The sequence below is a fragment of the Paenibacillus sp. genome (assembly GCF_031177825.1).
In the GTDB taxonomy this organism is placed as follows: domain Bacteria; phylum Bacillota; class Bacilli; order Paenibacillales; family YIM-B00363; genus Paenibacillus_AE.
On the sequence record NZ_JAPSKE010000037.1, the window covers coordinates 1 to 49,867 of the forward strand.

The 49,867-nt window shown below is 61.2% G+C and carries 46 protein-coding genes, 3 tRNA genes and 1 riboswitch; of the genes, 40 read left to right on the top strand and 9 right to left on the bottom strand.

Annotated elements, in window-relative coordinates; genetic code table 11:
• The first annotated feature begins 46 nt into the window (after positions 1 to 46).
• Positions 47 to 122, top strand: a tRNA-Phe gene (locus RIN49_RS26105).
• Between the two features lie 28 nt (positions 123 to 150).
• Positions 151 to 236, top strand: a tRNA-Tyr gene (locus RIN49_RS26110).
• Positions 237 to 300: 64 nt separating this feature from the next.
• On the opposite strand, the gene RIN49_RS26115 is transcribed toward RIN49_RS26110, so the two are convergent.
• Positions 301 to 864: a beta-class carbonic anhydrase gene (locus RIN49_RS26115; RefSeq protein ID WP_309123058.1), complete on the bottom strand. Its 564-nt coding sequence runs from the start codon at positions 862 to 864 to the stop codon at positions 301 to 303.
• Between the two features lie 25 nt (positions 865 to 889).
• Positions 890 to 2,155, bottom strand: coding sequence for a nickel-dependent lactate racemase family protein (locus RIN49_RS26120; protein ID WP_309123059.1), 1,266 nt, complete (start codon positions 2,153 to 2,155; stop codon positions 890 to 892).
• 95 nt (positions 2,156 to 2,250) lie between these two features.
• Between RIN49_RS26120 and RIN49_RS26125 the strand changes: the two genes are divergently transcribed.
• From RIN49_RS26125 to RIN49_RS26250, 26 genes are all read left to right on the top strand, one after another.
• The gene (locus RIN49_RS26125) at positions 2,251 to 3,195 is read left to right on the top strand and encodes an MraY family glycosyltransferase (RefSeq protein WP_309123060.1); all 945 of its coding nucleotides are present in this window, start codon (positions 2,251 to 2,253) and stop codon (positions 3,193 to 3,195) included.
• 43 nt (positions 3,196 to 3,238) lie between these two features.
• Positions 3,239 to 4,261, top strand: a complete 1,023-nt coding sequence (locus tag RIN49_RS26130) for a PucR family transcriptional regulator (protein WP_309123061.1) — start codon at positions 3,239 to 3,241, stop codon at positions 4,259 to 4,261.
• Positions 4,262 to 4,356: 95 nt separating this feature from the next.
• Positions 4,357 to 5,475, top strand: coding sequence for an ABC transporter ATP-binding protein (locus RIN49_RS26135; protein WP_138197336.1), 1,119 nt, complete (start codon positions 4,357 to 4,359; stop codon positions 5,473 to 5,475).
• A gap of 167 nt (positions 5,476 to 5,642) precedes the next feature.
• Positions 5,643 to 6,581: an HPr(Ser) kinase/phosphatase gene (gene hprK, locus RIN49_RS26140; RefSeq protein WP_309123062.1), complete on the top strand. Its 939-nt coding sequence runs from the start codon at positions 5,643 to 5,645 to the stop codon at positions 6,579 to 6,581.
• 16 nt (positions 6,582 to 6,597) lie between these two features.
• On the top strand, positions 6,598 to 7,629 hold the full coding sequence (lgt, locus tag RIN49_RS26145) for a prolipoprotein diacylglyceryl transferase (RefSeq protein WP_309123063.1): 1,032 nt from the start codon (positions 6,598 to 6,600) through the stop codon (positions 7,627 to 7,629).
• Positions 7,607 to 8,272 (top strand): pyrophosphatase PpaX, encoded by a 666-nt coding sequence (gene ppaX, locus RIN49_RS26150; RefSeq protein WP_309123064.1) that lies wholly within the window; start codon positions 7,607 to 7,609, stop codon positions 8,270 to 8,272. Before lgt ends, ppaX begins: the two co-directional genes overlap by 23 nt.
• A complete protein-coding gene (locus RIN49_RS26155; RefSeq protein WP_309123065.1) occupies positions 8,269 to 8,802 on the top strand; it encodes an acyltransferase in 534 nt (177 codons plus the stop codon). The genes ppaX and RIN49_RS26155 overlap by 4 nt, the downstream gene beginning before the upstream one ends.
• A 231-nt stretch (positions 8,803 to 9,033) precedes the next feature.
• On the top strand, positions 9,034 to 10,236 hold the full coding sequence (locus RIN49_RS26160) for an ATP phosphoribosyltransferase regulatory subunit (protein ID WP_309123066.1): 1,203 nt from the start codon (positions 9,034 to 9,036) through the stop codon (positions 10,234 to 10,236).
• 16 nt (positions 10,237 to 10,252) lie between these two features.
• On the top strand, positions 10,253 to 10,888 hold the full coding sequence (gene hisG, locus RIN49_RS26165; RefSeq protein ID WP_309123067.1) for an ATP phosphoribosyltransferase: 636 nt from the start codon (positions 10,253 to 10,255) through the stop codon (positions 10,886 to 10,888).
• Positions 10,889 to 10,902: 14 nt separating this feature from the next.
• Entirely contained in the window at positions 10,903 to 12,198 is a 1,296-nt protein-coding gene (hisD, locus tag RIN49_RS26170) for a histidinol dehydrogenase (RefSeq protein ID WP_309123068.1), read from the top strand.
• Positions 12,199 to 12,264: 66 nt separating this feature from the next.
• Complete coding sequence (gene hisB / locus RIN49_RS26175) at positions 12,265 to 12,861, top strand: imidazoleglycerol-phosphate dehydratase HisB (protein ID WP_309123069.1); 597 nt, start codon at positions 12,265 to 12,267, stop codon at positions 12,859 to 12,861.
• 3 nt (positions 12,862 to 12,864) lie between these two features.
• Entirely contained in the window at positions 12,865 to 13,491 is a 627-nt protein-coding gene (hisH, locus tag RIN49_RS26180) for an imidazole glycerol phosphate synthase subunit HisH (protein WP_309123070.1), read from the top strand.
• A 6-nt stretch (positions 13,492 to 13,497) separates the two neighbouring features.
• Positions 13,498 to 14,265: a phosphoribosylformimino-5-aminoimidazole carboxamide ribotide isomerase gene (gene hisA, locus RIN49_RS26185; protein WP_309123071.1), complete on the top strand. Its 768-nt coding sequence runs from the start codon at positions 13,498 to 13,500 to the stop codon at positions 14,263 to 14,265.
• Between the two features lie 38 nt (positions 14,266 to 14,303).
• On the top strand, positions 14,304 to 15,062 hold the full coding sequence (gene hisF, locus RIN49_RS26190) for an imidazole glycerol phosphate synthase subunit HisF (protein ID WP_309123072.1): 759 nt from the start codon (positions 14,304 to 14,306) through the stop codon (positions 15,060 to 15,062).
• Positions 15,062 to 15,742 (top strand): bifunctional phosphoribosyl-AMP cyclohydrolase/phosphoribosyl-ATP diphosphatase HisIE, encoded by a 681-nt coding sequence (hisIE, locus tag RIN49_RS26195; protein ID WP_375295290.1) that lies wholly within the window; start codon positions 15,062 to 15,064, stop codon positions 15,740 to 15,742. Before hisF ends, hisIE begins: the two co-directional genes overlap by 1 nt.
• Positions 15,743 to 15,860: 118 nt before the next feature.
• On the top strand, positions 15,861 to 16,817 hold the full coding sequence (locus RIN49_RS26200; RefSeq protein WP_375295291.1) for a ribose-phosphate diphosphokinase: 957 nt from the start codon (positions 15,861 to 15,863) through the stop codon (positions 16,815 to 16,817).
• Positions 16,818 to 16,928: 111 nt separating this feature from the next.
• Entirely contained in the window at positions 16,929 to 18,677 is a 1,749-nt protein-coding gene (locus tag RIN49_RS26205; RefSeq protein WP_375295292.1) for a tetratricopeptide repeat protein, read from the top strand.
• A 65-nt stretch (positions 18,678 to 18,742) separates the two neighbouring features.
• Positions 18,743 to 19,696 carry a thioredoxin-disulfide reductase gene (trxB, locus tag RIN49_RS26210; RefSeq protein WP_309123074.1) on the top strand — a complete coding sequence of 318 codons (954 nt, stop codon included), beginning with the start codon at positions 18,743 to 18,745 and terminating at the stop codon, positions 19,694 to 19,696.
• A 148-nt stretch (positions 19,697 to 19,844) separates the two neighbouring features.
• Positions 19,845 to 20,795, top strand: a complete 951-nt coding sequence (locus RIN49_RS26215) for an ROK family glucokinase (RefSeq protein ID WP_309123075.1) — start codon at positions 19,845 to 19,847, stop codon at positions 20,793 to 20,795.
• A gap of 61 nt (positions 20,796 to 20,856) precedes the next feature.
• Positions 20,857 to 21,759 (top strand): RNase adapter RapZ, encoded by a 903-nt coding sequence (rapZ, locus tag RIN49_RS26220; RefSeq protein ID WP_309123076.1) that lies wholly within the window; start codon positions 20,857 to 20,859, stop codon positions 21,757 to 21,759.
• A gap of 18 nt (positions 21,760 to 21,777) precedes the next feature.
• Entirely contained in the window at positions 21,778 to 22,752 is a 975-nt protein-coding gene (locus RIN49_RS26225; protein ID WP_309123098.1) for a gluconeogenesis factor YvcK family protein, read from the top strand.
• 25 nt (positions 22,753 to 22,777) lie between these two features.
• The gene (whiA, locus tag RIN49_RS26230) at positions 22,778 to 23,710 is read left to right on the top strand and encodes a DNA-binding protein WhiA (RefSeq protein WP_309123077.1); all 933 of its coding nucleotides are present in this window, start codon (positions 22,778 to 22,780) and stop codon (positions 23,708 to 23,710) included.
• 114 nt (positions 23,711 to 23,824) lie between these two features.
• On the top strand, positions 23,825 to 24,094 hold the full coding sequence (locus RIN49_RS26235; protein ID WP_138197319.1) for an HPr family phosphocarrier protein: 270 nt from the start codon (positions 23,825 to 23,827) through the stop codon (positions 24,092 to 24,094).
• Between the two features lie 144 nt (positions 24,095 to 24,238).
• Positions 24,239 to 25,024, top strand: coding sequence for a type I methionyl aminopeptidase (map, locus tag RIN49_RS26240; RefSeq protein ID WP_309123078.1), 786 nt, complete (start codon positions 24,239 to 24,241; stop codon positions 25,022 to 25,024).
• A gap of 116 nt (positions 25,025 to 25,140) precedes the next feature.
• The gene (locus RIN49_RS26245; RefSeq protein ID WP_309123079.1) at positions 25,141 to 25,917 is read left to right on the top strand and encodes an SIMPL domain-containing protein; all 777 of its coding nucleotides are present in this window, start codon (positions 25,141 to 25,143) and stop codon (positions 25,915 to 25,917) included.
• A gap of 124 nt (positions 25,918 to 26,041) precedes the next feature.
• A complete protein-coding gene (locus RIN49_RS26250) occupies positions 26,042 to 26,329 on the top strand; it encodes a hypothetical protein (protein ID WP_375295293.1) in 288 nt (95 codons plus the stop codon).
• A gap of 46 nt (positions 26,330 to 26,375) precedes the next feature.
• On the opposite strand, the gene clpP is transcribed toward RIN49_RS26250, so the two are convergent.
• Positions 26,376 to 26,960, bottom strand: coding sequence for an ATP-dependent Clp endopeptidase proteolytic subunit ClpP (clpP, locus tag RIN49_RS26255; protein ID WP_309123099.1), 585 nt, complete (start codon positions 26,958 to 26,960; stop codon positions 26,376 to 26,378).
• Positions 26,961 to 27,249: 289 nt separating this feature from the next.
• Between clpP and RIN49_RS26260 the strand changes: the two genes are divergently transcribed.
• Positions 27,250 to 29,646, top strand: a complete 2,397-nt coding sequence (locus tag RIN49_RS26260) for an immune inhibitor A domain-containing protein (protein WP_309123080.1) — start codon at positions 27,250 to 27,252, stop codon at positions 29,644 to 29,646.
• 438 nt (positions 29,647 to 30,084) lie between these two features.
• On the opposite strand, the gene RIN49_RS26265 is transcribed toward RIN49_RS26260, so the two are convergent.
• Positions 30,085 to 30,159, bottom strand: a tRNA-Arg gene (locus RIN49_RS26265).
• Positions 30,160 to 30,448: 289 nt separating this feature from the next.
• On the opposite strand from RIN49_RS26265, the gene RIN49_RS26270 reads away from it, so the two are divergent.
• From RIN49_RS26270 to RIN49_RS26305, 8 genes are all read left to right on the top strand, one after another.
• Positions 30,449 to 31,510, top strand: coding sequence for a sugar-binding transcriptional regulator (locus tag RIN49_RS26270; protein ID WP_309123081.1), 1,062 nt, complete (start codon positions 30,449 to 30,451; stop codon positions 31,508 to 31,510).
• A 70-nt stretch (positions 31,511 to 31,580) separates the two neighbouring features.
• Positions 31,581 to 32,585 carry a type I glyceraldehyde-3-phosphate dehydrogenase gene (gap, locus tag RIN49_RS26275; RefSeq protein WP_309123082.1) on the top strand — a complete coding sequence of 335 codons (1,005 nt, stop codon included), beginning with the start codon at positions 31,581 to 31,583 and terminating at the stop codon, positions 32,583 to 32,585.
• A 100-nt stretch (positions 32,586 to 32,685) separates the two neighbouring features.
• Positions 32,686 to 33,873 (top strand): phosphoglycerate kinase, encoded by a 1,188-nt coding sequence (locus RIN49_RS26280; protein ID WP_309123083.1) that lies wholly within the window; start codon positions 32,686 to 32,688, stop codon positions 33,871 to 33,873.
• Between the two features lie 15 nt (positions 33,874 to 33,888).
• Positions 33,889 to 34,650: a triose-phosphate isomerase gene (gene tpiA / locus RIN49_RS26285; RefSeq protein WP_309123084.1), complete on the top strand. Its 762-nt coding sequence runs from the start codon at positions 33,889 to 33,891 to the stop codon at positions 34,648 to 34,650.
• Positions 34,647 to 36,182 (top strand): 2,3-bisphosphoglycerate-independent phosphoglycerate mutase, encoded by a 1,536-nt coding sequence (gene gpmI, locus RIN49_RS26290; protein ID WP_309123085.1) that lies wholly within the window; start codon positions 34,647 to 34,649, stop codon positions 36,180 to 36,182. Before tpiA ends, gpmI begins: the two co-directional genes overlap by 4 nt.
• 76 nt (positions 36,183 to 36,258) lie before the next feature.
• Positions 36,259 to 37,551, top strand: a complete 1,293-nt coding sequence (eno, locus tag RIN49_RS26295; RefSeq protein WP_309123086.1) for a phosphopyruvate hydratase — start codon at positions 36,259 to 36,261, stop codon at positions 37,549 to 37,551.
• A 65-nt stretch (positions 37,552 to 37,616) separates the two neighbouring features.
• On the top strand, positions 37,617 to 38,324 hold the full coding sequence (locus tag RIN49_RS26300) for a M50 family metallopeptidase (protein ID WP_309123087.1): 708 nt from the start codon (positions 37,617 to 37,619) through the stop codon (positions 38,322 to 38,324).
• A gap of 15 nt (positions 38,325 to 38,339) precedes the next feature.
• Positions 38,340 to 39,203, top strand: coding sequence for an MBL fold metallo-hydrolase (locus RIN49_RS26305; RefSeq protein WP_309123088.1), 864 nt, complete (start codon positions 38,340 to 38,342; stop codon positions 39,201 to 39,203).
• Here the strand turns inward: RIN49_RS26305 and RIN49_RS26310 are convergent.
• The 5 genes from RIN49_RS26310 to RIN49_RS26330 all read right to left on the bottom strand — a co-directional run bounded on the left by RIN49_RS26310 (position 39,193) and on the right by RIN49_RS26330 (position 45,811).
• Positions 39,193 to 41,271, bottom strand: coding sequence for an HD domain-containing phosphohydrolase (locus tag RIN49_RS26310; RefSeq protein ID WP_309123089.1), 2,079 nt, complete (start codon positions 41,269 to 41,271; stop codon positions 39,193 to 39,195). The two genes, RIN49_RS26305 and RIN49_RS26310, sit on opposite strands and share 11 nt — an antisense overlap.
• Positions 41,268 to 41,807, bottom strand: a complete 540-nt coding sequence (locus RIN49_RS26315) for a DUF5317 domain-containing protein (RefSeq protein ID WP_309123090.1) — start codon at positions 41,805 to 41,807, stop codon at positions 41,268 to 41,270. The genes RIN49_RS26310 and RIN49_RS26315 overlap by 4 nt, the downstream gene beginning before the upstream one ends.
• Positions 41,808 to 42,029: 222 nt before the next feature.
• Positions 42,030 to 42,341, bottom strand: a complete 312-nt coding sequence (locus RIN49_RS26320) for an STAS domain-containing protein (RefSeq protein ID WP_309123091.1) — start codon at positions 42,339 to 42,341, stop codon at positions 42,030 to 42,032.
• Positions 42,342 to 42,354: 13 nt separating this feature from the next.
• Positions 42,355 to 44,379: a FapA family protein gene (locus RIN49_RS26325; RefSeq protein ID WP_309123092.1), complete on the bottom strand. Its 2,025-nt coding sequence runs from the start codon at positions 44,377 to 44,379 to the stop codon at positions 42,355 to 42,357.
• Between the two features lie 92 nt (positions 44,380 to 44,471).
• Positions 44,472 to 44,558: riboswitch (cyclic di-GMP riboswitch) on the bottom strand.
• A gap of 101 nt (positions 44,559 to 44,659) precedes the next feature.
• Positions 44,660 to 45,811: a PP2C family protein-serine/threonine phosphatase gene (locus tag RIN49_RS26330; RefSeq protein WP_309123093.1), complete on the bottom strand. Its 1,152-nt coding sequence runs from the start codon at positions 45,809 to 45,811 to the stop codon at positions 44,660 to 44,662.
• A gap of 262 nt (positions 45,812 to 46,073) precedes the next feature.
• Between RIN49_RS26330 and secG the strand changes: the two genes are divergently transcribed.
• From secG to RIN49_RS26345, 3 genes are all read left to right on the top strand, one after another.
• Complete coding sequence (gene secG, locus RIN49_RS26335; protein WP_138197306.1) at positions 46,074 to 46,307, top strand: preprotein translocase subunit SecG; 234 nt, start codon at positions 46,074 to 46,076, stop codon at positions 46,305 to 46,307.
• Positions 46,308 to 46,422: 115 nt separating this feature from the next.
• Positions 46,423 to 49,086 carry a ribonuclease R gene (gene rnr / locus RIN49_RS26340; protein ID WP_309123094.1) on the top strand — a complete coding sequence of 888 codons (2,664 nt, stop codon included), beginning with the start codon at positions 46,423 to 46,425 and terminating at the stop codon, positions 49,084 to 49,086.
• Positions 49,087 to 49,196: 110 nt separating this feature from the next.
• Positions 49,197 to 49,622, top strand: a complete 426-nt coding sequence (locus RIN49_RS26345) for a DUF3889 domain-containing protein (protein ID WP_309123095.1) — start codon at positions 49,197 to 49,199, stop codon at positions 49,620 to 49,622.
• The last annotated feature ends 245 nt before the right edge of the window (positions 49,623 to 49,867 follow it).

A 49,867-nucleotide genomic window follows, 5' to 3' on the forward strand; every position in this document is an offset into this window, starting at 1 on the left:
GCAGGAGACCGCGGGTTCGAATCCCGTCGGCTCCGCCATTTTTTACGGCTTGGTAGCTCAGTCGGTAGAGCAATGGACTGAAAATCCATGTGTCGGCGGTTCGATTCCGTCCCAAGCCACCATTTTCAAAGCAATGTCGATTTACCCCATGGGGGATTAGCGAAGTGGCCAAACGCGGGAGACTGTAAATCTCTTCTCTTACGAGTTCGGTGGTTCGAATCCATCATCCCCCACCACCTTATCCGACCTACTTTAACAAAGCAAAAGCGTTTCTTCTTTTAGAAGAAACGCTTTTTTTCTTTATTCGTCGTAACCGTTCACCAATACGTCGAGCTTACCGGTCTCCGGATGAATGATAAGGCCATGCACCGGAACGCCGGCGGGAAGCAGCGGATGGTTCTTAATGATTTGTACGCTCTTCATAACGCCTTGCGTGACGTTGTCGAAGCCCGTGAGCCATCGTTCCAGATCGATGCCGCCGTTGCGGAGCGTCTGGATCGTATTTTCGGGAACGCCGCTCGCCTTCGCTTTCTCGATGATGTTGCCCGCGTTCAATCCGGTCATGCCGCATTCATGGTGGCCGACGACGAACACTTCCGACGAATTGAGCTCGTACAATGCGACCAGGATGCTTCGCATAATGTTGCCGAACGGCTGGGTGACGATCGCTCCCGCATTGCGGATGATTTTCGCGTCCCCGTTGCGCAGGTTCATCGCGCGCGGCAGCAGGTCGATGAGACGGGTGTCCATGCAGGTGAGAACGACCATCTTTTTGTCGGGGAATTTATCCGTCAAGTACTGCTCATACTTCTTCTCCTCGACGAATTCCCGATTGTGCTCCAAGATCGATTCTAAATGATTCATCTTTATCCCTCCACTCTGGAGAAGATTATACTTGAAAACCTCTGTCGTTGTCACGAGCTGAAAGGTCGGGGAACGTTAACGAAGCGCACGGCATCGCCGCCATGGACTCTCCGCGGCGCGCCGCTTCGTCGATCCAGAGCTGAAGATCGGACACCGTCCGGAAACCGAGCAATTCGGCTAACGGACGAGGGATGTCGGAGTAGAGAAATACTCGATGCTTCTGAAGCGCCCGATGCAGAATCCGCAGCTTATGGGCGCCGAGCACGAATCGCTCCTCTAGTTCGCGAACGGCGCGCTCGCGATCGATGCGCGTCTCGGCCCATTCTAGGAATGTGCCGTTCCCGTATAATTCCTGACACCGTGCGATGAGCAGAATACTGCCTCCGGGCTTCGCGAAGGCGGCGGCATTTTCTAACGACTTAATCGCTTGGTACAGCTGCATATCCTTCGGGTAGCCGCCCGCGGAGGCGACGACGACGTCGTACTTGCGTTCGCCGGAGATCAAGAACTGATCGCGAGCGAAGACGGCCCCTCGGCGATGCGCTTCCCCTGGATGACCCGCGAACGCGGCCAGCGCGCGACGTCGATGATCGGCGACCACGTTATAGAGGAAGTGGATCGGAACCATGGCGCACGCTTCTTCGATGTCGCGGTGCAGCGGGTTGTCGGCGAAACCGGGAACGGCGCGATACCGCTGCGACAACCCGTGATGCCGTTCGATCGAAGCGGCGGAGGCGACGCCCGGGAAGAGCGCCTTGCACCCGCCGGACAGGCCGACGAGTCGATGCGGCTCGATGTTGCCGGTGGCGATGCGAAGATCCGCTTCCGCTACCTTGCGGTTCAACTCGATCGGGGTGCCTAACGCGGTCGTGCCGACGAAGATACAGTCCTCCGAAGCGGCGGAATGATTCTCGACGAGCACTCGCTTGAACGCCGTTTCGCCGGCGATACCGAGCAGCTCGTCCGCGGTCTGGGCGCGGTGCGTCCCGAGCGCGACGACGACGCGGATTCGTTCGTCGGGTATGCCGCCCTCGTTCAGCGCGTCGAGCAGCAGCGAAAGGAACGACGCCGTCGGACTAAGGCGCGTGACATCACTGACGAGAATGACCGCGTCGCGCCGGCCCGCGGCCAGCTCCGGCAGCGACGGGGAGTCGATAGGCGAGCGAAGCGCCCGACGGAGCAACGCGTCCGCGTCGGCACCCTCGACGGCCGGGGTTCGGTACGAGAGGACCTCGGGCTCGGAGAACGGCCAGGTAACTGTCAATTCTTCGGTTCCGTAGGCGAATCGCAAGGGACCAGCCTCCTTTTTCGATGGACCTAATTATTTCCGCTATTGGCGCAATCCATTCCGGGATACCCTACGAGTACGAAAAAGGGGGGATCGACGTGCGTTACGCCATCGCGTTGTTGACCGCGCTCGGAACGGTTTACTGCTTAGTCCCGCCGATTCGCCTCGCCGCGATGCGCTGGGGGTTCGTGGATCGGCCCGCGCCTAGGAAAATTCACCGGACGCCGATCCCGCTCATGGGCGGAGTGGCGATCTTCTTAGGCTGCGTCGCGGCCTTCTATGCATTCATCGGTTGGACGCCGCTGACGGCGTCGATCGTCTACGGCGGCGGCGCGCTGATGGCCGTAGGGCTGGTCGACGACGCATACAAGACGAAGGGCAAGGAGTTCCCGGTATGGCCTCGTATCGTCGTCTATACGATCGTCTCCTCGATCCCGGTGTGGTTCGGCATCGAAATCGCGGGCGTCCGCTTCGGCGGCGAAGGCATGTGGATGTTCGGGGGCGGATGGAGCGTTCTTGCGACGATGTTGTGGGTGTTCGCTTTGATCAACATGATGAATTTCATCGACGGGGTCGACGGCTTGGCTTCCGGCATCGCGGTCATCTCTTCGCTCACGCTGCTGGCCGTGGCGCTGCTCAAGGGGCAGGGGCCGTCCGCGGCGGCGGCGGCGGTCGTCGCCGGAGCGGCGCTCGGCTTTCTGGCGTACAACTTCTACCCTGCGAAAATGTTCATGGGCGACGCCGGCGCGACCTTCCTCGGCTACGCGCTCGCCGTCATCGCGGTCGACGGGGCGTTCAAGAGCGCGGCGGCGCTGTCGCTGTTCGTGCCGCTGCTCGCGGTCGGCGTCCCGATTATGGATACGGCGATCGTATTTTCAAGAAGACTGCTCTCGGGCAAAGGGCTGCATCGTGCGGACAAGCTGCACACGCATCATAGCCTGCTCCACTGGGGGTTGAATCAGAGACAGACCGTCTCTTTCCTTTATTTGGTCGGGGCCGTATTTTCGCTCCTTTCGATCCTTTTGCTCTTAACCCTCGGTTGACTGTGCTACAATAAGGAAAAACGGACAGGCTGAGGAGACGAGGATGGAACTGGAGCAGCTGCGGAGTAAACTAGAGACGATCTTCGGGAAGAAAGTAACGGCGCAGAAGGATCACGGAGAAGCGGTCCGGGGAGAGGCGTTCGCGGCCGCGGGCGCGACGCTCGTCGTCCACGGCGAACTGACGGCATCGGAACGAAAGCTGGTAGAGCTCTTGTTGGAAAACGGCCCCCGGCCCGAATCGAAGCCGGGAGGCGGCGGAACGGACGACGAGCGGCTGGCTGCGGCGCTGGCGGATTGGATCGTGGAGCGGCTGGAGCAGGGCGATCAAGACGCCGACTTGCCGGATTCGTTCGTGCGCTGGTCGATGCTTGTGGGATCGAAGGTGCCGCTGCTCGTCTACGGGGATTATCCGGAGCGGCTGCCTTCAAGCTCCTACGCCGACCTGAAGAAGCTGCTGAAGACGTTCTTCGAGGCGGAGGTCGCGCTCATCCCGTTACATAATAAGATGTGGTTGATTTTGGCGGACGCGTCGCTGTTGTCCGAAGAACGGGAAGGCGAGGAAGAGTCGGTCGAGGAGGCGCTGTCCGCGCTGGCGTCGGGCTTGCAGGATATGGCGGCCAGCGAATGGGTCGGCGAGTGTCATGTGGCGACGACGTACCCCTTTTCCCCGGCGGGTTCGCTCGTGCACACGGTCGCGACGCTGCGCGAGACGCTCGAGTTGGGGAGAAACTTTCGGCAATCCTCCAATATTCACTTGCCTTGGGAGCTGCGGCTCGAGACCTTGCTCGACGCGGTGCCGAAGCGGGCGAAGAACAGATTTCTGGAAGGCGTGCTGCGGCGCGCGGAGCCATCGTTCGATCCCGAGATGCTGCAGACGCTGGAAGCGTTCTTCACAGAGAACTGCAACGTCAGCGATACCGCGAAGCGCTTATACATTCATCGGAATACGTTGTTGTACCGGCTCGACAAGTTCAAGCAAGAGACGGGCATGGACGTCCGGGACTTCGAACATGCGGTACTCGTGCGTTTGGCGCTTCTCTTGTATAAAGTAACGAAAAGGAAATAGATTTTTTGTAAACCTTGTGCATAGTCGTCCTCCCCCGCCTGAGGTAGAATGAACATATCAAGTTTCAACAATATGTGTTAGGGGGACTACTGATCATGGCAGGAGTACGCTTAGAGCACGTTTATAAAAAATACCCGGGTTCCGAAACAGCATCCGTTACCGATTTCCACTTGGACATCGCAGATAAAGAATTCTTGGTTCTCGTCGGTCCGTCCGGCTGCGGCAAATCTACGACGCTTCGTATGATCGCAGGCTTGGAAGAGATCTCGGAAGGCACGCTGTACATCGGCGACCGCGTCGTGAACGACGTCGCTCCGAAAGATCGCGATATCGCGATGGTATTCCAGTCCTACGCCCTCTACCCGCACATGAACGTATATCAAAACATGGCATTCGGCTTGAAGCTTCGGAAGTTCAAGAAAGCCGACATCGACAAGCGCGTCCGCGAAGCGGCGAAGATCCTCGACATCGAGCACTTGCTCGAGCGTAAGCCGAAGGCTCTCTCCGGCGGTCAGCGCCAACGTGTCGCCTTGGGCCGCGCGATCGTCCGCGAACCGCAAGTGTTCCTGATGGACGAACCGCTTTCCAACTTGGACGCGAAGCTCCGCGTACAGATGCGCGCCGAGATCTCGAAGCTGCACAAGCGCCTCGAGACGACGGTCGTCTACGTAACGCACGACCAGACGGAAGCGATGACGATGGGCAGCCGGATCGTCGTTATGAAGGACGGCTTCATTCAGCAAGCCGCTACGCCGGAAGAAGTGTACAACTACCCGGTGAACATGTTCGTAGCAGGCTTCATCGGTTCGCCGTCGATGAACTTCATCCAAGGCAAGCTTGTCGATGAAAGCGGCGAAGTTCGCTTCAAGGCGAACGGCGTGAACGTGGTATTCCCGGAAGGCCGCGCGAAGACGCTTCGCGAGAAGGGTTACGTAGGGAAAGACGTCGTGTTCGGCGTTCGTCCGGAGGACATCCACCAAGAGCCGATCTTCCTCGAGGCGTCCCCGAACAGCATCGTGAACGCGAACGTCGAAGTCGCCGAGAACCTTGGTCACGAGATGTTCCTCTACCTCGCTGGCATCGGCACCGAGTCGATCATCGCTCGCGTCGACGGCCGTGCGGGCGTGAAGGAAGGTTCGAACCTCCGTCTCGCGTTCGACATGAACAAAGCGCACATCTTCGACAAGGAAACGGAAAAGAACGTATTCTTGTAAGAATTTCGATAAAGAAGTCGTCCCGAGAGGGGCGACTTCTTTTTTATATCCCGAGGCTCGCGTTCGCAAGAATGGTTCGACGCGGCCGCGGTTTGGTTGATTTCGCCATAGGTTTCCGATACGATGGGGAAAGAAGTCAACTGTGCGTAAATGGGAGACGTTCATCTATGGCGAAAAAAGTGAAAGCGGCCGATCTGGTCAAACATTTCGGTCTGGAAGTGTTGGCCGGCGAGGACGGGCTGAAACGGCCGATCGCGGTTGCCGATCTGCATCGGCCGGGATTGGTGCTTGCAGGGTATTCGAATTACTACGCGAAGGAACGGGTGCAGCTGCTGGGCATGACGGAGCTGAGCTTCTTCGAGACGTTGTCGGAGAGCATGCGCCGCGAGCGGGCGGAGGTGCTATGTCAGGAAGAGACGCCGTGCCTGCTCGTGACGCGGGGCCTGGACGTGCCGCAAGAATTGATCGAGGCGGCGGAGACGCACGGCATTCCGCTGCTGCGCGGAACGATGACGACGACGATGTTCGCCAGCCGGTTGACGGGATATTTGGAAAACCGACTCGCCCCGTCGACGACGATTCACGGCGTATTGGTCGACATCTACGGCGTCGGCATGCTGATTACCGGCACGAGTGGCATCGGGAAGAGCGAGACGGCGCTCGAGCTCGTGAAGCGCGGCCACCGGCTCGTCGCGGACGACGCGGTGGAAATTCGGCAGACGGCCGATAACGAGCTGCACGGCAACGCACCGGATCTCATCCGGCATCTGCTGGAAATTCGAGGCCTCGGCATCATTAACGTCATGACGTTGTTCGGCGCCGGCGCCGTGCGCAACTTCAAGAAAATTTCCGTCGTCGCGCGGCTGGAGAACTGGCAGCAGGACAAGCAATACGACCGTCTCGGTTTGGACGAAGAGAAGACCCGCATCATCGACACGGATCTGCCGCTCGTCACGATTCCGGTTCGTCCCGGACGAAATCTAGCGGTCATTATCGAGGTGGCGGCGATGAATTACCGGCTGAAGCGGATGGGCTACAACGCCGCGCAGCAGTTCACGAATCGCCTCACCGAGACGATCGCGGAAGACTTCGACGAGGTGGAATAACGGAGGAGGACGGTTCATGATTCATTCATTGGCGCTGGACCCGATCGCGTTCGCGATCGGGCCGCTCACGGTACATTGGTACGGCATTATCCTCGGGACCGCGGCGCTGGTCGGTCTGGCGTTGGCCGTCCGAGAGGGCAAACGGTTCGGTATCATCCCGGACTTCTTCATGGACCTGCTGCTCATCGGCGTTCCGTCCTCCGTCATCGCCGCTCGGCTGTACTACGTAGCGTTCCGATGGCAGGATTACAAAGACGATCCGATCGCGATCTTTAAAATTTGGGAGGGCGGCATCGCCATCTACGGGGCGCTCATCGGCGCGTTGGTCGCGGGCTTCCTCTATATCCGGCGTAAGGGCTACAGCTTCTGGCGCATCGCGGATATTTGCGCGCCGAGCTTGATCGCCGGACAAGCGATCGGGCGTTGGGGCAACTTCGTGAACCAAGAAGCCTATGGCAGTCCGGTGACGGAAGGGTTCCTGCGCGACGCGCTGCATCTGCCGAACTTCATCGTCAATCAGATGTACATCGACGAAGTGTATCGACATCCTACGTTCCTTTATGAATCGGTATGGAACGTCGCCGGCCTGCTGCTGTTGTTCGGGCTGCGGCGGCTCCCGATCGTCCGCTCCGGCGAGCTGCTGCTCGGATACTTCATCTGGTATTCGATCGGGCGGTTTTTCATCGAAGGGCTGCGGACGGATTCCTTGGCGTTCACGGGGCCGAAGTGGCTGGAAAATCTGCTCGAGGGGCTCTGGTCCCCGATGCTGCTTCTGGCCCCGCCGGGCAAGATGGATTACGGCAACATTCGCATTTCGCAGCTGGTGGCCGTCTTGCTCGTCATCGGCGCGATCGCCTTGATCTTCTACCGCCGGGCGGCGGGCTACGCGAAGGAACGATATTCGGACCCGATCGTGTCGACGAAAGCGTCGGCGTCGGCACCGGCGGGCGCGCCCGAGACGGCGGCGCCGGCGTCGGCATCGGAGGAAGCGACTACGGAAGAGAGACGGGAGCGTAAGGAACCGCATGATCCGAACGGTACTGTTTGATTTAGATGGCACGATCCTGGATACGAACGAGCTGATCTTTCGCTCCTTCGAGCACGCGTGGGAGCGGAAGGGCTGGCCGATGGTCACGCGCGAGCGGCTGACCCCGTACATGGGCGGGAAGCTGCACGACATGTTCCGCGAGACGGCGGGCGTAACGACCGACGAGGAGGTCGAGGAGCTGATCGGCTTGTACCGCGAGTACAACTGGGCGCATCACGACGAACTCGTTCAGGGCTTCCCGCACGCCCGCGAGGTGATGGCCGCGCTTCGGGCGGTCGGCGTGCGAATGGGCGTCGTTACGACGAAGATTCGCAAGACGTCGGAGATGGGGCTGGCGCTGTGCGGCATGGCGGAGTTTATCGAGACGATCGTCTCGCTCGACGACGTCGAGCACGCGAAGCCGCATCCGGAGCCGGTGCTGAAGGCGCTCGCCGCGATGGGCGTCGACGCGGAGACGGCGCTCATGGTCGGGGACAGCTCGGGAGATTTGCTGGCGGCTCGCGCGGCGGGCGTTCGGTCCGTCGCCGTCGGCTGGTCGATTAAGAGCAAGGAAGATCTGATGCGCTGCGAGCCGGACTATTGGATCGACGACATCAGAGAGCTGCTTGCCATCGTCGGCGTGGCGGAGGTCGAACGCGAATGAGACGGTTAGAGCGATATCCCGCCCCTTCGGGGGCGGCGAACGCGTTATGGCATGTGTACCGCACGGTGAGCTTCGCTAAAGCCGTGCGGAATTTTGTTTTTATTCAGATTTCCCGATACATGCCGCTGCTGGCCGTCAAGCGCTGGATGTACCGGCGCGTGCTGGGCATGCGGGTAGGGGAGAAGACGTCGTTCGCGCTGATGGTCATGCCGGACGTGTTCTTCCCGGAGCGGATTCAGGTGGGGCGCAACTGCGTCATCGGCTATAACACGACGATCTTGACGCATGAATACTTGATCAAGGAGTATCGCTTGGGAGACGTCGTGATCGGCGACGAGGTGATGATCGGCGCGAACTGCACCGTGCTGCCCGGCGTCGTGATCGGGGACGGGGCGGTCGTGGCGGCGGGATCCGTCGTTCATAAGGATGTAGCGCCCGGCGCGTTCGTCGGGGGCAATCCGCTGCGGACGCTGGGCTCGGCGTCGTCGAAAGAAGACGCCCCTCCGGGAGGGACGGATCAAGCGGATTGACAGAGGAAGGCGTTGAGGCAGGAGCCGGCGTACCGCGGGTTTTCTGAGGACGAGGCGGTCAATCGATCCGAAATCGGCGGATTGACGCCTCCCATGACGCGTGATATAGTACGTAGTAACGCTTTCGCTTGCTAATATGGTAGCACTTTAATGTGATAAAGAATCATGTGGGTTATATCGCCGCATCAGGCGATTGCGCGAGATAGAGACGGGATGCGAGGAGGAGACCACTTGTCTAAACCGAAGGTGTTCGAGAAGCCGGTCGGCGTAACGGACTATTTGCCCGAAGCGGTGGAGCGGCTGCGCCGCATCGAGACGAACGTCATGGCCTGCATGCGCCGTTGGGGGTATCGGGAAATCATGACGCCGACGTTGGAGTTTTACGATACGGTCGGCGTGGCGAGCGCGACGAGCGATAAGAAGCTGTTCAAGCTGTTAGACCGCTGGGGGACGACGCTCGTCATGCGGTCCGATATGACGGCGCCGATCGCGCGCGTCGTCTCGTCGCTGCTTCGAGATCGACCGCTGCCGATTCGCCTCGCGTACCATGCGAACGTGTTTCGCGCGATCGAGGAGGAAGCGGGGCGCAACTCGGAGTTTTTCCAGACGGGCGTAGAGCTGGTCGGCGACGCGAGCGCGGAGGCGGACGCGGAGGCGATCGCGCTGTCGATCGCGTGCCTGAAGGCGGCCGGCGTCCGGAAGTTCCGGGTCGCGCTCGGCCACGTCGGCTTTCTGCACGGCCTGTTCGAGGAGACGCTGCCGGGCCGGGTCGAGGCGCAGGAAGCGCTGAAGGATCATCTATTGCGGCGGGATTACGTCGGTTACCGCGAGGCGCTGCGCGGCCTCGAGCTGCCGGAATCGGTGCGGGTCGAGCTGGAAGGCATTCTGCGGCTGCGCGGCGGCCGGGAGGTATGCGACCAGGCGTTGTCGTTGTCGGCGAGTCCTACGGCGCAGGCGGCGATCCGCCATCTGTGCGAGGTGTGGGCGGTACTGAGCGCTTACGACGCCGTAGCCGACGTCTTAATCGATCTCACGATGACGGGAGATTTCAACTATTACACGGGACTGACCTTCGAGGGATACGCGTCGGACTTGGGCTTCCCCGTGCTGAGCGGCGGTCGGTACGACAATTTACTAGGCCAGTTCGGGCGGCCGGCTCCGGCGACGGGCTTCTCGCTGAAGACGAATCGCATTCTGGAGTACGTCGCGGCGAACGACGCGGGCGCGGCGGCGCGAACCGAACGCGTGCTGGTCGCGTATACGAGCGACGCGCGGGAGGAAGCGCTTCGTCAGGCCGGAGCGATTCGCGGCTCGGGCGGCGACGTGTCGGTGACGACGGTGCGCGTGGCCGATTCGGCGGAGCTTCCGCCGCCCGGCGAAGGCGCCGCGGAATTCCAGGGCTCGACGTACGATCGGGTCGTCACGTTCGGATAAGAAGGGGGAGCGGGACATGAGCGAGGATTTGCTGCGAATCGCGATGCCCAAGGGGCGGATCTATAAGAAGGCGGCGGCGCTGTTCCGGGAAGCGGGTCTCGACTTGCCCGAGGATCTCGACGATTCGCGCAAGCTGATCATTCCGGTGCCGGAGCTGCGGATGGAATTTATTATGGCGAAGCCGGTCGACGTGCCCACGTACGTGGAATACGGCGTCACCGATCTCGGCATCGTCGGGAAGGACGTCTTGGTCGAGGATAACCGCGACGTCTACGAGCTGCTCGATCTCGGCATCGCGCGCTGCCGAATGTCGGTCATCGGGCTGCCGGATTGGAAGCCGACGCTGCATCCGCGCGTAGCCACGAAGTATCCGGTCGTGGCGTCGAAGTACTTCCGCGAGCGGGGGCAGCAGGTCGAGGTGATCAAGCTGAACGGCTCGATCGAGCTGGCGCCGCTGATCGGACTCGCCGACCGGATCGTCGACATGGTGGAGACCGGGACGACGCTGCGGGAGAACGGTCTGGTGGAGATGGAGAAGATGTTCGACATCACCAGCCGCCTGATCGCGAACCGGGTCAGCTACCGAATGAAGAGCGAAGCGGTGCAATCGCTGTGCGACCGGCTGTCGACGGCGATCGCGGTGCGCGCGTAGAGGAGGCTTACGAGATGAATTTACGCATTTTGCGTCCGAACGAGTTTCAGCTCGACCGGCGGATCGATCACGAAAACGAAGAACAGCAAACCGTCGCCCGCAACATCGTCGAGCGCGTGCGTCTGGAGGGCGACCGCGCGGTGCTCGCGTTGACCGCCGAGCATGACGGCGTGACGCTGACGGCGGATCGGCTGCGGGTGACGGCGGAGGAGATCGCCGGGGCGTACGCCTCGGTCGACGAAGACTTCCTCGAGGCGATCCGCGCCGCGGCGGTCAACATTCGCGCGTACCACGAGAAGCAGCGGAAGCAGTCGTGGATCGACGCGCAGCCGAACGGCACGACGCTCGGGCAGTTGATCCGGCCGCTCGCGCGCGTAGGCGTGTACGTGCCCGGCGGCAAGGCGGCGTATCCGTCGTCGGTGCTGATGAACATTATCCCGGCTTCGGTGGCGGGCGTGAAGGAGATCGTCATGACGACGCCTCCGGCGACGGGCGGCAAGGAAGGAATCGACCCGTACATTCTGGTCGCGGCCGCGGAGGCGGGCGTGACGGAGGTGTACCGCGTCGGCGGCGCGCAGGCGATCGCGGCGCTCGCGTACGGCACCGAGACGATTCCCGCGGTCGACAAGATCGTCGGACCGGGCAACATCTACGTTGCGCTGGCGAAGCGCTTCGTCTACGGCGTCGTCGATATCGACTCGATCGCCGGGCCGAGCGAGATCGTCGTCATCGCCGACGAGGGGGCTAACGCCGCTTACGCGGCGGCGGATTTGCTGTCGCAGGCGGAGCACGACGAGATGGCGTCGGCGGTGCTGCTGACGCCGTCTCGCGCCTTAGCCGAGGCGGTGCAGGCGGAGGTCGAGCGCCAGCTCGAGACGCTGCCGCGGCGCGACATCGCGGCGGAGTCGATTCGCCGGCACGGGGCGATCTTGCTGACGTCGTCGCTGGACGAGGCCGCGGCGATCAGCAACCGGCTCGCGCCGGAGCATCTCGAGCTGCTGGTCGCGGACCCGCTCGGTTGGGTCGGGCGCATCGAGAACGCGGGCGCGATCTTCCTCGGGCCGTACAGCGCGGAGTCGGTCGGCGACTACTTCGCGGGCCCGAATCACGTGCTGCCGACGAACGGGACGGCGCGGTTCTTCTCGCCGCTCGGCGTCGACACGTTCCTGAAGCGGTCCAGCCTGATCTCGTACAGCCGGGAAGCGCTGCTCGAGAACGGGGACCGCATCATGACGCTGGCGCGGCGCGAGGGGCTCGAGGGGCACGCGCGCGCGATTCAGGTGCGGCTGGACGCGGAGCGAGGCGAATAGTCGGAGAAACTCCGACTAGGGCGCGCGGTACGGATAGATTCAACTAACGAACGGGGGCAAACCAACATGGCAGCAGAAGCGCGGAGGGCGGACATCGCCCGCAAGACGAATGAAACGGATATTACGCTGTCGTTCGCAGTGGACGGAGCGGGAACGTCGAAGCTGGAAACCGACGTCCCGTTCCTCAACCATATGCTCGACCTATTCGCGAAGCACGGCCAATTCGACCTGAGCGTCGAAGCGCGCGGCGACGTCGACATCGACGACCACCACACGGTCGAGGACATCGGCATCTGCCTCGGCGCGGCGCTGAAGGAAGCGCTCGGCGACAAGCGCGGAATTAAGCGGTACGCGAGCGTCTTCGTGCCGATGGACGAGGCGCTGGCGCAAGTCGTCATCGACATTAGCGGGCGGCCGCACTTCGAGCTGAAGGGCGAGTTCCCGGCGGCGACGGTCGGTACGTTCACGGTGGAGCTCGTGCACGAGTTCCTGTGGAAGCTGGCGCTCGAGTCGCGCATTACGCTGCACGTCATCGTGCACTACGGTCGCAACACGCACCACATGATCGAAGCGGTGTTCAAGGCGCTCGGCCGGGCGCTCGACGAAGCGACGTCGATCGATCCGCGCGTGCAGGGGGTGCCCTCGACCAAGGGGGTACTGTAACGGATGAGTTATATCGCCATTATCGATTACGGCATGGGCAACCTGCACAGCGTCGGCAAGGCGGTCGAGCGGCTCGGCGCCGCGGCGGTCGTGACGGCCGATCCGGCGGCGATCCTTGCGGCGGAAGGCGTCATCCTGCCCGGCGTCGGCGCTTACGGCGATGCGATGGAGCTCATCCGCGAATCCGGACTGGACGCCACGATCGGCCGTGTCGCGGAGAGCGGACTTCCGCTGCTCGGCATCTGCCTCGGGATGCAACTGCTCTTTACGGAAAGCGAGGAACACGGCACGCATATGGGGCTGAATCTGCTCCCCGGACGCGTCGAGCGGTTCAAGGGGCCGTTCAAAGTGCCGCATATGGGCTGGAACCGGCTGACGAAGCTGCAGGACAGCCCCATTCTCGACGGGATCGACGGCGGCCACGCCTACTTCGTGCACTCGTACCGGGTCATCCCGGACGTACGGAGCGACTTGCTCGCGACGGCGGATTATTATGGCGAGGTGTCGGCGATCGTCGGGCGGGGGAACGTCTTCGGCATGCAGTTCCATCCGGAGAAGAGCAGCGACCTCGGCATGCGTCTCCTCGGCAACTTCTTGAAGCTTAGCGCGGCGAAACCGGCGAAAGGATAAACCACCGTGAAATTCAGACCGTGTATCGATATTCATCAAGGCAAGGTGAAGCAGATCGTCGGGGAGACGCTGCAGGCCGATCCGGCGCAAGTCGTGGAAAATTTCGTCTCGACGCAATCGCCCGGGCACTTCGCGTCCATGTATAAGGAAGACGGCTTGACCGGCGGCCACATTATCATGCTGGGCGCCGGCAACGAGCAGGCGGCGGAGGAAGCGCTGCGCGCCTATCCCGGCGGCTTGCAAATCGGGGGAGGCATCCGCGAGGACAACGCGGAACGCTACCTCGCGCTCGGCGCGTCGCATGTCATCGTCACTTCGTACATTTTCCAAGACGGCAAGCTGAACCGGGACCACCTGGACAAAATCGTCGCGAGGATCGGCAAGGAGCGCCTCGTCATCGATCTGAGCTGCAAGGAGCGGGACGGCAAATATTTCGTCGTCACGAATCAATGGCGAACGTTCAGCGACTTCGCAGTGAACGCGGCGAACATGGCGGAATTGGAAGCGTATTGCGACGAGTTTCTCATTCACGCCGTGGACGTCGAAGGCAAGCGCGAAGGCGTGCAGGAGAAGCTCGCGGCAAGCTTGGCGGAGTGGACGACGATTCCGACGACGTACGCCGGCGGCGCCAGGTCGCTCGCCGACCTCGAACGGTTCCGCGACATCACGGGCGGCCGGCTCGACATTACGATCGGCAGCGCGCTCGATATTTTCGGCGGGCAGCTGCCGTATCGCGACGTGATCGCCTGGTGCGATAGCGAAGGCGCGCGATAGGCGGCGGCCGATCGGCCCAAGGGGGAGAACGAACAACCATGTTAGCGAAACGCATTATTCCGTGTCTCGACGTGAAGGACGGCCGCGTCGTGAAGGGCGTCAACTTCGTCAACCTGCGCGACGCGGGCGATCCGGTCGAGCTGGCCGCGCTCTACGACCGCGAAGGCGCCGACGAGCTTGTGTTCCTCGACATCTCGGCGTCGCACGAAGGCCGCGCGACGATGGTCGACGTCGTAAAGCAGACGGCCGGCGAAATCGGCATCCCGTTCACGGTCGGCGGCGGCATCTCGTCGGTCGACGACATGAAGCGGCTGCTGCGCGCCGGCGCGGACAAGACCGGCATCAACACCGCGGCGGTGCTGAATCCGCAGCTCATTACGGACGGCGCTCGCAAGTTCGGCAGCCAATGCATCGTCGTCGCGATCGACGCGCGCTTCAACCCCGAGTGGGGCACCTGGGAGGTGTACACCCACGGCGGGCGGAAGCCGACCGGCAAGCGGGCGATCGAGTGGGCGCAGGAGGCCGAGATGCTCGGCGCCGGCGAACTGCTGTTGACGTCGATGGACGCGGACGGAACGAAAGACGGCTTCGACGTGCCGTTGACGAGGGCGGTATCCGAAGCGGTCGGCATCCCGGTCATCGCCTCGGGCGGAGCGGGCCGCGTCGAGCACTTCGCGGACGTGTTCACGCAAGGGAAGGCGGACGCGGGGCTGGCCGCGACGATCTTCCATTATAAAGAGATGTCGATCGATCAGGTGAAGGGCTATTTGTTCGGTAAAGGAGTGGAAGTTCGATGATGGAACAAGCGGCAAACGCGGGAACCACGGTATTCGTGCCTCTAAGAGAGCTCGCGGCTCAAATTAAGTGGGACGAACGCGGGCTCGTGCCGGCGATCGTACAGGACGCAAGCACGAAGCAAGTGCTGATGATGGCGTATATGAACGAGGAATCGTTCCGGCTTTCGGCCGAGAAGGGCGAGACCGTATTCTGGAGCCGTTCGCGGAACGAGCTGTGGCATAAGGGCGCGACGTCCGGCAATACGCAGCGCATCGCGAGCGTCAAGCTCGACTGCGACGGGGACACGCTGCTCATCGAAGTGATCCCGGCCGGTCCGGCGTGCCACACGGGCGCGACGACGTGCTTCGAGCGGGAGGCGCAAGCGGTCGAGACGCCGCTGACGCCGAGCGCTCATCGATTCGCGATTCTCGACTCGCTGGAGCGGACGATCGCCCAACGGGAGAAGGACATGCCGGAAGGCGCCTATACGACGTACTTGTTCGACAAGGGCGTCGACAAAATTCTTAAGAAGGTCGGCGAGGAAGCGGCCGAGGTCATTATCGCGGCGAAAAACCGCAGCGCGGACGAGCTGCGCTACGAAGCCAGCGACCTGATCTTCCACCTGCTCGTCCTGCTCCAGGAGCAGAAGCTGCCGTTGGACGAAGTGCTGCAGGAGCTGGAACGCCGTCACAAAAAATAAAAAGCCTTACGTCCGGCCGCAAGCCGGATGTAAGGTTTTTTTATTAGAGCCTTTTCATGGTACAATTCACTTATAGATCATAAACGTTGCGAAATATCGTAAGGGGGACTTGGCGAGGATGCTGTTGCATAGCGATCGAGTGAAGGTGTTTAGCGGGTCGTCGAACCCGAAGCTGGCGGAGGCGATGTGCGCAGAGCTCGGCGTCGAATTGGGTCGAATCAAGCTCGCCCGGTTTAAGAGCGGAGAGATCTACGTGCATTACGAGGAGACGATCCGCAACTGCGACGTATACCTCGTGCAATCGCTGTCCCATCCGATCAACGAGCATCTGGTCGAGCTGATGGTCATGATCGACGCGGCGAAGCGGGCGTCCGCGCGCACGGTCAATCTCGTGCTGCCGTATTACGGCTATGCCCGTCAAGAGCGCAAAGCGGCGCCGCGGGAGCCGATCAGCGCGAAGATGGTGGCGGACATCCTGACGACGGTCGGGGCGAACCGCGTCGTGACGATCGATCTGCATGCGCCGGCGATTCAAGGCTTCTTCAATATTCCGGTCGATCATCTGACCGCGCTCGATCTGATCAGCGACGAAATTCGCGGCATGAACCTGCCGAACCCGATCGTCGTGTCGCCGGACGCCGGCCGCGCGAAGATGGCGGAGAAGCTGGCGGGCTACCTCGACTTGTCGTTCGCCATTATGATCAAGAAGCGCCCGACGCACAACGAGTCGGTCATCACGCATATTATCGGCGACGTCGAAGGTCATACGCCGATCATCATCGAAGATCTCATCGATACGGGCTCCACGATTATCAACGTCGTCGAAGGCCTGAAGGAAAAGGGCGCCGGCGACGCGATCATCTGCGCGACGCATCCGGTGTTTTCGAACGGGGCCATCGCCCGGATGGAGCATCCGAACATCGCGAAGGTGGTCGTCACCGATTCGATCGCGCTGCCGGACGCGCTGCCGCCGAACGTGAAGGTACGCTCGGTCGCCCCGCTGCTCGCGGACGCGATTCGGATCATCCACGAGGGCGGCTCGATTTCGGTGTTGTTCAAGAGCGGCGGCGTCTAAGCGGGGAAAGTCGGACAGGCAAGGCCGAAAGGCGGTACCGGACCCCGCGGAAACTATGCTATACTCGACATGACTTATAACTACCGGTGAAGACGGAGGTGCCGATCGCACTTGGAAAAGACTAAGCATCTAGCCCCCAAACGTAAAGTCATCCCTCTGCATATGGATGCGACGTTCTTTTTTGAAAGAGCGGTACAGTCGCTGGACCGATACAAATACGACAAGGCGCTGAAGTATTTCCGACGCGCCGTCGAATACGAGCCGGACAATCCGGTCAATCACTGCAATATGGCGGGCATCCTGTCGGAGATGGGGAAATACGGCGAGTCCAACGACGTGCTGAAGCACATCGTCGACCGCGTCGACCCGTCGATGACGGAATGCTATTTCTATATGGCGAACAACTTCGCCAACATGGAAGACTTCGAGTCGGCCGAGAAGGCGCTCGTCCACTATTTGGAGCACGACGCCAACGGGCAGTTCCTCGACGAGTCGGAAGAGATGATGGAGCTGCTCAGCTTCGAGCTGGAGCGCCCGATGAAGATCGCGAAAATCAAGAGCCGCGAGGGGTTCGTCGAGCACGACCGCGCTCGTTCGATGCTCGAGGAAGGCAAATTCACGGAAGCGATCAAGCTGCTCGAGAATTTGGTCCGGATGCATCCGGAGTTTTCCGCTGCGCATAATAATCTTGCCTTGGCTTATTATTACGTCGGACGATTCACGGACGCGCTCGCGGCCGTCAAGCAGGTGCTCGCGATCGATCCCGGCAATCTGCACGGCCTCTGCAATCTGGCGATCTTCCTGCAGCATGCAGGCGAACGCGAACCGCTCGAGGAGCTCGTCGAGCTGCTCGAGAAGACGGTCCCGTACCACCAGGAGCACGTCTTCAAGCTGGCGACGACGATGGGCGTGCTCGGCCGCCACGATTCGGCGCTGCGACACTTCCGCCGGCTGCTGAAGACCGAAGCGGGGCAGGCCGACGTGTGCCTGTACCATTACGCGGCGGTCGCCTGCTACAATTTGGACCGGTACGCGGAGGCGCGCCGCTTCTGGAAGCAAGCGGAGAAGCTCGATCCCGGCTCGGACATTCCGAAGTTCCATATGAACGTCCTGGACCGGATCGAGAGCGGCCTCGCGAAGGACGGCAAAATGACGATCAGCTACCATTACCACCTGCCGTTCGAGGAGCAGCTCCGCCAGCTCCAGCGGGCGCAGGCGGCCGGGTACGTGCCGGAGCGGCTGCGGAACGATCCGCTGCTGCGTTCCTCGTTCTTCTGGGCGCTGCGCCACGGCGATCGCGATACGAAGCTGCAGGTCATCCAGGCGTACGGCATGATCGGCGACGCGGAGGTGGCGGACTCGCTGACGGAGCTGCTGTCCGATCCGAACGAAGACGATTACGTCAAGAATGTATCCGTATTCGCGCTTCGCAGCATGGGCGTGAAGGGGCCGATCAAGGCCCTCATCGGCGGCCGGGAAGTCGCGTTCGAGAAGAACGTTTACTCGCCGAACCTGCCCGTTTGGAACGCCGAATGGCAAGAAGTGATCGATCTGGCGATGGTGCGGATGTCGACGCGATACGACATGATCCAGCAATTCGACATGGTGACGCTGTGGGTGGAGTTTCTGACCCGCGCATATCCGGCTATTCCGAAGTTGACGAAGAAGGAAGGCTGGGCGGGCGCCCTCGAATACTTGACGGCGAAGATGCACCGCAGAACCGCGTCGTACCAAGACGTGGCCCGGCGGTACGGCGTCTCCATCACGACCGTCAGCAAGCATGCGAAGCAAATCGACGAAACGTGCGGCTTGCGCGAAAAGATGGATTCGATCTTTGCGAATTTCGGCGAAAAGTTGTAAGATAGAGTCATTGTTTAGAATCATTCTAAATTCTAAACGGGTATCGGACTGGAGGAGAGAGACGTATGCGGAAAGTCATTATTATCGGTACGGGCCCCGCGGGGCTGACGGCGGCGATTTACTTGGCGCGGGCGAACATGAGCCCGCTTATTATCGAAGGACCGGAGCCGGGCGGACAGCTGACGACGACGACCGAGGTCGAGAACTTCCCGGGCTTCCCGGAAGGCATCATGGGTCCCGAGCTCATGGACAACATGCGCAAGCAAGCCGAGCGGTTCGGCGCGGAGTTCAAGACGGGCTGGGTGAACAGCGTCGACTTGTCGAAGCGGCCGTTCACGCTGCAGGTCGAAGGCCACGGGGAGCTGCAGGCGGAAGCGTTGGTCGTCTCGACGGGCGCTTCGGCGAAATACCTCGGCATCCCTGGGGAGAAGGACAACGTAGGCCGCGGCGTCAGCACGTGCGCGACTTGCGACGGCTTCTTCTTCCGCGGCAAGAAGATCATCGTCGTCGGCGGCGGCGACTCGGCGATGGAAGAGGCGTCGTTCCTGACGAAGTTCGCTTCGCAGGTGACGCTCGTGCATCGACGCGAAGAGCTCCGCGCCTCGAAGATCATGCAGGACCGCGCGCGCGGGAACGAGAAGATCAAGTGGGCGCTGAACAAGACGCCGCTTGAGGTCGTTGCCGGCGAGAAGGGCGTAACGGGTCTGAAGGTGCGCAACAACGAGACGGGCGAAGAGGAAGTCATCGAGACGGACGGCATCTTCGTCGCGATCGGCCATACGCCGAACACGAAGTTCCTCGGCGGCGCGATCGATACGGACGAAGTCGGCTACATTCAGGTGAAGCCGGGCACGTCCGAAACGAACATCCCGGGCGTCTTCGCTTGCGGCGACGTGCAGGACAACAAGTACCGCCAAGCGATTACGGCGGCGGGCAGCGGCTGCATGGCGGCGCTCGACGCGGAGCGGTTCCTCGAAGGGCATGCGGCGCATGACTGGAGCGAAACGTTGTCCAAATAATGCTAGCACTCTATAGATTCGCGCCGCTCGACCCTTGGTCGGGCGGCGTTTTTCCGCTTTCTCAAGGGCCGGAAGATGCCTTGACCTCCCGGAGCGGTTGCCTTATAGTGAGGTACAGAATAATTAACGGTGACGAGGTGGGATCCGCATGTCGCAAGCATTGTATGTAGGCGTCGATATCGGCGGCACGACTGTAAAGGTAGGCATTTGCAACGCGGAAGGGAAGCTGTTACACACCTATGAAGGACCGACGGGAACCGAGAGCGGGAACGACGTCATCCTAGACAATATCGCCGCGTACGTGCGCCGGATCGCGGACGATAACAATGCGTCTTGGGACGACGTCGCCGGCGTCGGCGTCGGCATTCCGGGCTTCATGGATTTCGCGACGGGCGTCGTCATTTTCTCGGCGAATTTCCCTTCGATGCGGAACGTGCCGGTGAAGGCGATTCTCGAGCAGAAGCTCGGCAAGCCGGTGAAGATTAACAACGACGCGAACGTCGCGGCGCTCGGCGAGGCGTGGAGCGGCGCGGGCCGGGGTCTCCAGAACGTCGTCGTGTACACGCTCGGCACGGGCGTCGGCGGGGGCATCATCGTCCGCGGACAAATTTACGAAGGCTTCTCCGGGATGGCGGGCGAGCTCGGCCACGTGCAGGTCGTGCCCGATATGGAAGCGATTCAATGCGGCTGCGGCCAACACGGCTGCGTCGAGACCGTCTCTTCCGCGACGGGCATCATCCGCATGGCGAAGGACGCCGTGGAACGCGGCGACAAGACGACGCTCGCGGATTTGCCGAGCCTCGCGGCGAAGGACGTGTTCGACGCGGCGAAGGCCGGCGACGAAGTCGCGCTGCGCATCGTGAAGCGCGCCGCCTTCTACCTCGGCAAGGCGATGGCCGCGACGGCGGTCATCGTCAATCCGGAGCGCTTCATCCTCGGCGGCGGCGTGGCGAAAGCCGGCGATATCTTGTTCGACGCGGTGCGCGAAGTATTCGCGAAGTATACGCCGCAGCGGGCGATCGTCGACATCGTGCCGGCGGAGCTCGGCAACGACGCCGGCGTCGTAGGCGCCGCGGGCTTGCATCTGCGCGCCTTGTAAGTCGCGCCGTTCCGTTTCCGATCGAACGAATCTATGAACCGCAGGGAGGCGAACGATCGCTATGGAGACGAATCAAACCCAGCACAGGGCGGCGCCCGCGAAGCTCGTGATCATTACGGGCATGTCCGGCGCCGGCAAGACGATCGCCGTTCAGAGCATGGAAGATCTGGGCTTCTTCTGCGTCGATAATTTGCCGCCGGTGCTCATCCCGAAATTCGCGGAGCTGATCGAGCAATCGCAGGGGCGCATCGGGAAGGTGGCGCTCGTCATCGACTTGCGCGGCCGGGAGTTTTTCACGGCGCTGTCCGAATCGCTGCAAGATCTGAAGAACCACTTCACCGTGCACTTCGAAATCTTGTATTTGGACGCGACCGACTCGGTGCTCGTCCAGCGGTACAAGGAAAGCCGGCGCCGCCATCCGCTGGCGCCTACGGGCGCGCCGCTCGAGGGCATCCGCAACGAGCGCGTGCTGCTGGAAGAGCTGAAGGGCATGGCGACGCAGGTGATCGACACGAGCAACCTGAAGCCGGCGGATCTCAAGGAGCGAATCGCGACGCGGTTTACGGACGCCGAGACGAACGCGATGTCGTTGAACTTCGTCTCGTTCGGGTTTAAGTACGGCGTGCCGATCGACGCGGACCTCATTTTCGACGTAAGGTTCTTGCCGAATCCGCATTACGTGGAGCACCTCCGCCCGAATACGGGCCGGGAACAAGAGGTGTACGACTACGTCATGAAGTGGAACGACACGCAGACGTTCTTAGCGAAGCTGCACGACATGCTGAACTTCCTCATTCCGCAGTACCGCAAGGAAGGGAAGAGCCAGGTCGTCGTCGGCATCGGCTGCACCGGCGGCAAGCACCGCTCGGTCGCCATCGCGGAATATCTGGGCAAGGCGTTCGCGGGCACGGAGACGGAGTCGGTTCGCGTGAACCATCGCGACGCGGACCGCGATAGACATTAGAAGGGAGGGGGGCGCTTGATGAACCCACCTGCGGCGAAGGACGAAGCGAACCCCCGCGTCGTCGTCATCGGCGGCGGCACGGGGCTCTCGGTCATGCTCCGGGGTCTGAAGAAGAAGCCGGTCGACATTACCGCGATCGTCACCGTCGCCGACGACGGAGGCAGCTCCGGCCGCCTGCGCGACGAGCTGCAGATGCCGCCCCCCGGCGATATCCGCAGCGTGATCAGCGCGCTCGCCGAGTCGGAGCCGCTGCTCAGCGAGATGCTGCAGTATCGCTTCTCGAACGGTACCGGATTGGCCGGGCACAGTTTGGGTAACTTAATTTTGGCAGCGCTTCGGGACATCACCGGCGACTTCGTCACGGGCGTCCGCGAGCTGAGCCGCGTCCTTGCGGTGCGGGGCAGCGTGCTGCCGGCTTCGCACGATTCCATCGTGCTGTCGGCCAAGATGGCGGACGGCGCGGTCGTCGAAGGCGAATCGAAGATTACGAAGTACGGCGGACGCATCGAACGCGTCTCCCTGCTTCCGCCCGACGTGGAGCCGCTGCCGGAGGCGATCGAAGCGATTCGCGAAGCCGACGCGATCGTGCTCGGTCCGGGAAGCTTGTACACGAGCATCATTCCGAACCTGCTCGTGCCGGGCATTACGGACGCGATCCGCGCCTCCGACGCGGCGAAGGTGTACATCTGCAACGTCATGACGCAGCCCGGGGAAACCGACGGCTATTCGGTCGCGGATCACGTGAACGCGATCGCCGGCCATGTGGGCGGTCCGTTGTTCGATACCGTCATCGTCAATAATAGCGACATCCCGCGCCGCGTGCGCAGCTTGTACGCGGAGAAGGGAGCCGACGTCGTGCGCCTCGACCTCGAGACGCTGGCGGCGCTCGGCTACCGGACGATCGCCGACGAGCTGATCTTGTTCCAAGGCGTGCTGCGGCACGACGCGAACAAGCTGAGCCACCATATTTATCGGCTTGCGGTCGGTCAATAAACGGGAGACGGAAGGGGAGACGAGAATGTCATTCGCCGCCCAAACGAAGAAAGAACTAACGATGATCGAAGTGGACGAGTGCTGCGCGAAGGCCGAGCTGTCGGCGTTGATTCGCATGAACGGGTCGATGCGCATCGCGGGCGGCCGCATCGCCCTCGACATCACGACGGAGAACGCCGCGATCGCCCGGCGCATCTTCACGCTGCTCAAGCGCACGTATCGTCTGCATGCCGAGGTGCTCGTCCGCAAGAAGATGCGCCTCAAGAAGAACAACATCTATATGGTTCGCGTGCCGGCCGGAGTCGAGGAGCTGCTTCGATCGCTCCAGATTATCAAGGAAGGCCAAGGGTTTCAATTCACGCCCGGCATCGAGCCGGACATCATTAAGAATGCTTGCTGCCGCCGCTCGTATTTGCGGGGGGCGTTCCTCGCCGGAGGCTCGGTCAACAATCCGGAAGGATCGTCGTACCATCTGGAGATCGCCTCCATGTACGAGGAGCATTGCGACGCGTTGTGCGAGCTGGCCAACAAGTTCCACTTGAACGCTCGCTGCATCGAACGGAAGAAAGGGTACGTGCTTTACATCAAAGAAGGCGAGAAAATCATCGAAATGCTCAGCGTAATCGGCGCCCACCAAGCGCTGCTGAAGTTCGAGGACGTCCGGATCATGCGGGATATGCGCAATTCCGTCAATCGGATCGTCAACTGCGAAACCGCGAACCTGAACAAGACGATCGGCGCCGCCGTGCGGCAGATCGAGAACATAAAGCTCCTGGAGCAAGAAGTCGGCCTGGACAGTCTGCCGGAGAAGCTGCGCGAGGTCGCGGTCATTCGGCTGCAGTATCCCGACCTGAACCTGAAGGAAGTCGGCGCGATGCTGAAGGGCAGCGTCAGCAAATCCGGGGTCAATCACAGACTGCGAAAAATCGATGAAATGGCAGAAAAATTGAGAAATTAAGCCGTTTCCCGGTTTGATTCTAGTGCAAGGGTCGGAAAAGTGCTATAATAATGAAAACTTCGTGGTAAACCGTTGCGTAATGGTATATTTACGGTTAGGGGGATATCGAATCCAATGACGAGACAGCCAGTGGTCGTGAAACTAAAAACCGGTCTCCACGCTAGACCCGCGGCTCTATTCGTGCAAGAAGCGAATAAATTTTCATCCGAGGTGTTTGTCGAGAAGGATGAGAAGAAAGTAAATGCGAAGAGCATCATGGGTATCATGAGTTTGGCGATCAGCTCCGGCACGGAAATCCACATAAGCGCAGAGGGCTCCGACGCAGAGCAGGCTGTAAACGCTTTAGTAGCATTGGTCAGCAAGGAAGAACTGGAAAATCAATAGGTCAAGAGGCTTCCGGGATCCGGGAGCTTTTTTTCGGGTCTAACGACTTCGGGAAAGTTTACTTATAGAGACGAACGTCGGCTTCGATTCCGGTGAATATACTGGAAGACGGAGCTTTTTTCAGCGAACTGGAGGGAATGACGAATGATCGTTACTTCGGAACAGGAATGGGCCGGACTTCGTCGCGCGGGACGGGCCGTCGCGGCGGCGCGCGAGGCGATGCTGGCGGCGGTGGAGCCGGGCGTCACGACGTTGGAGTTGGACCGCATCGGGGAGAACGTGCTGAAGGCGCACGGCGCCGTCTCGGGGCCTCAGACGATGTACGACTTCCCGGGCGCGACGTGCATCAGCGTGAACAAGTGCGTGGCGCACGGCATTCCGGGGGAGACCCGTTTGAAAGCGGGCGACTTGGTCAACGTCGACGTATCGGCGGTGTTGGACGGCTTCTACTCGGATACGGGCTCGACGATGGTGTGCGGGACGAAGCCGGACGCGTATAAGAGCTTCTCGCCGGAGCATCCTTACGCGGAGAAGCTGCGCATTCTCGCCGCATGCGAGCGGGCGCTGTTCGCCGGCATCGGCAAGGCGAAAGCGGGAGGCAAGCTGAGCGAGATCGGTCGCGCCGTGCTGCGAGAAGCGCAGAACAACGGCTACACCGTCATCCGGAATTTGACGGGACACGGTCTCGGGCGGCAGCTGCACGAAGAGCCGAGCCATGTGTTCAACTACCCGGATCCGCGGGAGCGGCGGCTGCTGAAGAAGGGCGTCGTCATCGCGATCGAGCCGTTCCTCTCGACGGGCGCGACGAACGTGAACGAAGGCGACGACGGCTGGGCGCTGCTCGTGCCGGACAACAGCCTCGTCGTACAGTTCGAGCATACGGTCGTCGTCACCGAGGGGGACGCCGTCATCATGACGTTGGCGGAATAGGCCCCTGCGACGCCGAAAATCTTTTTCGGCTTGGCAACCTTCATCCGGCACTTTCCGTCTAGAAGGATAAGATCTGAACATTCAGACCATTTTCGAACGAGGAAGGGGTTTTTCGGATGAACGGGGCAACGTGGAAGCGGTGGGCGATCGCGGGAATCGCGGGCGCGATGTTGGCGGCGGCGCCGGTGTACGGGCCGGCGATCGTCGATTCGGCGAAGGGAGGCACGGCGATGGCGGCGGAGACGACGGCGGCGGCGCAACGGACGATTTCGGTTTCGGGGCAGGGCACGATCGCGATCCAGCCGGACATCGCGTATGTGAGCTTCGGCGTGTCGACGAAGGGAAAGACGGCGAACGAGGTGCAGACGGCGAACGCGACGGCGTTCGCGGCGGTCGAGAAGGCGCTTAAGGAGCAATTCGGCATCGCGGCGAAGGACATCAAGACGAGCGGCTTCTACGTCCAGCCGGAATACAATTGGTCGGATAAGGGGCAATCGACGCTCGTAGGGTATACGGCCGACCATACGCTCACGGTGTCGTACCGCGACCTGAACGGCATCGGCAAGCTGCTCGACGCGGTGTCGAAGGCGGGCGCGAACCGCGTGAACGGCATCCAATTCGGCACGGAGAAGGCGGACGCTTACGAAATCCAAGCGATCGAGAAGGCGATGGCGAACGCGAAGCTGAAGGCGGACGCGATCGCGAAGGCGGCCGGCCGCTCGGTGAAGGGCGTCCTTCACGTCCAGCACGGCAGCGTCAACAGCGCGCCGCCGCAATATTATCCGTTGGCGCGGGCGGAGTCCGCGGCGGATGCGGGCGGCGCCTCGACGTCGGTGCAGCCGGGCGAGATGGAAGTGACGACGACGGTCAGCGTCACGTACGAGATGCAATAAGGGGTTAAACCGAGCCGCTTCGTCCTCTTCCGGAGGGCGGAGCGGCTTTTTCGCGTGCGCCGGCGGCAAGGCCGACGCGTATGAGGCGGAGCCTCTCGCGGTCGGTCCGGCGGACGTGGAGGCCATGAACGAGCAAGCGATCGAAGCCATGACGTTCATGAATCGTATGGCGGATTGCTTAAGGGTAGGCGTTAAGCACAGCGACGGGGTCGTCGGGGATTTGATTCGATGCCATCTCGAGTTTATGAATCGCCAGGGGCACCGGACGTCCGCGCAAGACTTTGCGGCGCAGACTCGATTTTTTCTGAACGATGACTTTCATCTTAAGATGTTAGAAGGCCAACAAACGGGATTGGCGTATTACCTCTCCGCGGCGGCGGAATCGTTCGCGGCCGCGGATGCCCAAGGCTAATAAAAACCCCTGCCCGCTCGGAGGAGCGACGCAGAGGTTTTCCCGATTATTGAATTTTCTCGATAACCTTGTCGATCAAGCCGTATTCCTTCGCTTCCGCGGCCGACATGAAGTAGTCGCGGTCGGTGTCCTTCTCGATCCGTTCCAGCGGTTGGCCCGTGCGCTCGGACAAGATGCCGTTCAGCTTGTCGCGCAACTTGAGAATGCGCTTCGCGCGGATCTCGATGTCGGACGCTTGCCCTTCGGCGCCGCCGAGCGGCTGGTGGATCATCACTTCGCCGTTCGGGAGCGAGTAGCGCTTGCCCTTAGCGCCGGCCGCGAGCAAGAACGCGCCCATGGACGCCGCCATGCCGACGCAAATCGTCGAGACGTCCGGTTTGATGAACTGCATCGTATCGAAAATCGCCATGCCCGACGTGATCGAACCGCCGGGGCTATTGATATATAAACTGATGTCCTTCTCCGGGTCGTCCGCAGCCAGGAACAGCAGCTGGGCGATGATGCTGTTCGCCACGACGTCGTTCACCGGCGTTCCCAGGAAAATTATGCGGTCTTTCAGCAACCGGGAGTAAATATCATAAGCACGTTCGCCGCGGTTCGTCTGCTCCACGACCATAGGGACCAAATTCATGTTCATAAGCGTCTCATCCTCCGATCATCCATTCCAGACTAGTGTTGCCAAAAACATATTACCCCAATCCGGAGTAAAAGTCAAAATTGGTCAAAGGGAAATTGTTCGCTCGGTTCGATAGGTTCTACGTCCCGTGAGACTATGGGGGGGGCGGCATATAGGAAGAGGAGAGATTGTTGCAGGACTTTGGAATTATTTTGAATATTCGACAAATTTCGATGGAGGAGATGGCGCCGAAAAAAACGAATTACAGAATCCTAGCTACTAGCTTATCTTCGGGAGGGAACTTATGAAACGTAAGAAGCTGCTTTCCGCTGCACTCGCCCTGTCACTCGGATTCGGTTCGGCCGGCGCCGGCGCGCTGCCGGGCGCATTCGCCGCCGGTTCCGCCGGTTCCGCCGGCTCGCCGGCGCTGTCGGGTTCCGCCGGGGCCGGCGCGTTCGATCTCGCGATCGCGAACGAGGATCGGCTCGTCGCGATGCTCAAGGCGAACGGCCGCATCGCGGCGACCGCCACGCCGGCCGAAGCGCAGGCGGCGGTGAAATCTTTCCTGCGCGCGAAGTCGCAGGCCGCGGCGAGCGCCGCGGCAGACGGCGAGCTGCAAGCGCGGCAGACGAAGCGAGACCGCGCGATGGAGGAGAAGCTGCTCGCGAACGGGTTGTATCGCGGGAGCGGGAATAAGCTCGGGCAAGCCAAGCAGAACGTCGTCCCTTCCGCGCAGGCGGAGGCTTGGAACGGGGGCCGCGTGACCGACCGCGTGCTTGTGCTCTTGATCGAATATCCGGACTTCCCGGCGAGCGGCATCGCGCCGGGGGAGACGGATATGTACTATGACGAGTACTTGAAATCGCACTACGAAGACATGGTGTTCGGCGAGGACGGTTACGCGGGCCCGAACGGCGAGCGCTTGATCTCCATGAAGCAATATTACGAGGCGCAGTCCGGCGGCAGCTATACGGTGGAGGGCGAAGTGGCCGGCTGGTACATGGCAAGCCAGCCTTCCTCGTATTACGGGGCGAACTATCCGGGCCCGGACGACAACGACATTCGTCCTCGCGCGTTGGTGCAGGAAGCGCTCTTGGCCGCGGCGGCGGATCCGGCGCTCGATCTGGCTTCGTACGACCAGGAGGATCGGTACGACCTGGACGGCGACGGGAACCTGCGCGAGCCGGACGGTCTCGTCGACCATCTGATGGTCGTCCATTCTTCGGTCGGCGAAGAGGCCGGGGGCGGCACCCTCGGCGGGGACGCCGTCTGGTCGCATCGCTCGAATCTGGGCGGCGTGGCGACGTTGCCGGGAACGACGGCGATTGTGCCGTATTGGGGCGGGCTTATGGGCGCCTACGATTACACGATTCAGCCGGCGGACGGCGCGGCGGGCGTCTTCGCTCACGAGTACGGCCACGACCTCGGGCTTCCGGACGAATACGACACGATCTATTCGGGTCAAGGCGAGGCTGTCGGATACTGGTCGATCATGTCCAGCGGCTCTTGGGCCGGGGCGGTGCCGGGCACCGAGCCGACGGGCTTCAGCGCTTGGTCGAAGGAGTTTCTGCAGGCGAATCTGGGCGGCAACTGGCTGTCGGGCTCGACGATCCATATCGACGACATCCCTTCGGGCGGCGTCGTCGCGACGCTCGACGAAGCCGTCACGAAAGGCGCGAACGACGACGTCGTCCGCATCGATCTGCCGGAGAAGGTCGTCACGGTCAACACCCCGTACAGCGGGCAATACGAATATTACAGCGGCCGGGGCGACGAGCTCGACCGATCCATGACGACGACGCTGGATTTGACCGGCGCCTCCAGCGCGGCGCTGACGTTCAAGACTTGGTATCAGATCGAGGAGCAATGGGACTTCGGTTCCGTGCAAGCGCGCGCCGGCGGGGGCGCTTGGGAGACGATTCCGGGCAACCTGACGACGACGCGGGACGATTACGGCCAAAATCCGGGACACGGCATCACCGGTCATTCGAACGGCTGGGTCGAGGGCGAGTTCGATCTTTCGGCTTACGCGGGACAATCGATCGAGCTGCGCTTCAACTATTGGACGGACGTCGCCGTCTCGGAGATGGGCTGGTATATCGACGACATCGCGGTGACGATCGACGGCGAGACCGCGCTGTCGGACGGCGCGGAGGCTTCGACGGAGCCGGCGTTCGCGCTCGACGGGTTTACCGTCGATACGGGAACGTTCACGGCGGCGCATTATTACTTGCTCGAGTGGCGTTCGCACAACGGCGTGGACGCCGGGCTGGCGCATATCCGCCGGGGGGACAGCTTGATGTCGTACGACCCGGGCCTCTTGATTTGGTACGTGGACGAATCGTACACCGATAACTGGACCGGCATCCACCCGGGCGAGGGCTTCCTCGGCCTCGTGGACGCGGACCAGAAGGTCGTGAAGTGGAGCGACGGCGTGCCGGCCGCCTCGCGCTTCCAGCTGCACGACGCCGCGTTCGGTCTCGAGAAGGGCGACAAGATGGACATCGACTACACGTCGATCTACGGACTGACGATTAATGACCCGAACGCGTCGCATAACCCGCTGTTCAACGACGGCTCCGACTACGCGAACGCCGGGCTGCCGGACGCAGGACGTCTGCTGCCGCAGTTCGGGCTGAAGCTGCGGGTCGTCGGCGAAGCGTCCGACCGCTCCGCCGCTCAGGTGCTTATCTATAAGTAAGCGATGGTTCGACGACGCCGCTCGTCCTTCGGGACGGGCGGCGTTTTTTCGCGTGCGGAGAGCCGGGGTTCGTTCGAGTCCGATCCAAGTAATCATGGCCCGGTTGTTGTGGGGGGGCTGCTGTCTGAGCAAAAGAAATCAGGTTAGAAAGGAGCAGATAGGTGCCTGGGGGCGCCTCCTTATATGAAGTGTATCGGTAGCGGCGGTCGGTGGGGAAGTGTGGAGGACGTATGCAAAAAGTAAGTAACTTGTTCTTGCAACCATGGGACGATGGAGGATGTCAGGGGCTGGGACGTTCGAAATATAAGCAGATATGGGAAGGGATGGCGAGGAATGTACACGGAGTGTCCCGACTACAGGTACTGTGGAGCCTCGGCGAGGACGCCTAGGGAACATAAAAAAAGCCCCCGCGATTGCGGAAGCTCTTGTTGGTATGTATGGCGCGCCCGCAGGGAATTGAACCCCGATCTCAGGCTCCGGAGGCCTACGTCATATCCATTGGACCACGGGCGCGTGTTGTTGTGACAGCGAAATTAAGTATATGACATCCGCGGGGAAAATGCAAGCCCGTATAAAAATCCATTTTCCGGAAAGGATAATTTTCTTTGAAAAAGAGTTGCAACCTTCCAAGCGCTAGAGTAAAATGACGTTAGTGGGACGGAAAATGAATGGTCGGGACGTAATCGGTCCCGGTTGAGGATTCCTCCCCAGTTTGACCCCGGCGCGATCCGGATAAAATGAGAAGGTCGAGCGCTCGCGAAAAAGATCGTCATCCATTGCGGCGCGGCAGGGGAGGTTCGTCATGCGGACCGTTCTCGAAATTCAGAGAGTGTTGGCTCCGGACGTCGTGGACGTTTTGAAGAAGCGATATACGATTCTAAGGCACCTTCGGCATGCCGGGGCGGTCGGACGGCGTACGCTGGCCGCCGCGCTCGGCATGTCGGAGCGCGTGCTGCGCGCCGAGACGGAGTTTTTGAAGTCGCAGGGGCTCGTCGACATCGAGACGTCGGGCATGCGCGTCAGCGAAGCCGGCATCTCCCTGCTCGCGGACATGGAGCCGATGATGAAGGAATGGTTCGGTCTCGCGGAGCTGGAGGATCGGCTCGCCGCGGCGTTCGGGCTGCGCCAAGTCGTCGTCGTCCCGGGCGACGCCGACCGCGATCCGCTCGCGAAGCGGGAGCTCGGTAAGGCGGGCGCCGCCGAGCTGACGCGCGCCGCGGCGGCGATGGAACGCGCCGACAACGAGCCGCTCGTCGTCGCGATCACCGGCGGCTCGACGATCGTCGAGGTCGCCGATCACCTTAGCGCGTCGCAAGGCCTCAAGGGCGCCTTGTTCGTCCCCGCCCGCGGGGGTCTCGGCGAACGGGTCGAGCTGCAGTCCGGCACGATCGCGTCCACGATGGCGAAGCGGACGGGCGGCGGCTATCGGCTCATGCACGTGCCGGACGACGTCGGCGAAGAGGCGATCGCCACGCTCATGAGCGAACCCCATATCCGCGAAGTGGCAGATATTGTACGTTGCGCCCGCATTGCGGTGCACGGCATTGGGGAAGCCTATGAGATGGCTCGCAGAAGACGAGTGGACGCGGAGACGATTCAGAAGCTACGCACGGGCGGCGCGGTGGCCGAATCGTTCGGCTACTACTATAACCGGGCCGGAGAGGTCGTGCATCGAATGCCGACGGTCGGACTCCGGCTCGAGGACATCCAACGCATGGAGACCGTCATCGCGGTCGCCGGCGGCGGAAGCAAGGCGGAAGCGATCGCCGCCGTCTTGAAGAACGGGCAAGAAGACGTATTGATTACCGACGAAGCGGCCGCCACGGCTATGCTGCAGTTCAGTTCTCTTGACGCAAGCACCTGATATGAAGTACCGGAAGTACCCAGGCGGCAGCGCGTCTTGATATAAACATATTTTCTAGGAGGTTTTCTTCATGGTAAAAGTAGGCATTAACGGTTTCGGTCGGATCGGGCGCAACGTATTCCGCGCAGCGCTGAACAACCCGGATGTAGACGTCGTCGCGATCAACGATTTGACCGACGTGAAGACGCTCGCTCATTTGCTTAAATACGACACGACGCACGGCAAGCTCGACGCCACGGTAGAAGCGGGCGAAGGCGCGCTGATCGTCAACGGCAAGACGGTGAAAGTATTCTCCGAGCGCGACCCCGGCAACCTGCCGTGGGCAAGCGTAGGCGCGGAAATCGTCGTCGAGTCGACGGGCATTTTCACGGCGAAGGAAAAGGCGGAAGCTCACCTCAAAGGCGGCGCGAAGAAAGTCATCATCTCCGCTCCGGCGACGAACGAAGACATCACGATCGTTATGGGCGTCAACGAAGAGAAGTACGATCCGGCGGCGCACACGGTCATCTCCAACGCGTCCTGCACGACGAACTGCTTGGCGCCTTTCGCGAAAGTGCTCAACGACAGCTTCGGCATCGTCAAGGGCATGATGACGACGGTTCACTCGTACACGAACGACCAATCCGTGCTCGACTTGCCGCATAAGGACCTGCGCCGCGCGCGCGCCGCTGCGGAGAACATCATCCCGTCCACGACGGGCGCGGCGAAAGCCGTCTCCCTCGTATTGCCTGAGCTGAAGGGCAAGCTGAACGGCATGGCGTTCCGCGTCGCTACGCCGAACGTATCCGTCACGGACCTCGTCGTAGAAGTGTCCCGCAACGTAACGGTGGAAGAAGTGAACAGCGTGCTGAAGGACGCTGCGAACTCCCGCCTGAAGGGCATCATGAACTACTCCGAAGAGCCGCTCGTTTCGAGCGATTACAACGGCGACCCGGCTTCGTCCACGATCGACGCATTGTCGACGATGGTCGTAGGCGACAACATGGTGAAGGTCGTCTCCTGGTACGACAACGAGTGGGGCTACTCGAACCGCGTCGTAGACCTCGTGTCCTACATCGCCGGCAAGGGCCTCTAAGATTCGCGAACACACATCCCGCAGGGAAGGAAGGCGCTCCGGCAACGAAGGCGGGGGCGCCTTTCCGCGGGTCTAGACCTAAATCCGGAGGTAAAGGACCATGGCGTATAACAAGAAGAGCGTAAGAGACGTAGATGTTTCTGGGAAAAGGGTATTCGTTCGCGTAGACTTCAACGTTCCTCTCGAAAACGGCGCGATCACCGACGACACGCGCATCCGCGAAACGCTGCCGACGATCAAGTTTTTGATCGAGGGCGGCGCGAAGGTCATTCTCGCGAGCCATCTCGGCCGACCGAAGGGCGAAGTCGTCGAAGAGATGCGGCTGACGCCGGTCGCGGCGCGCTTGTCCGAGCTGCTCGGCAAGCCCGTAGCGAAGGTAGACGAAGCGGTAGGCCCGGCGGCGCAAGCGGCGGTCGACGCGCTCGGCGCGGGCGACGTGCTGTTGCTTGAGAACGTGCGCTTCTACAAGGGCGAAGAGAAGAACGATCCGGAGCTCGCGAAGCAATTCGCCGCGCTCGCGGACTTGTACGTGAACGACGCGTTCGGCGCGGCGCATCGGGCGCACGCTTCGACGGAAGGCATCGCGCATCATCTGCCGGCCGTCTCGGGCCTCTTGATGGAGAAAGAGCTGTCCGTGCTCGGCAAGGCGCTGTTCAACCCGGACCGTCCGTTCACGGCGATCGTCGGCGGCGCGAAGGTGAAGGACAAGATCGACGTCATCAACAAGCTGCTCGAGATCGCGGACAACGTCATCATCGGCGGCGGCTTGTCTTATACGTTCCTGAAAGCGCAAGGCTATGAAATCGGCAAGTCGCTCTGCGACGATTCGAAGATCGACGTAGCGAAAGAATTCATGGCGAAGGCGAAAGAGCGCGGCGTGAACTTCCTCATGCCGGTCGACATCGTCGTCACGGACGACTTCAGCCCGACGGCCAACACGCAGATCGTCGGCATCGACGGCATTCCGGCGGAGTGGGAAGGCATCGACATCGGACCGAAGACGAGAGAGTTGTATGCCGACGTCATCAAGTCGTCGAAGCTTATCGTCTGGAACGGACCGATGGGCGTATTCGAGATCGAGCCGTTCTCGCACGGCACGCGCGCAGTGGCGGAAGCTTGCGCGGAGACGGCCGGCTACACGGTCATCGGCGGCGGCGATTCCGCGGCGGCGGTCGAGAAGTTCAACCTCGGCGACAAGATGGACCACATCTCTACCGGCGGAGGGGCTTCCCTCGAGTTTATGGAAGGCAAGGCGCTTCCGGGCGTCGTAGCGCTTAACGATAAGTAGGAGGTAGTTCGAGAGATGAGCAGAACACCGATCATTGCAGGCAACTGGAAAATGTTTAAAACCGGCGCGGAAGCGTCCGCCTTCATCGCGGAAGCGAAAGCGGCCGTCGCCGCCGTCTCCGGCGTCGAAGCGGTCGTATGCGCGCCGTTCACGTCGCTGCCGGCGCTCGTGGAAGCCGCTCGCGGCACCGCGATCGCCGTAGGCGCGCAGAATATGCATTGGGAAGCGAACGGCGCGTTCACGGGCGAAGTGTCGGGCCCGATGCTGATCGACCTCGGCGTGAAATACGTCATCCTCGGACACTCGGAGCGCCGCCAATACTTCGCGGAAACCGACGAAACCGTAAACAAGAAGACGAAGGCAGCTTTGAGCTACGGCCTCGTTCCGATCGTCTGCGTCGGCGAGAAGTTGGAAGAGCGCGAAGCCGGCAGCACGAAGGACGTCTGCCGCGTGCAGACGCTTGGCGCGTTGGAAGGCCTGTCGGCCGAGCAAGTCGCGTCGCTCGTCATCGCGTACGAGCCGATCTGGGCGATCGGCACGGGCAAGTCGTCCACGGCGGCCGATGCCAACGAAGTCATCGCTTATATCCGCTCCGTCATCGCGGAAGCGTTCGGCGCGGACAGCGCCGCGAAGGTCCGCATTCAATACGGCGGCAGCGTGAAGCCGGAGAACGTGCGCGAGTACCTCGGCGCGTCCGACATCGACGGCGCCCTGGTGGGCGGCGCTTCGCTGCAGCCGAACTCCTACGTCGCGCTGGTGGAAGGTGCGCGGGCATGAGTCGTCCGAAACCGGTAGCGCTGATCATTCTCGACGGCTTCGGGCTGCGCGGCGACGCGCACGGCAATGCGGTCGCGCAAGCGAAGAAGCCGAACTACGACCGGTACTGGAACACGTACCCGCACACGACGTTGACCGCGCACGGCGAAGCGGTCGGCCTGCCGGAGGGCCAGATGGGCAACTCCGAGGTCGGTCACCTCAACATCGGCGCCGGCCGGACCGTCTATCAGGATTTGACGCGCATCTCGAAGTCGATTCGGGATAACGAATTTTTCGAAAATCAGACGTTGATCGGCGCGGTTCGCCACGCGAAGGAGAACGGGAAGAAGCTTCACCTGTACGGCTTGCTCTCCGACGGCGGCGTGCACAGTCACATCGGTCACCTATTCGCGCTGCTCGAGCTCGCGAAGAAGGAGCAGTTCGAGGAAGTGTACATTCACGCGTTCCTCGACGGCCGGGACGTCGCGCCGGACAGCGCGCGCAAGTATATGGGCGAGCTGCAGGAGAAGATCGCCGCGATCGGCGTCGGCCGCATCGCGACGGTGCAAGGCCGTTACTATGCGATGGACCGCGACAAGCGCTGGGAGCGGACGGAGAAGTCGTACCGCGCCATGGTGTACGGCGAAGGCCCGACGTATACCGACCCGATGAAGGCGATCGTCGAATCGCACGAGAAGTCGGTATTCGACGAGTTCGTTATGCCGACGGTCATCGTCGGCGACGACGGCAAGCCGGTCGGCCTGGTGGAGAGCGGCGACGCGGTCGTGTTCTTCAACTTCCGCCCGGATCGCGCGATCCAGCTGTCGCAGGTATTCACGAACGCGGATTTCCGCGGATTCGACCGCGGCGAGAAGGCGCCGACGAGCTTGTACTTCGTCTGTTTGACGCTCTTCAGCGAAAGCGTGGACGGATATGTTGCTTATAAGCCCAAAGAATTGGATAATACTTACGGGGAAGTGCTCGGCCAACACGGACTGAAGCAGCTCCGCATCGCGGAAACCGAGAAGTATCCGCACGTGACGTTCTTCTTCAGCGGCGGGCGCGACGTCGAGCTTCCGGGCGAGACGCGCATCCTCATCAACTCGCCGAAGGTCGCCACATACGACTTGCAGCCGGAGATGAGCGCTTACGAAGTCGCCGCGGCTTGCGTCGCGGAGATCGAAGCGGAGCGCCACGACGCGATCGTGCTCAACTTCGCGAACCCGGACATGGTCGGCCACTCGGGCTTGCTCGAGCCGACGATCCGCGCGGTCGAAGCGACGGACGAGTGCTTGGGCCGCGTCGTCGAAGCGATTCTCGCGAAGGGCGGCGTCGCCGTCATTACGGCGGATCACGGCAACGCGGACGTCGTCACGAACGACGACGGCACGCGCAACACGGCGCACACGATCAACCCGGTGCCGCTCATCGTGACGCGCGAAGGCGTCTCCTTGCGCGACGACGGCATTCTCGCGGACATCGCGCCGACGCTGCTGCAGCTGCTCGAGCTGCCGAAGCCGGCCGAGATGACGGGCAACACGCTGCTCAAGTAACGGCAGAACTACCCTACCCAAATGCATCATAGGCTTCGGCCTACTGAAATAACCTTATCTAAGGAGTGTACTATCCATGACGATTATTGCTGACGTATACGCACGCGAGGTGCTCGACTCCCGCGGCAACCCGACGGTCGAAGTCGAAGTAAAGCTCGAATCCGGCGCGAAGGGCCGCGCCATCGTTCCGTCCGGCGCATCCACGGGCGCGCACGAAGCCGTAGAGCTTCGCGACGGCGACAAGGGCCGTTACCTCGGCAAGGGCGTTCTTAAAGCGGTACAGAACGTCAACGAAGCGATCGCGCCGGTGATCATCGGCCTCGACGCGCTCGAGCAAGTCGCGATCGACAAAGCGATGATCGACCTCGACGGCACGCCGAACAAGGGCAAACTCGGCGCCAACGCGATCCTCGCGGTTTCGATGGCGGTCGCTCGCGCCGCTGCGGACGCGCTCGACATCCCGATCTACAACTACCTCGGCGGCTTCAACGCGAAGCAGCTGCCGGTGCCGATGATGAACATCGTCAACGGCGGCGCGCATGCGGACAACAACGTAGACGTACAAGAGTTCATGGTATTGCCGGTCGGCGCGCCGACGTTCGCCGAAGCGCTTCGCGCGGGCGCGGAAGTATTCCATGCCCTGAAGTCCGTTCTCAAGGAGAAGGGTCTGAACACCGCGGTAGGCGACGAAGGCGGCTTCGCGCCGAACCTCGGCTCCAACGAAGAAGCGCTGCAGACGATCATCGCCGCGATCGAGCGCGCGGGCTACAAGCCGGGCGTCGACATGTTCCTCGGCATGGACGTCGCGTCCACGGAGTTCTTCAAGAACGGCAAATACGAGCTTGAAGGCGAAGGCAAGTCGTTCACGCCTGCCGAGTTCGTAGACCTGCTCGCAAGCTGGGTCGACAAGTATCCGATCATCACGATCGAGGACGGCTGCTCCGAAGACGACTGGGAAGGTTGGAAGCTGTTGACGGACCGTCTCGGCGGCAAAGTGCAGCTCGTCGGCGACGACTTGTTCGTGACGAACACGGAGCGCCTCGGCAAGGGCATCGAAGAAGGCATCGGCAACTCGATCCTGATCAAGGTCAACCAAATCGGTACGCTGACGGAAACGTTCGACGCGATCGAGATGGCGAAGCGCGCAGGCTACACGGCCGTCGTCTCCCACCGTTCCGGCGAATCCGAAGACAGCACGATCGCCGACATCGCGGTCGCTACGAACGCGGGCCAAATCAAGACGGGCGCGCCGTCCCGTACGGACCGCGTCGCGAAGTACAACCAGCTGCTTCGCATCGAAGACAACTTGAACGTCGCGGCGCAATACGCCGGCAAGAAGGCGTTCTACAACCTGAAGAACTTCAAGTAAGATAAGAGGGTGCGGGGCGGGAGAACCCGCCGCGTACACTTCGTTTAGCATAGGGGGAGCCGCTCATGGGCCGATGGATCGTCACGCTAGCGTTACTAGTGGGATGCTTCGTGCTTACGGAGTGGCTCCCCTTTTCCCCGTATTTCCGCAACATGGACACGATGATTCACGAGTTCGGCCACGCCGCGGCGACGCTGCTGTTGTCCGGCGAGGTGCAATATATTCATCTGTACGAAGACCATAGCGGGGTGACGCTGTCGGCCGTGCAGAGCGGCTGGCGGCTGCTCCCGGTGTCGTTGTCGGGCTATATGACGGCATCGCTGTTCGCGGTGCTGTTGTTCGCGCTGCACCGGCACGGACAGCATCGGCTCGGCCTTGCGATCGTCACCGTCGTGGCGCTGGTATGCTTAGTGCTGTTCGTCCGCAACGACTTCGGCACGCAGTGGCTGCTCGGCTTCATCGGCATCAACGTCGTCGCCTTCGTTGTTCCGATCGGCTTCGTGCGCGTCGCTTACTATTTATTGCTCGCCTTCCTGTCGCTGGTGGAATCCGTGGTCGGCGCAATTACGATTACGATTCTGGCGGCGACGACGCCGAGCGGGGCCGGGGACGCCGCGAACCTCGCGAACGCGACCGGGATTCCCGCCATCGTTTGGGGCGTTTTCTTCCTGCTGTTCGCGATCTGGTGCGCGAAGCGGGCGATCGGCCACTTTTTGCCGCGGCCGAAGAAGCCTTTATTTTCGAAAAAACGCGGCGTATCGCCGTTATCATAGGAGCAGGTTCCGAACATGATTCATTCCCTTACCTCGCGATTCTTATATATGCCTGCGGACGGGTCGGTCGATCGGCCGATTCTGGGCGCGGTGCTCGGGAACGAGCGTACGCTCTACATCGACGCAGGCAACTCGAAGCGGCATACCGTCGCCTTCCGCGAAGGCGTGCGCGCGGCGGAGGGGGCAACCCGAGACGCCGTAACGGCGCTGACGCACTGGCATTGGGACCACAGCTTCGGCGCCTCCGCCGACGACGTGCCGCTCCTCTCGCACGCGAGGACGCGGGAGGCGCTTGCGACGCAAGTCGGACTCGACTGGTCGGACGCCGCGATCGACGAACGGGTCCGCGCCGGAACCGAAATCGAGTTCTGCGCGACTTATATGAAGAAGGAGTTCGGAGACGAGCGGGACGACATCGAAGTGCGGCTGCCGAACGCGACGTTCCAGGGGAGTATGACGCTGTTTCTCGGCGGGGTGTCGTGCCGCATCGACCACGTCGGCGGCGTGCATGCGGACGATTCGTGCTTGTTCTACGTACCTGAGGAGAAAATCCTGTTCATCGGCGACGCGCTCGGCCCCGCCATCTACGACGGCCCTCGGTATTACAAGGCGGACGATCTGCTGCGGCTGCTCGAGCTCGTACGCGCATACGACGCCGAATGGTACATCGAGTCTCATTACAAGCCGGTGGACCGCGCAACGTTCTGGGCGGAGATGGAGGAGTTCGAGACGTTGGCCCGGCTCGTGCAGGGGATCGGTGACAATGAAGCGCGAATCGTCCATGAAATGCAGAAGGCGCTCGACCGGGAATGGACGGCGGACGATCGGCTGACCGTCGCGCAGTTTCTCCTCGGGGAGCGCCGCGGCATTACGCGGTAATCGGGCGGGGGGAAGGCGCATCGGCGCCTTCGTCCGCATGGAACGACAGCAGCAGGCTGGTTCCGTTCGTCGAGGTATAGATCGAGACTTCGTCGCACATGCGGTAGATGATCGAGAAGCCCTTCCCGAGCGAACTCTTGCTGCTGTAACCGGAGAGGAGCACCGTCTTGGGAAGCTCGTGCAGCGGGATGCCCGACCCTCGATCCGAGACAAGCACTTGCAGCGCATCGTCTTTGCGGTAGACGGACAACGTGCCTTCGCCAGCATGCTTAATCAGATTGGTAGCCGTCTCGCTGACCGCCAGCTTCAGGTTCATTCCGCGCTTGACGTCGTAATTCGCGAAGGATGCGACGTAATCGCGGCTCTTCGCAATGTCCGACTTCGTCTGGATCGCCATGGAGCCGAGATGTTCGCCTAAGCGTTCGTCCAGTTCCCCCGGCCGCAGACAGAGCCGGACTTTCTGTTGGGACAAAGCGCTGATAACGTCTTTATACGCTTTCAACGCGTCGGAAAACAGTTTGGTTTTATACTGTAGCGTCGGCGTCACATCCACGAGGAATATCCGCACTTCGTCGTCCTCGGGAAAGAAGTGCGCGTCATATACGTTCCCGCCCGTCTCGATCAGCTCATGGAACGTCTGGTGACGTTCCCCGGCCCGGCGCGTCAGCCGCTTCAGCTCTTCGCAAGCGGCATCCGATTCGACGAAGGGGGGCGGGAGAACGAATCGTTCCGTCGACATTCGATACCGCAGCATCGTCGTATTTCCGCTGTCGTGCGTATGCTGGTTCGCCTCCGCCGTCGCCTCCGGTTCCGTCATGCGCTCCGGTTGTTTCGAGGCGTCGCACGACACCAGCTCGCGAGCCTCCCCAAGGAACGTAGGCGTGACCTTCCGGATCAGCGTGGGATCAAACTCCTTGCCGGATGCCGCAGCGAGCAGAGCAAGGACCGTCGGATCGTCTTTCCCTTCCGCGATCAGATGTTCGACTCGGTTGCATAAGGCGATGACGCGCGCGCCTAGCGGAATATCGGTTCCCGCGAGGCCATAAGGATACCCTTTGCCGTCGTAGCGCTCATGATGGTGCAGAATCCATTGCGAACTGCGGGACTTCGCATAGAAGGTTTGGGTGATTTCGGCCCCCTTTTCGGCATGCGTCTGGTATTCCGCCTCCTCCTTCAGCGTCAGCGGTCCCCTCTTATTGAACAAGTGGGGCATCAGCACCGCCTTCCCGATGTCGTGCATGATCGCCGCTTGAATAAGCTCCTTGCGCTGCCGTACAGGGAAGTCCACCGTCTCCAGCAGCAACTCGCATATGTGACCCACCCGCGTGCCGTGACCGACCATCTGCGGATGAATCCGCGATTCGAACAGCCGGATGAATTCCATCGCCGCCTGCTGGCGAAGGCCCGCTTCGTGAATGAAGGCCCTCGAAAACAGAAGAATGACCGCCATATAAAACAGGCCGATCAAGATCTCATGGTACATCTCCGCCAAGTCGCCCGGAGCGATCAGGTGAGGAACGATAATGCCGGTCAACAGAACGGCGGCGCTGACTTCCTTCACTTTCACCTTCCACTTGTGCAACATCGGCAACCCGGCCGTCGACTTCATAATTCCGGCCATCAGCACCGCATTCGCGACTTCGAAGGCGGACGCGCTAGCGAGCACCTTCACATATTCCGAAGCTTCCGCAAACCCGCCGACGCGCATCAGCTGGTACGCGGCTCCCGCGCTCAGACAGTACATGCCGGCGGTACAGAAAAATCGGAACCACCGGATGCGGAATGGATTGCGATATAGCTTGATAAAAAACGTCGTCGTACTCGCGAAGATCCCCAATAAAGAGGGCTCAAGGCCGTACGCCAGCAGCAGGATGAGGAAGCCGGCCGTACCGGCGCTGAAGTAATCCCCGCTTATTAAGCGAATGGGGAACATGTCCAATATAACGATCAGCAGCAGCAACGGAGCGACGCCGTGCCACGGAATCGTCGGCGCCGTCCAGACCATCCAACCGAAGGCGAGCGCGCCGCAGAAGCAAAGAAAAGACGTATAGCCGTTATGTTCCTTCATACGCGCGTTTCCCCCCCCTCCTTCGAGCTTCGCACCAGAAAGATGATAATGCCGAGGCCGAGCAGTACATCCCCAGGGCTCCACACGTAGTTGGTTCCGAACGGAACGAGGATCGGGATCCAATCCCCGAGCCATGCGACATGGTCTCCGGTCATCGGTTGGTGGCGCACCGACGAGGACATGTCGGAGAGGTGCGCCAAGCCGGCAAGTTCAAGCGCCGGAACGGAGACGGGCATTCTGCCGCCGTTCAGCGACAAAGCGACTATATTCAACGCGCAGCCTGCGATCAAGAGACGAAACCCGGGCCGCTTCCAGTTCAAGAGCATCGCGGTCAACACCGGCAATAAGCTGAGTTGAAAAAGAGCAGGCGCCGACGCCCCGGACGAACGCATGGCGACGTCCAGTCCGATCTGCGTCGCGAACCCGAGCAGAATGAGCCAAGAGCCGCGGAGGCCGACGACGGCTTCCAACGACCGAAGCGGGTTTCTTCTCAAACCGAGGGAGATCAACAGTCCTGCAGCGAGAAAATAAATCATAAGCGACCATCTTTCTTGTTGAAAAGTAAGGGGGCCGAGCGGCCCCCGAATCCGGTGCGCAGGGCGGAATTACCCCCAAGGACGACCGATCACCGCCGCCATTGCCAACGCAGCCAATACGGCGCTGCCGTACGCAATGCGAATGAGCTTTGCTCTCATGGAAGTCACCTCCTCTCCCGAATCGACGTTCTAGGCGCCCGAGCCGGACGGACGCGCAAGCCGTTAAACCAACACTTCTTCGCCTAAGATCTCCTGCAATTGCAGGAGATCGAACACTTCCATAACCTCTTCCCGAACGCGAACGATTTCGACCTGTTTTCCCTCCTGCTGCAAGGCTCGGACGAGCGCGATCAGCAATCCGATGCCGGAGGAGTCGACGAAGGGGACGCCGCCGAAGTCGATTTCCACCCTAGGGTAGGAGGCTAATGCGGATGGAATGGCCTCCTCCATCAAGTCGGAGACGTCAATATCGATATCTCCGATCAAAAGCAGTACACCGCGATCTTCCGCCGCGTCGACGCGAAACGTTAACATGTACGAACCACTCCTACTGTAATAATAGTGTTCCGTCCTTGTTCAGACGGGCGTGCACATTGGACATGTCCTCTGGAAGCTTATAAGAGGCGGCGCCGACCTGGACGATCGTGTTTGCCAGCGCGTTCCCAATCCGGATCGAAGCCTTCTCGGAGACGCGAATCCGCGTCGGTCCGCCTCGCGTGCCCGCCTCCTGGAGGTCGGCGCCGTTCCGGGCGTAATAGTCGCCGCCTCTTACAAAGCCGGTGACGGTCAGCGCGCCTTGGCAGACGAGCGACACTTGGTAGCAACCGGCGGACACGGTCACGTCTCCCCCGCATCGAACGGTACCGTTATGCGCATAGCTGAACCGTACGAAGCATTCCCCCGACTCCTTCGTCTCGCAGCAATCGAGGAAGACGCCGGTCGCTCGAATATAGCTTTCCAGCTCGGCGACGTCCTTCAAGCCGCCGCCATCGCTCCTCAGGAATGCCTTGGCGAGGTTGTCGGCATACTGGGTCCATCTCTCGTCCAGGCTGTCTCGATGTGCGGCGACGGTTTGACAAAGGCGTGTCAACAGGTCGCGCAGCGTTTTGAACTTGCCTTGCATGAGCACCTGCACGAGAGGGGAGAGGCCCTTCCTGCCGAGATCGCCGTTCTTGAACGCCGTCGCGGCGTTGACCTGAACGATGGCTGCGCGCAGCTGCGTCAGCTTCTGGACCGTCTCAGACAGCAGGGGGGCCGCATCGGCGTAAAACGGGCCGCCCAATCCCGCCGCGACGTGGCTGCCGATCATGTTCGAGGTAATGACGATCGATCCGGAAGCGGCGACCCGGCCCATGTTGACATTGCCGCGAACGAAGATGTTGCCTGTCGCCTCCGCCGTCATGCCGTCCTGAACCGACCCCAACACTTCGATGTCGCCCTGATATCGTAAATTGCCGGACAGCATGTCGATGTCGCCCGGATGCAGCAGCTTCGGAGCAACGGACATCTTCAGCAGCATGCCCTTCCGTTGTACGCGAGGCGTTCCGGACTGCAGCGCGACGAGCTTCGCTTCGGCGTCGACGAACGCGACTCCGTTCCCGGCGGTCACCGCCAGCTCATAGACCGGTTCAGGCTCCACGGGCTCGCCCGCGATCGTCTTGCCGGGCTTCCCTGGAGAAGACGGGTGTATGACCGCAAGCACTTGGCCTTCCGTCACGGAAGGGAATTGCCGGTGTTCCCGGAAATCCACCGTGCCGTCCTGCCTCGTCCGGGGCAGGACGGATGCGGCTTGTTCCTCCCATACCATCGTACAAGAGCCGTTCGTTCCGGGAGCCGGCCGCTCTCCGGCGGCAATCTCGTATTCGCCCGCCGCTTCCGCGCGGCAAGCGGCTTCGATCGCTTCAGACCGTATGCCGTAGACGACGCCCCGCCCCCGAAGCGCGGCATGAATGACTTCGGGGTCGAGCGGCTTCGGCCGCTTCCTCTCGCGGACGCGGAAGAGCAAACGGTCGACGGGCTCGGCTTCTTCGAGCCGGCGTTCGATCGTGTAACCGGGCTCCATGCGAAGCGTCGCCGCCATCCATCGGTCGTCAATGTGAATGTCCCATACGGGCTCGACCTCTTCGGCCGGTTCTAGGGTAACGCTTACGACATCCTTCTCGGTAATCGGGGTCGTCGTTTCTACCCGGATTCCGTTGACGTGCAACAGGACGCCTCGGCAAGGAGTAACGAGTGGGTACTTGTCCGGGGCGTCTTTCGTCCGGAGGACGCCATCTTGGATCCATGCTTTCCCGGCGAATGCGCCCGGCTCCGGCTGCTTCGCGTTCGCAGGGACGGGAGGAGCGGATTCGGCAGAAGGAGCAGGCGTCGCAGGGCTGGGCGTCTCTTCCCGGGACGATGGACTGGTCTCGCCGCGCTGCAGCGTAACGCGGACGACCGCCGGTTTCGCCCGCCCCCATAACCCCTTGCTCTCGGGCTCTATAATTTCGATGACAACATGTTCGCGAGACGTCTCCAACAGCTCGAGGGCGGTGGACACGGCTGTATGTATCGTTTTTCCTCTAGAGATCACGCTTTTCTCCACTTGTAAACACCTCGGCTATATGGAGTGAAAGAACAAAAAAGAAGACTCCCGAAAAGGGGGTCTTCTTCACCCGCGAGCTTTTCGGCGGCCCGGCTGCCATTGCAGTTTCCTGCGGTAGGCCCGTGGCTTTGCGTCCCCGCCTTTCGACGGGTTTGCCGTTATCGTTTTCTCGGTTGCATGATTGCGACTTGCGTTTGGTATATGACGGAAAACATGCGACTTATGTACTAAGCTGTAAGGTAAGCATACAGCGTCGATTACGCGGCGATCAAGAGGAATAAATTGACGCGCTTGAACTGTTCAACAGGATCGAGATGACGCACACGTCGTCGAAGATCGTCTTTTTGAGTCCTGCGATTTGCTCTACGAATTCGGTGTTTCGCAAGCCGTTCCGACGGATCGCTTCGGTCTTTAGCGCTTCTACGGCGTCCGAAATCGGTCTGCCCGGCGTCTCCACGAGTCCGTCCGTGTAAAGCAGAAGCCTCGTACCGTCCCGATAAGGGAGGCGTTCCACCCGCGGGCTGGCCGACAGCTTCATTCCGATGGGAATGCAGGTGCCGCTTAGCTTCACGGCTTCGGCATCCGGATGGAGCAGAAGGCCCGGAGGATGGCCGGCGTTAAAATATTCGATCCATCGGTTCTCCGTATCGATCGCCGCGAAAATCGCAGTGAAATACATGAACCGCTTACTGCCCCCGAACAGTTGGATCATATGTCGATTCAAATCCTCATAGATGCGCTCGGGTCTTAGGCCGCGGATCATCAGTTCCGTGAGCAGGGAGCGAATCGACATGCTGACGAAGGCGGACGACAGCCCGTGACCGGATACGTCGATCAGGATAACTCCGTACCGTTGATCGTCCATCTGCGCCCAATACAGCATGTCTCCGGACACTTCTTCGGATTGGCGATACACGCTGTGAATTTGAATGCGGTCGCTGTCGATCGGCTCGCTGAGCACGCATCGTTGGATTTGCCGGGCGAGCAGCAATTCTTTCGTCAGCTTGCGCTCCCGTACTTTGCGTCCATCCGTCTCCCGCTTCAGGCTGAGCGCCGATTTGACCCGGGCCAACAGCTCGATGCGTTCGCAACCCTTCTCGATAAAATCCATGCCCCCCGCATCGAACGCCGCGTTGAGGTGCGTCTTATTGGCCGTAACGAAAATTATCGGAATATCGGCGCCCTTCCCGCTCGACTTGATCCGCCGGCATGCGTCTACGCCGTTCAAGCCCGGCATCTCGATGTCCATTAAGATGAGATCGACGCTTTCCCGAGGAGGCGCCTCCGGCTCGATCCCCAAAATCTCTAACGCTTCCGCCGCGGAGCCAGCGGTCCAGACGTCGGGATACCCGGCCCCATGCAGCTCGTTGCGAAAGTAGAACAGGTTGAACGGCGAATCGTCGACGATTAAGATTCCCATAAGGCGGGGCTCCTTCTGGTGTCTAGGTGGTAAAGTGTATTCATATTACCCCGATTCCGCCTTAAGGGGGATGTCAAGTTGCTCGTGTATTCCTCGCTTGTCTTCTTTTCCTTCGTATGATACTATTGCTAATACGTGAGTTTTGTCCACGATTCAGTACGTATGTCCTGCGGAAGCAACATCTGAAATCGTCTCGGTAAACGGCCTTGTCCTTTATCGAGGGACGTATATGCCGTTTATCCTTGGTTCGGAGGTGGAACGTTTGGAAACATTGTTTAAAGTGCTTTTGATCATTTTCTCCGTCGCTTTGATCGCGATCGTGCTTCTCCAGAAGGGGAAGAGCGCAGGCTTGTCCGGCGCCATCACAGGCGGTGCGGAGCACTTGTTCGGCAAGCAGAAGGCGCGCGGCATGGAGCTCGTGCTGCAGCGCGTGACGATGGGTCTCGCGGCCGGCTTCTTCATCCTGACCATCGTAGTTGCCTACGTTGTGGGTTGAGGGCAGGAACAATTATACATGAATGCGTTCGATGTACAGCAGGTTACGCTAAACCTGCTGTTTTTGTTTTGCCTGCGAGTGGATACACTAGTAGTAACGAATCGGGGTGATGCGCTTGGTAACGAAGCAAGAGCTTCTTGAGTTTATGAAAGAGACGGCCTATAAGCCGATGACCGTCCAGGAGTTGGAGAGCCACTATGGCGTCGACGGGGCGGAGGAGTTTAAGGAGCTGGTGAAGCTTCTGAACGAAATGGAAAACGAGGGCGAAGTCATCCGCACGCGTACGGACCGATACGGCGTGCCGGAGCGGATGAACCTCGTGCGCGGCCGGCTGCATGCCCATCCGAAAGGGTTCGGATTCCTCATCCCGGACGATCGGGATCATCCGGACATCTATATTCACCTGAACGACATGAAGGGCGCGATGCAGAACGACACCGTGATCGGCCGCGTCACGGGACGCGGCGGACCGAACGGCACGAAGCTCGAGGGCGAGGTCGTGCGCGTCGTGAAGCGGGCGAATTCGCAAATCGTCGGCACCTTCGACAACCATGAGACGTACGGCTTCGTCCTCCCGGACGACAAGCGGATCCAAAAGGATGTGTTCATCCCCCGCGAGAAATTCATGGGCGCGGTGAGCGGGCAGAAGGTCGTCGTCAAGCTCGTGACGTTCCCGGACGGGCGGGCGGCGGCGGAAGGCGAAATCGTCGAAATTCTCGGCCATAAGGACGATCCGGGCGTAGACATCTTGTCCATCATCCGCAAGTTCGGCTTGCCGGAGGCGTTCCCGCCGGAGGTCATGGAGGAAGCGGAGGCGGCGCCGGATACGATCCGCGAGGAAGAACTCGTCGGACGGCGCGATCTGCGCGGGCGCACGATCGTAACGATCGACGGCGAAGACGCGAAGGACCTCGACGACGCGGTCGACGTGCAGCGGCTCGAGAACGGCAACTATTTGTTAGGCGTCCACATCGCGGACGTCGGCTATTACGTGAAGGAAGGCTCGGCGCTCGACCGCGAGGCGTTCAACCGCGGCACGTCCGTCTATTTGGTGGACCGCGTCATTCCGATGCTGCCGCATCGGCTGTCGAACGGCATCTGCTCGCTGCATCCGCGGGTGGATCGGTTGACGCTCTCCTGCGAGATGGAGATCGACCCGACGGGCAAGGTCGTCCGCCATGACATCTTCCCGTCCGTCATTAAGACGGTCGAGCGGATGACGTATAAGAACGTACGTCAGTTGGTCGACGAAGAAGCCGATCCGGAGCCGGAGCTGCTCGAGCGGTATAAGGAATTGCTGCCGTTCTTCCGTCAGATGCGCGACTTGGCTTTGATTTTGCGCGAGAAGCGGATGCGTCGCGGCGCGATCGACTTCGACTTCTCGGAATCGAAGGTGATCGTCGACGAGGAAGGCAAGCCGATCGACATCGTCAAGCGCCCGAGGACGATCGCGGAGCAGATGATCGAGGAGTTCATGCTGGCGGCGAACGAGACGGTGGCGGAGCACTTCCACTGGCTCAAGGTCCCGTTCCTGTACCGGATCCACGAGGATCCGGACGGCGAGAAGCTGCTGCACTTCATGCAGTTCATCACGAACTTCGGTTATGTGGTGAAGGGGAAGGGCAACACCGTTCATCCTCGCGCGCTGCAATCGCTGCTCGAGGAAATCAAGGGCGCCAAAGAGGAAACCGTCATCTCCACCGTCATGCTTCGCTCGATGAAGCAGGCGCGGTACGACGCGGAGTCGCTCGGCCACTTCGGCCTCGCGGCGGAATATTATTCGCACTTCACGTCGCCGATTCGGCGGTACCCGGACCTCGTCATTCACCGCATTATGCGCGAGGTGATCGATAACGGCGGCGCGCTGCCGGATCGTCGCCAGGAGTATCTGGCGTCGCGGATGCCCGATATCGCGCAGCAATCGTCCGAGCGGGAACGGCTCGCGGTCGACGCGGAGCGGGAGACGGACGCGCTGAAGAAGGCCGAGTACATGGTCGACAAGATCGGCGAGGAGTTCGAGGGCATTATCTCGTCCGTGACGTCGTTCGGCATGTTCATAGAGCTGGAAAATACGATCGAAGGCCTCGTCCGTCTTAGCGACATGTCCGACGATTATTACCACTTCCATGAGATGCAGCTCGCGCTCATCGGCGAGCGGACCGCTCGCGTGTTCCGCATCGGCGACGAAGTGAAGGTGCGCGTCGCCCGCGTCAACGTCGACGAGCGAAACATCGACTTCGAGCTCGTCGACATGAAGTCGCGCGCCGGCGGGCGGGCGAACGTCATCCGCGCCGACGCGGACGCGGTTCACCGAGGCGCAGGCGGGCGCACGAAGCGCAGCCGGGGCAAGGTGATCGCGGCCGAGGGGACGCAGGAGCGGAACGCCCGCGGGACGCGGAACGCCGCCGGGGAAAGCGGCGGCGCGGACTTCTGGGGCTTCAAGCCGAGCGGCGGGGGCAAGCGCCGCGCCGGCGGAGCGGGCGCCGGTTCGGGCGGCGGCGGCACCGGCGGCGGTCCGGGCAAGCGCGGCGCGGCCGGCGGCAAGAAGAAGCCGCGCACGGGCGGCTTCGGCGGCGGCTTCGCCGCGGGGCCCGGATCGGGCAAGGGCGCCGGAGGCGGCGGCAAGAAGAAGGGCCGCAGCGGTCCGCGCGCCGGCGGAGGCCCGCGCACGTCCGCGTTGATCGCGGTCGAGGCGTCGACCGAGCTGACGCCGCCGCGTTTCGACGTTAGCGGCGAACCGAAGAAGAAGCGGTGGAAGAAGAAAAAGCGCAAAGACTAAGCGTTCGTTACGGTCGCGTCCCTCGCGGGGCGCGGCCGATTTTTGCATAAAACCGACAGGACGAAGGGCAAATTACTCCTAACCAAGGAAATAAGGAGTGAGTTTCCCCGATGCGTACGATCCTGTTAAAATGGTGCTTATATGTACTGGCAGTCGGTTTGATCCTCCCTGCATGCAACGCCCAGCCAAGAATGCAGGCCGAAGGGAACGTCGCGGCGCGAACGATCCGAAACGAACCCGTGGAGCTGTACGGCCAATGGGGAAGGTACGGGCTGGAGGAAACCCGCAGGCGTTTTCCGAACGCGCAGATCGTCGATTACGAGCATATGGGACGCGACGCGGTCGAGACGTTCCATTACCAGTTGAGGGAAGGGGCGCGCGATTTCGTCGTCGAAGTGCGGATCGCTTTCGATCCGGAAACCAATCGCGTCATCGCCGTCGACGTCGACCCGTTAGGCACGGGCATCGCCCCTGGAGTCGGCACAGGAACAGGCGTAGGATATGGCGGCGCCGCTGCAGGGACCGGGACGCAATGAGACGGTAAGCTTGCTGAGGCTGCTTCGTCTTCCATGGGGCGCGTTCCACCACTCTCCATACCCCCTGGCGGCGGTTCGTGTTATAATGGGTTTGTAACGCCGCTTCATTGCTTTATGTACGGGGCCGTTTATGGATTCGACGGGAATAGTTCGAGCATGAGTAGCGAGTAGCGGGGCCGCGTCCGCTTCATCAACGCTAAAGCCATAATAAATGGCAAAGCACAACCTTCTTACGCAGTAGCAGC

What these genes read in the sequence shown, in the direction of transcription:
- whiA (WP_309123077.1), top strand. Translation starts at nt 22,778, where the DNA reads ATGTCATTCGCCGCCCAAACGAAGAAAGAACTAACGATGATCGAAGTG.
- RIN49_RS26320 (WP_309123091.1), bottom strand. Translation starts at nt 42,341, where the DNA reads ATGTTAACGTTTCGCGTCGACGCGGCGGAAGATCGCGGTGTACTGCTT.
- RIN49_RS26130 (WP_309123061.1), top strand. Translation starts at nt 3,239, where the DNA reads ATGGAACTGGAGCAGCTGCGGAGTAAACTAGAGACGATCTTCGGGAAG.
- RIN49_RS26300 (WP_309123087.1), top strand. Translation starts at nt 37,617, where the DNA reads ATGGGCCGATGGATCGTCACGCTAGCGTTACTAGTGGGATGCTTCGTG.
- RIN49_RS26345 (WP_309123095.1), top strand. Translation starts at nt 49,197, where the DNA reads ATGCGTACGATCCTGTTAAAATGGTGCTTATATGTACTGGCAGTCGGT.
- hisIE (WP_375295290.1), top strand. Translation starts at nt 15,062, where the DNA reads ATGGAACAAGCGGCAAACGCGGGAACCACGGTATTCGTGCCTCTAAGA.
- RIN49_RS26155 (WP_309123065.1), top strand. Translation starts at nt 8,269, where the DNA reads ATGAGACGGTTAGAGCGATATCCCGCCCCTTCGGGGGCGGCGAACGCG.
- hisG (WP_309123067.1), top strand. Translation starts at nt 10,253, where the DNA reads ATGAGCGAGGATTTGCTGCGAATCGCGATGCCCAAGGGGCGGATCTAT.
- hisH (WP_309123070.1), top strand. Translation starts at nt 12,865, where the DNA reads ATGAGTTATATCGCCATTATCGATTACGGCATGGGCAACCTGCACAGC.
- map (WP_309123078.1), top strand. Translation starts at nt 24,239, where the DNA reads ATGATCGTTACTTCGGAACAGGAATGGGCCGGACTTCGTCGCGCGGGA.
- gap (WP_309123082.1), top strand. Translation starts at nt 31,581, where the DNA reads ATGGTAAAAGTAGGCATTAACGGTTTCGGTCGGATCGGGCGCAACGTA.
- rapZ (WP_309123076.1), top strand. Translation starts at nt 20,857, where the DNA reads ATGGAGACGAATCAAACCCAGCACAGGGCGGCGCCCGCGAAGCTCGTG.
- RIN49_RS26215 (WP_309123075.1), top strand. Translation starts at nt 19,845, where the DNA reads ATGTCGCAAGCATTGTATGTAGGCGTCGATATCGGCGGCACGACTGTA.
- RIN49_RS26280 (WP_309123083.1), top strand. Translation starts at nt 32,686, where the DNA reads ATGGCGTATAACAAGAAGAGCGTAAGAGACGTAGATGTTTCTGGGAAA.
- RIN49_RS26115 (WP_309123058.1), bottom strand. Translation starts at nt 864, where the DNA reads ATGAATCATTTAGAATCGATCTTGGAGCACAATCGGGAATTCGTCGAG.
- RIN49_RS26250 (WP_375295293.1), top strand. Translation starts at nt 26,042, where the DNA reads ATGAACGAGCAAGCGATCGAAGCCATGACGTTCATGAATCGTATGGCG.
- RIN49_RS26245 (WP_309123079.1), top strand. Translation starts at nt 25,141, where the DNA reads ATGAACGGGGCAACGTGGAAGCGGTGGGCGATCGCGGGAATCGCGGGC.
- ppaX (WP_309123064.1), top strand. Translation starts at nt 7,607, where the DNA reads ATGATCCGAACGGTACTGTTTGATTTAGATGGCACGATCCTGGATACG.
- RIN49_RS26235 (WP_138197319.1), top strand. Translation starts at nt 23,825, where the DNA reads ATGACGAGACAGCCAGTGGTCGTGAAACTAAAAACCGGTCTCCACGCT.
- RIN49_RS26315 (WP_309123090.1), bottom strand. Translation starts at nt 41,807, where the DNA reads ATGATTTATTTTCTCGCTGCAGGACTGTTGATCTCCCTCGGTTTGAGA.
- RIN49_RS26225 (WP_309123098.1), top strand. Translation starts at nt 21,778, where the DNA reads ATGAACCCACCTGCGGCGAAGGACGAAGCGAACCCCCGCGTCGTCGTC.
- RIN49_RS26330 (WP_309123093.1), bottom strand. Translation starts at nt 45,811, where the DNA reads ATGGGAATCTTAATCGTCGACGATTCGCCGTTCAACCTGTTCTACTTT.
- hisD (WP_309123068.1), top strand. Translation starts at nt 10,903, where the DNA reads ATGAATTTACGCATTTTGCGTCCGAACGAGTTTCAGCTCGACCGGCGG.
- eno (WP_309123086.1), top strand. Translation starts at nt 36,259, where the DNA reads ATGACGATTATTGCTGACGTATACGCACGCGAGGTGCTCGACTCCCGC.
- RIN49_RS26200 (WP_375295291.1), top strand. Translation starts at nt 15,861, where the DNA reads ATGCTGTTGCATAGCGATCGAGTGAAGGTGTTTAGCGGGTCGTCGAAC.
- hisB (WP_309123069.1), top strand. Translation starts at nt 12,265, where the DNA reads ATGGCAGCAGAAGCGCGGAGGGCGGACATCGCCCGCAAGACGAATGAA.
- tpiA (WP_309123084.1), top strand. Translation starts at nt 33,889, where the DNA reads ATGAGCAGAACACCGATCATTGCAGGCAACTGGAAAATGTTTAAAACC.
- clpP (WP_309123099.1), bottom strand. Translation starts at nt 26,960, where the DNA reads ATGAATTTGGTCCCTATGGTCGTGGAGCAGACGAACCGCGGCGAACGT.
- RIN49_RS26260 (WP_309123080.1), top strand. Translation starts at nt 27,250, where the DNA reads ATGAAACGTAAGAAGCTGCTTTCCGCTGCACTCGCCCTGTCACTCGGA.
- RIN49_RS26310 (WP_309123089.1), bottom strand. Translation starts at nt 41,271, where the DNA reads ATGAAGGAACATAACGGCTATACGTCTTTTCTTTGCTTCTGCGGCGCG.
- lgt (WP_309123063.1), top strand. Translation starts at nt 6,598, where the DNA reads ATGATTCATTCATTGGCGCTGGACCCGATCGCGTTCGCGATCGGGCCG.
- RIN49_RS26305 (WP_309123088.1), top strand. Translation starts at nt 38,340, where the DNA reads ATGATTCATTCCCTTACCTCGCGATTCTTATATATGCCTGCGGACGGG.
- gpmI (WP_309123085.1), top strand. Translation starts at nt 34,647, where the DNA reads ATGAGTCGTCCGAAACCGGTAGCGCTGATCATTCTCGACGGCTTCGGG.
- hisF (WP_309123072.1), top strand. Translation starts at nt 14,304, where the DNA reads ATGTTAGCGAAACGCATTATTCCGTGTCTCGACGTGAAGGACGGCCGC.
- hprK (WP_309123062.1), top strand. Translation starts at nt 5,643, where the DNA reads ATGGCGAAAAAAGTGAAAGCGGCCGATCTGGTCAAACATTTCGGTCTG.
- trxB (WP_309123074.1), top strand. Translation starts at nt 18,743, where the DNA reads ATGCGGAAAGTCATTATTATCGGTACGGGCCCCGCGGGGCTGACGGCG.
- RIN49_RS26270 (WP_309123081.1), top strand. Translation starts at nt 30,449, where the DNA reads ATGCGGACCGTTCTCGAAATTCAGAGAGTGTTGGCTCCGGACGTCGTG.
- RIN49_RS26135 (WP_138197336.1), top strand. Translation starts at nt 4,357, where the DNA reads ATGGCAGGAGTACGCTTAGAGCACGTTTATAAAAAATACCCGGGTTCC.